General features: G+C 48.2%; 43 protein-coding genes and 1 tRNA gene. 18 read left to right on the top strand and 26 right to left on the bottom strand.

What is annotated here, in order from left to right; all coding sequences use genetic code 11:
* Positions 1-370: 370 nt before the first annotated feature.
* Positions 371-1540, bottom strand: coding sequence for a Gfo/Idh/MocA family protein (locus I6E49_RS07930; RefSeq protein WP_235401653.1), 1170 nt, complete (start codon positions 1538-1540; stop codon positions 371-373).
* Positions 1541-1666: 126 nt separating this feature from the next.
* On the opposite strand from I6E49_RS07930, the gene pheT reads away from it, so the two are divergent.
* The 5 genes from pheT (at position 1667) to nagA (I6E49_RS07905) (ending at position 7823) form a co-directional block, all read left to right on the top strand.
* Complete coding sequence (gene pheT, locus I6E49_RS07925) at positions 1667-4129, top strand: phenylalanine--tRNA ligase subunit beta (RefSeq protein WP_235401651.1); 2463 nt, start codon at positions 1667-1669, stop codon at positions 4127-4129.
* Between the two features lie 35 nt (positions 4130-4164).
* Positions 4165-4902, top strand: coding sequence for a YebC/PmpR family DNA-binding transcriptional regulator (locus I6E49_RS07920; RefSeq protein WP_235401649.1), 738 nt, complete (start codon positions 4165-4167; stop codon positions 4900-4902).
* A gap of 183 nt (positions 4903-5085) precedes the next feature.
* Positions 5086-5337, top strand: coding sequence for a TIGR03905 family TSCPD domain-containing protein (locus I6E49_RS07915; protein WP_235401647.1), 252 nt, complete (start codon positions 5086-5088; stop codon positions 5335-5337).
* Between the two features lie 157 nt (positions 5338-5494).
* Positions 5495-6652: an N-acetylglucosamine-6-phosphate deacetylase gene (gene nagA / locus I6E49_RS07910; protein ID WP_235401646.1), complete on the top strand. Its 1158-nt coding sequence runs from the start codon at positions 5495-5497 to the stop codon at positions 6650-6652.
* Between the two features lie 13 nt (positions 6653-6665).
* Entirely contained in the window at positions 6666-7823 is a 1158-nt protein-coding gene (nagA, locus tag I6E49_RS07905; RefSeq protein WP_235401644.1) for an N-acetylglucosamine-6-phosphate deacetylase, read from the top strand.
* Positions 7824-7945: 122 nt separating this feature from the next.
* Here nagA (I6E49_RS07905) and I6E49_RS07900 read toward each other — a convergent pair whose 3' ends face one another.
* Entirely contained in the window at positions 7946-8347 is a 402-nt protein-coding gene (locus I6E49_RS07900; protein ID WP_235401642.1) for a hypothetical protein, read from the bottom strand.
* Between the two features lie 152 nt (positions 8348-8499).
* Here I6E49_RS07900 and lepA point away from each other — a divergent pair, with 152 nt between their 5' ends.
* The 7 genes from lepA to I6E49_RS07865 all read left to right on the top strand — a co-directional run bounded on the left by lepA (position 8500) and on the right by I6E49_RS07865 (position 15856).
* Positions 8500-10281: a translation elongation factor 4 gene (gene lepA, locus I6E49_RS07895; RefSeq protein ID WP_235401640.1), complete on the top strand. Its 1782-nt coding sequence runs from the start codon at positions 8500-8502 to the stop codon at positions 10279-10281.
* Positions 10282-10371: 90 nt separating this feature from the next.
* The gene (locus I6E49_RS07890) at positions 10372-10971 is read left to right on the top strand and encodes a Crp/Fnr family transcriptional regulator (RefSeq protein WP_235401638.1); all 600 of its coding nucleotides are present in this window, start codon (positions 10372-10374) and stop codon (positions 10969-10971) included.
* Positions 10972-11016: 45 nt separating this feature from the next.
* Positions 11017-12198, top strand: a complete 1182-nt coding sequence (purT, locus tag I6E49_RS07885) for a formate-dependent phosphoribosylglycinamide formyltransferase (RefSeq protein ID WP_235393364.1) — start codon at positions 11017-11019, stop codon at positions 12196-12198.
* 66 nt (positions 12199-12264) lie between these two features.
* Positions 12265-13371, top strand: coding sequence for an acyltransferase family protein (locus I6E49_RS07880; protein ID WP_235401635.1), 1107 nt, complete (start codon positions 12265-12267; stop codon positions 13369-13371).
* Positions 13358-13777, top strand: a complete 420-nt coding sequence (locus I6E49_RS07875) for a sugar 3,4-ketoisomerase (RefSeq protein WP_235401633.1) — start codon at positions 13358-13360, stop codon at positions 13775-13777. The genes I6E49_RS07880 and I6E49_RS07875 overlap by 14 nt, the downstream gene beginning before the upstream one ends.
* On the top strand, positions 13765-14703 hold the full coding sequence (locus I6E49_RS07870) for a GNAT family N-acetyltransferase (protein ID WP_235401630.1): 939 nt from the start codon (positions 13765-13767) through the stop codon (positions 14701-14703). The genes I6E49_RS07875 and I6E49_RS07870 overlap by 13 nt, the downstream gene beginning before the upstream one ends.
* Before the next feature lie 52 nt (positions 14704-14755).
* A complete protein-coding gene (locus I6E49_RS07865; RefSeq protein WP_235401627.1) occupies positions 14756-15856 on the top strand; it encodes a DegT/DnrJ/EryC1/StrS family aminotransferase in 1101 nt (366 codons plus the stop codon).
* Between the two features lie 432 nt (positions 15857-16288).
* Here the strand turns inward: I6E49_RS07865 and I6E49_RS07860 are convergent, their stop codons facing one another.
* Complete coding sequence (locus I6E49_RS07860; protein ID WP_235401624.1) at positions 16289-17713, bottom strand: sodium:solute symporter; 1425 nt, start codon at positions 17711-17713, stop codon at positions 16289-16291.
* Positions 17714-17814: 101 nt separating this feature from the next.
* Between I6E49_RS07860 and I6E49_RS07855 the strand changes: the two genes are divergently transcribed.
* Together I6E49_RS07855 and I6E49_RS07850 are read left to right on the top strand one after the other, a co-directional pair.
* Complete coding sequence (locus I6E49_RS07855) at positions 17815-19323, top strand: calcineurin-like phosphoesterase C-terminal domain-containing protein (protein ID WP_235401621.1); 1509 nt, start codon at positions 17815-17817, stop codon at positions 19321-19323.
* Positions 19324-19573: 250 nt separating this feature from the next.
* The gene (locus tag I6E49_RS07850) at positions 19574-21706 is read left to right on the top strand and encodes a polysaccharide lyase 8 family protein (RefSeq protein ID WP_235401620.1); all 2133 of its coding nucleotides are present in this window, start codon (positions 19574-19576) and stop codon (positions 21704-21706) included.
* A 124-nt stretch (positions 21707-21830) separates the two neighbouring features.
* On the opposite strand, the gene I6E49_RS07845 is transcribed toward I6E49_RS07850, so the two are convergent.
* Positions 21831-22412 (bottom strand): uracil-DNA glycosylase family protein, encoded by a 582-nt coding sequence (locus I6E49_RS07845; RefSeq protein WP_235401618.1) that lies wholly within the window; start codon positions 22410-22412, stop codon positions 21831-21833.
* Positions 22413-22711: 299 nt separating this feature from the next.
* Between I6E49_RS07845 and I6E49_RS07840 the strand changes: the two genes are divergently transcribed.
* Positions 22712-22787: transfer RNA gene (locus I6E49_RS07840), tRNA-Lys, on the top strand.
* Positions 22788-22918: 131 nt separating this feature from the next.
* Here the strand turns inward: I6E49_RS07840 and I6E49_RS07835 are convergent.
* From I6E49_RS07835 to I6E49_RS07820, 4 genes are all read right to left on the bottom strand, one after another.
* Positions 22919-23926: a hypothetical protein gene (locus I6E49_RS07835; protein WP_235401616.1), complete on the bottom strand. Its 1008-nt coding sequence runs from the start codon at positions 23924-23926 to the stop codon at positions 22919-22921.
* A 290-nt stretch (positions 23927-24216) separates the two neighbouring features.
* Positions 24217-24801, bottom strand: coding sequence for a LutC/YkgG family protein (locus tag I6E49_RS07830; RefSeq protein ID WP_235401614.1), 585 nt, complete (start codon positions 24799-24801; stop codon positions 24217-24219).
* Between the two features lie 54 nt (positions 24802-24855).
* Positions 24856-26226, bottom strand: coding sequence for a lactate utilization protein B (locus I6E49_RS07825; protein ID WP_235401613.1), 1371 nt, complete (start codon positions 26224-26226; stop codon positions 24856-24858).
* Positions 26223-26960, bottom strand: a complete 738-nt coding sequence (locus tag I6E49_RS07820) for a (Fe-S)-binding protein (protein WP_235401611.1) — start codon at positions 26958-26960, stop codon at positions 26223-26225. Before I6E49_RS07820 ends, I6E49_RS07825 begins: the two co-directional genes overlap by 4 nt.
* A 220-nt stretch (positions 26961-27180) precedes the next feature.
* Here I6E49_RS07820 and I6E49_RS07815 point away from each other — a divergent pair, with 220 nt between their 5' ends.
* The 3 genes from I6E49_RS07815 to I6E49_RS07805 are packed head-to-tail and all read left to right on the top strand — an operon-like array spanning position 27181 to position 29584.
* Positions 27181-27756 (top strand): hypothetical protein, encoded by a 576-nt coding sequence (locus I6E49_RS07815; RefSeq protein WP_235401608.1) that lies wholly within the window; start codon positions 27181-27183, stop codon positions 27754-27756.
* A gap of 5 nt (positions 27757-27761) precedes the next feature.
* A complete protein-coding gene (locus I6E49_RS07810) occupies positions 27762-28304 on the top strand; it encodes an RNA polymerase sigma factor (RefSeq protein ID WP_235401605.1) in 543 nt (180 codons plus the stop codon).
* Complete coding sequence (locus I6E49_RS07805) at positions 28301-29584, top strand: outer membrane beta-barrel protein (protein WP_235401604.1); 1284 nt, start codon at positions 28301-28303, stop codon at positions 29582-29584. Before I6E49_RS07810 ends, I6E49_RS07805 begins: the two co-directional genes overlap by 4 nt.
* Before the next feature lie 447 nt (positions 29585-30031).
* Here the strand turns inward: I6E49_RS07805 and I6E49_RS07800 are convergent, their stop codons facing one another.
* From I6E49_RS07800 to I6E49_RS07715, 18 genes are all read right to left on the bottom strand, one after another.
* A complete protein-coding gene (locus tag I6E49_RS07800; protein ID WP_235401601.1) occupies positions 30032-30235 on the bottom strand; it encodes a hypothetical protein in 204 nt (67 codons plus the stop codon).
* 46 nt (positions 30236-30281) lie between these two features.
* Positions 30282-30770, bottom strand: a complete 489-nt coding sequence (locus I6E49_RS07795; RefSeq protein ID WP_235401599.1) for a metallophosphoesterase family protein — start codon at positions 30768-30770, stop codon at positions 30282-30284.
* A complete protein-coding gene (locus I6E49_RS07790; protein WP_235401597.1) occupies positions 30767-31408 on the bottom strand; it encodes an AAA family ATPase in 642 nt (213 codons plus the stop codon). The genes I6E49_RS07795 and I6E49_RS07790 overlap by 4 nt, the downstream gene beginning before the upstream one ends.
* A 28-nt stretch (positions 31409-31436) precedes the next feature.
* Positions 31437-32801: an MATE family efflux transporter gene (locus tag I6E49_RS07785; RefSeq protein WP_235401595.1), complete on the bottom strand. Its 1365-nt coding sequence runs from the start codon at positions 32799-32801 to the stop codon at positions 31437-31439.
* Between the two features lie 315 nt (positions 32802-33116).
* Positions 33117-34226, bottom strand: a complete 1110-nt coding sequence (locus I6E49_RS07780) for a TlpA disulfide reductase family protein (RefSeq protein WP_235401593.1) — start codon at positions 34224-34226, stop codon at positions 33117-33119.
* Positions 34227-34794: 568 nt separating this feature from the next.
* Entirely contained in the window at positions 34795-35967 is a 1173-nt protein-coding gene (locus tag I6E49_RS07775; protein WP_235401591.1) for a DUF1735 and LamG domain-containing protein, read from the bottom strand.
* Between the two features lie 42 nt (positions 35968-36009).
* The gene (locus tag I6E49_RS07770; protein ID WP_235401589.1) at positions 36010-37131 is read right to left on the bottom strand and encodes a glycoside hydrolase family 18; all 1122 of its coding nucleotides are present in this window, start codon (positions 37129-37131) and stop codon (positions 36010-36012) included.
* A 52-nt stretch (positions 37132-37183) separates the two neighbouring features.
* The gene (locus I6E49_RS07765; RefSeq protein ID WP_235401586.1) at positions 37184-38818 is read right to left on the bottom strand and encodes a SusD/RagB family nutrient-binding outer membrane lipoprotein; all 1635 of its coding nucleotides are present in this window, start codon (positions 38816-38818) and stop codon (positions 37184-37186) included.
* A gap of 17 nt (positions 38819-38835) precedes the next feature.
* Positions 38836-42138, bottom strand: coding sequence for a TonB-dependent receptor (locus I6E49_RS07760; RefSeq protein WP_235401583.1), 3303 nt, complete (start codon positions 42136-42138; stop codon positions 38836-38838).
* Positions 42139-42452: 314 nt separating this feature from the next.
* On the bottom strand, positions 42453-43553 hold the full coding sequence (locus tag I6E49_RS07755; protein WP_235401581.1) for a FecR family protein: 1101 nt from the start codon (positions 43551-43553) through the stop codon (positions 42453-42455).
* A 98-nt stretch (positions 43554-43651) separates the two neighbouring features.
* Positions 43652-44242, bottom strand: coding sequence for an RNA polymerase sigma-70 factor (locus I6E49_RS07750; protein WP_235401579.1), 591 nt, complete (start codon positions 44240-44242; stop codon positions 43652-43654).
* A 39-nt stretch (positions 44243-44281) separates the two neighbouring features.
* Positions 44282-45385, bottom strand: a complete 1104-nt coding sequence (locus I6E49_RS07745) for a P-loop NTPase (protein ID WP_235401657.1) — start codon at positions 45383-45385, stop codon at positions 44282-44284.
* Positions 45386-45476: 91 nt separating this feature from the next.
* Positions 45477-47816, bottom strand: coding sequence for a GH92 family glycosyl hydrolase (locus I6E49_RS07740; protein ID WP_235401577.1), 2340 nt, complete (start codon positions 47814-47816; stop codon positions 45477-45479).
* Between the two features lie 26 nt (positions 47817-47842).
* Positions 47843-48577, bottom strand: a complete 735-nt coding sequence (locus I6E49_RS07735) for a basic secretory family protein (protein ID WP_235401655.1) — start codon at positions 48575-48577, stop codon at positions 47843-47845.
* A 138-nt stretch (positions 48578-48715) separates the two neighbouring features.
* Positions 48716-51055, bottom strand: coding sequence for a GH92 family glycosyl hydrolase (locus I6E49_RS07730; protein ID WP_235401575.1), 2340 nt, complete (start codon positions 51053-51055; stop codon positions 48716-48718).
* Positions 51056-51152: 97 nt separating this feature from the next.
* Positions 51153-51923 (bottom strand): tRNA (guanosine(46)-N7)-methyltransferase TrmB, encoded by a 771-nt coding sequence (gene trmB / locus I6E49_RS07725; RefSeq protein WP_235401574.1) that lies wholly within the window; start codon positions 51921-51923, stop codon positions 51153-51155.
* A gap of 644 nt (positions 51924-52567) precedes the next feature.
* Complete coding sequence (locus I6E49_RS07720; protein ID WP_235401572.1) at positions 52568-53584, bottom strand: branched-chain amino acid aminotransferase; 1017 nt, start codon at positions 53582-53584, stop codon at positions 52568-52570.
* A gap of 81 nt (positions 53585-53665) precedes the next feature.
* Positions 53666-55294 carry a beta-N-acetylhexosaminidase gene (locus I6E49_RS07715; protein WP_235401570.1) on the bottom strand — a complete coding sequence of 543 codons (1629 nt, stop codon included), beginning with the start codon at positions 55292-55294 and terminating at the stop codon, positions 53666-53668.
* Between the last annotated feature and the right edge of the window lie 224 nt (positions 55295-55518).

Here is a 55518-nt window from a genome sequence, read left to right as displayed (position 1 = left end):
GAATGACAAGAGATTGGCTGCACTTAGAGAGTATGCTCAAACGGCTTGAATTCTAAATCCGAAACTTGAGTTACTTTTTTGTTCGGTGCAAAATTAAACTATGAGAGTTGCATGGCAAAACCAAAACTTACGCAGAATGGGGAAATATGAACCGCCACCGTTAAAAATGCTTATTAGGGCGTTTCTGAGAGGTAATGATTTGAAAGCGTTTCTACTTCTCTAATCTGCTTTTTTCTCATTTCCTTGTCACTGACAACTAAAGCCAACGACTGCCACAACCACCTGAAACTCAAAACAAATGCTCTATTTTACTATTTTTGCCTTTTTAGGCGTTCTTTTTCGTTAAAAGTAGCTTTTTCTTTATTTTCCATTACTTTCGAACTATTTCTGGACAAAACTCTGGAATTTCTATTGGAGTGCAACCATTCTGTGCTGAGAGCCGTGACAATTCCGTCAGACACGACCATTCGGCAGCGTCATACACGTCGATGTCGAGCGGCAATCCGTTGTTGAGACAATATATCAGACGTGCGTCCATAGCGTAGTTCATTGCATTGGGCACATTCATAGCCTCGCCCTTGCGCAACAACCGTGCAGCATCGGTTGCGTCAAACCGGCTCATATACCTCTCGGCAGCATCGCCAGTGAAGCATTCCTCGCCATCGTTGACCGTCGGCAGCGGATACTTCTGCACGAAAGCCTTAGTACCGCACACGGTCTGAAGACGATTGTAAGGCCGGTGAGTGGTCACATCGAGCTGAAGCATGATGCTCACGCCACGTTCAGTCTGTATGAGAGTGGTGTTGACCCGACCTAAGGGTAGTCCGGCTTCCTTGGCTCCAGCCGATGTCATGCTGACAAGGCGCAGCATACGGTCGGTACGGTGGAATCCCAGCAACTGTCCTATCGGTCCGATGCCATGCGTGGGATAAGGATTGCCGCCATGTGTAAGACATCCGCGCTCAATCCAACTTGTATTGCCCTCGCCACACTCGTTGTCGGTCGAGAGGTCGTGTATGTATGCTCCCTCGCAATGAGTAATCTCGCCGAAAAGTCCACGACGGTGCATCTCAAGGGTCTCAAGCGCAAAATAGTCATAGCAGCAGTTCTCCGTCATAAAACAGTGGCGCCGGGTCTGCTCGGCAGTATGCACCAGAAGCCAACACTCCTCCACCGTAGTGGCAGCCGGCACCTCTACAGCCACATGCTTGCCACAGCGCATAGCGTGTACAGCCATCAGTGTATGGGTGCGCCATTCCGTACATATATATATAAGGTCTATGTCGGGCAGCTGGCAAGCCTCCTTCCATGCATCAGGCCCGCACAACGTGAGCGCCTCTTTGCGATGGCTGTCGCGCAGCAATTTATTGGCACGTGCCAGTCGCTGACTGTCCACATCGACAATGCAACTTATCTCGGCATTGCCGATAAAAGCATAGCGCACCAGGGTCTTTGTGCCGCGATTGCCAAGTCCCACAAGCGCAATGCGCACCTTGGGAATAGCCGGACAACGTAATAGAAATGCTGATTTATAGTTCATGGCGCAAATTTACAAACTTTTTTCCGGTTTTCATAAACACGACATTATTTCATACGTTTTTTTGTCCACTACATGAAAAATTATTAATTTTGCACCAAGTTTTGAGTATACTTAAAAATCATTATAATGGAGATTTCATATAAATGGCTTAAGGAGTATGTCGATTTCGACCTCACTCCGCAGGAAACAGCCGATGCGCTGACCTCATGCGGACTCGAAGTTGACGCTCTTGAAGAGGTACAGACCATTAAGGGTGGACTGAAGGGACTGTACGTGGGCAAGGTATTGACTTGCGAATTGCACCCTAATTCAGACCACTTGCACATAACAACCGTTGATCTTGGAAAAGCAGAGCCGCAGCAGATAGTTTGCGGTGCGCCCAACGTGGCTGCCGGACAGAAGGTTATCGTTGCCGACCTGGGCTGCGTGCTCTACGACGGCGACAAGGAATTCGTAATCAAAAAGTCGAAGTTGCGCGGCGTAGAGAGCCTTGGCATGATTTGCGCCGAGGACGAAATAGGTGTTGGCACAAGCCACGACGGCATCATCGTATTGCCCGAGGACGCACCTGTAGGCCTGCCAGCAGCCGAATATTATCACTTGGAGAGCGACTGGATTATCGAGATTGACATCACAGCCAACCGCTCTGACGCACTCAGCCACTGGGGTGTGGCACGCGACCTGTACGCTTGGCTCAAGCGCAACGGCCACGCTACATCGCTCCACCGTCCTGACTGCTCTGAGTTTGCTGTAGACAACAACGACCTGCCTATCGATGTCGAGATTGAAAACACCGAGGCTTGCAAGCGCTACGCATGCGTGAGCATCAGCGGATGTGAGGTCAAGGAGAGTCCCGAATGGCTTCAGAACAAGCTGAAGGTTATCGGTCTGCGTCCTATCAACAACATCGTCGACATCACCAACTACGTGATGATGGCATACGGCCAGCCTATGCACTGCTTCGACGCCGACATGGTGAAGGGCTCAAAGATAGTAGTACGCACCCAGCCCAAAGGCACCAAGTTCGTCACTCTTGACGGCGAGGAGCACACACTCGGCGAGCACGACCTGAGCATTTGCAACGCAGAGGACCCAATGTGTATCGCAGGCATCTTCGGAGGCAAGGGTTCGGGCACATACGACACCACAAAGAACGTAGTGCTTGAGAGCGCATATTTCCACCCGACATGGATTCGCAAGAGCGCACGCCGCCACGGATTGAACACCGACGCAAGCTATCGCTTCGAGCGTGGCATCGACCCCAACGGCACCATCTACGCTCTGAAGCAGGCTGCCATACTGTGCAAGCAGCTGGCAGGCGGCAAGGTGAGCATGGAGATAAAGGATGTTTATCCCAACCCGATCAGCGATGCCCGCGTCCAGCTCGACTTCGAGTATGTAGACCGCCTCATCGGAAAGAAGATAGGCAACGACATGATTCGCTCTATCGTTGAGAGCCTCGACATGAAGATTGTATCTGAGACTGAGACCGGACTGGAGCTCGACGTTCCTGCATACCGTGTCGACGTGCAGCGTCCGTGCGACGTAGTTGAGGACATCCTGCGTATCTACGGATATAATAATGTGGAGATTCCGACACAGCTCAAGAGCTCGCTCACCATTCTCGGCGATGCCGACAAGGCATATCACCATCAGAATGTAATCAGCGAACAGCTCGTTGGATGCGGCTTCCACGAGATTCTCAACAACTCGCTCAGCAAGACCGCTTACTACACCGAGCTCAACAAATATACCGAGGAGACTACCGTGAAGGTGATGAACCCTCTGAGCAACGACCTCGGCGTAATGCGCCAGTCACTCCTCTTCGGCGGACTGGAGAGCATCTGCCGCAACATTAACCATAAGATGCCTAACCTCCGCTTCTTCGAATTTGGCAACTGCTATCACTATTCGCCCGAAAAGAAGAACGACGAGGACCCGATAAAGGCTTACACCGAGGAGATGCACCTTGGAATGTGGACCACCGGAAAACGCGTTGAAGGCTCATGGGCTCACGCCGACGAGAAGGCTTCGTTCTACGAACTTAAGGCTTACGTCATGAACATATTCACCCGTCTGGGTGTAAATCCCGGTATCGTAGTGACAGAAACATCCGACAACAACATCTTCGGCAAGGCTCTGGCACTCAAAGCACGCTCGGGCAAGGTGCTCTGCGAGATGGGTACTGTATGCCACAAGCTTCTGAAGAAGATGGACATCGACCAGGACGTGTTCTACGCCGACATCAACTGGGACAACGTGATGCGCGCCATCAAGAAGAACGAGGTGCTCTATCACGACATCAGCAAGTTCCCGTCGGTAAGCCGCGACCTCGCCTTGCTCATCGACAAGAGCGTTGAGTTCGAGCAGATTGAGCAGATTGCACGCCAGACAGAGAAGAAGCTCCTCAAGAGCGTCGAACTCTTCGACGTGTACGAAGGCAAGAACCTGCCCGAAGGCAAGAAGAGCTACGCCGTCAACTTCATCCTGCAGGACGAGACCAAGACTCTCAACGACAAGCAGATTGAGGCTATCATGACCAAGCTCATCAACAACCTCAAGCAGAAGCTGAATGCTGAACTGAGATAATAACAATAAAAAAACAATAAATACAAAACAATAAAATGGGAAGAGCATTTGAATACCGCAAGGCTACAAAGCTGAAGCGTTGGGGCCACATGGCCAAGACATTCACCCGTCTGGGCAAGCAGATTGCCATCGCCGTTAAGGCAGGCGGTCCGGAACCGGAAAACAACCCGTCACTTCGTTCAATCATCGCTACATGTAAGCGTGAGAACATGCCGAAGGACAACATCGAGCGTGCCATCAAGAACGCTATGGGCAAGGACCAGAGCGAATACAAGGAAGTAACATACGAGGGATACGGCCCTCACGGTATCGCTATCTTCGTTGACACACTGACCGACAACACCACACGTACCGTAGGCGACGTTCGCTCGGTGTTCAACAAGTTCAACGGTACTCTCGGCACAACAGGTTCACTGGCTTACCTCTTCGACCACAAGTGCGTGTTCACATTCAAGAAGAAGGACGGCGTAGACATGGAAGAGCTTATCCTTGAGCTCATCGACTTCAACGTTGAGGACGAGTTTGACGAGGACGAGGAAGAAGGCACAATCACCATCTACGGCGACGACGTTAAGGCTTATGCACAGATTCAGAAATTCCTTGAGGACCAGGGCTTCGAGGACATCGGCGGTGAGTTCACATACGTGCCAAACGACTTGAAGGACATCGACGCTGAGCAGCGTGCTACTATCAACAAGATGGTAGAGCGTCTTGAGGACTTTGACGACGTTCAGAACGTTTACACAAACATGAAGCCTGAGGAGGGCGAATAAACAATATTAAACTAAAAGCCCCACCCCCTTGCCCCTCCCCAGTAGGGAGGGGAGTGATATGTACAAATTGCATAAGGATGCTATCTCTTGTTTTTAGGGCCGGCATATCTGAGCAGCCAGACATACTACTCCCCTCCCTGCGGGGGAGGGGCGAGGGGGTGGGGCTTTTCAATCTACATCATTATGAATCACTTGGATTACACCACTTGCGGCACATGCAGCCGCCTCATCACCATCGACGTAGATGCCGACGGCATCATACGCAACCTCGCATTCGAGGGCGGATGCAACGGCAACCTCAAAGGCATATGCGCACTGTGCATCGGCAAGAAAGCTACCGACGTGAAGCAGATACTCAAGGGCATCACATGCGGCGGCAAAATGACAAGCTGTCCCGACCAGCTCGCTACAGCACTTGGCGAAATGGGATACTAAATAATTTTTCTTCTATTTTTCCGTTTTTTTGCACTAAGTTGTAAAAAATATATGTACCTTTGCTTACATAAATATACTAATGAATTCAAAAGTCTTGCATATACATATATTATATAATGTAATGTAGCTTTGCAAGTTCTTAAACTAACCAAACATTATGCTAAAACAAATTATCAATGGTCGCATTCTCACACCAGAAGGTTGGCTCGAAGGCGGCTCAGTTATCATCGACGGCAACAAGATTAAAGCCGTATCAAACAGCGATCTCCACATCGTAGATGCAGAAATCATTGACGCCAAAGGTTGCTATATAGTTCCTGGCGGCATTGAGATGCACGTGCATGGCGGTGGTGGCCGCGACTTCATGGAGGGCTCAGAAGAAGCTTTCCGTGTAGCCATCAAGGCACACATGAAGCATGGCACAACAGCAATCTTCCCCACACTGTCATCATCAACAGTGCCAATGATTGAGGCAGCATGCGAAACTTGCGAAAAGCTCATGGCAGAGGAGAACAGCCCCGTACTCGGACTCCACCTCGAAGGCCCATACTTCAACCCCAAGCAGGCTGGCGCACAGATTCCCGAATGGATCAAGCCTCCGGTAGCTGAGGAATACGAACCACTGCTCGACAAGTATCCTTGCATAAAGCGCTGGGACGAAGCTCCCGAACTTCCGGGCTCAGCAGAGTTCATCAAGTCGTGCCGCAAGCATGGTGTCATCGCAGCCATAGGCCACACACGCGCTACATACGAAGACGTAGTGGCAGGTCACGATGCCGGTATGTCGCACGCTACACACTTCTACAACGCTATGCCTGTAGTATATAAAGAGCACGAATTCAAGGTGCCCGGCACCGTTGAGAGTATCTATGCCCTCTCAGACATGTCGGTTGAGGTTATAGCCGACGGCATCCACGTTCCACCGGTAATGCTTCGCGTTGTATATCAGATAAAGGGCGTTGAGAAGACAGCACTCATCACCGACTCATTGGCATGCGCAGCAAGCGACGAGGGAGTAGCATTCGACCCACGCGTAATTCTTGAGGACGGTGTATGCAAGCTCGCCGACCACTCAGCACTTGCAGGCTCTATAGCCACTATGGACCGCCTCATCCGCACATGCGTGCAGCAGGCCAACATCCCAATGGAAGACGCATGCCGCATGGCAAGCGAAACTCCTGCCAAGATTATGGGTGTATTCGACCGCAAGGGTTCGCTTGAGGACGGCAAGGACGCCGATATCATGATGTTCGACAACGACCTTAAGCTCACATACGTCATGCAGATGGGCAACGAGGTGACCAACGAACTCTAAATACAGATAAGCTATGCTAAAACAATTTGTCAACGGTCGCATTCTCACACCGAAAGGCTGGCTTGATGGCGGCTCCATTGTAACAGACGGCAACAGAATCAGATGTGTCTCAAACATCGACTTGCACGTTGTAGGAGCAGAAATCATCGACGTCAACGGGGGCTATATAGTTCCCGGTGGCATTGATATGCACACGCACGGAGGTGGAGGACGCGACTTTATCGAAGGCTGCGAGGACGCTTTCCGTGAAGCTGTCAACGCACACTTGAAGCATGGCACTACCTCAATATACCCCACACTGTCGTCATCGACTATCCCTACTATTGAGGCAGCATGCAATGTATGCGAAAAACTCATGGCTGAGGAGAACAGCCCTGTGCTCGGATTGCACATCGAGGGTTCGTACATCAACCCCAAAGAGGCTGGTGCACAGAACCCAGTGCTAATCAAGGCACCGGTAATCTACGAATACGAAACATTGCTAAGCAAGTACAAGTGCATAAAGCGTTGGGATGAAGCTCCAGAGCTGCCTGGCTCGGTGCGCTTCATCAAGACATGTAATATGCACGGCGTACTTACCGCTCTCACCTGCACACGCGCCACTTATAAGGACGTGGTAGAGGCTCACAAAGCCGGTATGACGCATGCCGCACACTTCTACAACGCTATGCCTGTAGTATACAAGGAGCACGAATTCAAGGTGCCCGGCACCGTAGAGAGCGTATATGCAATGCAAGACATGACTGTAGAGGTCATCGCTGACGGCTTGCACGTACCGCCAGTAATGCTCAAGGTGCTGCATAAGATTAAGGGAGTGGAGCACACAGCACTCATCACCGACTCTCTGGCATATGCAGCAAGCGAAGGCGACGTTTCTGCCGAGCCACGCGTGATAATGGAAGACGGCGTATGCAAGTTGGCCGACCGCTCGGCTCTTGCTGGTTCTATTGCCACTATGGACACCTTGATACGCACCTGCATACAGAAAGCCAACATTCCTATGGAAGACACTTTCCGTATGGCAAGCGAGACACCAGCCAAAATCATGGGCGTGTTCGACCGCAAGGGTTCTATCGAAGAAGGCAAGGATGCCGACATCATCGTATTTGACAAGGACATCAACCTCACCTACGTAATGCAGATGGGCAACGAGGTGGTGAACTATCTCTAAATATAAAAACGACAAAAGACAACATACACAACGTCTTCTGTACCTAAGCAATGGGCATAAGGTGTTGTATATGTTGTCTTTTGTCGTTTATAGTTGTATGGAGTTATACAGTTTTCTTCCTGCTACTTGTTGTAATCCTTCGGCGTAAACCTACGGTCGAAGTAAACAGTCTTCTTGTCCTTGTCCGAACGCAGAGTCCACTGGAAAGCAAAACCCTCCTTCTTGTACGGACGGAACGAAGTATTCTCACGTACATTAACAAGCAGAGCCTCAGCTATTTTGTCGCGGTTAAGGTCGAACACTTTAGCGTCGTCCAGATCGTCGACAGCCGAACAGTAGTAATGATAAGTCTTCGTATCCATTTCGAACACCACACTATCAGTACGCGTAAAGTTCTGGACAGGCGTAGGACAATACTTCTCTGTATACTCGCGAGCCTCACGTTGGGCACGCTTCTCCATATTCTCATGACAACCGCTGAGCAAGACAGAGCACAAGGCGGCGCAAAAAACAAAATATCTCATTTCGTGTATGTTTTGTAATAATTCGTACTTTAGCTACCTATAAGAAATGTGAAAGTATAAAATCACAACCTTATCAGGCACAAATTCTTATGCAAAGTTACCTATTTGTCGGAAAAAACGAGTATCTTTGCACATAAAACTGATATATATCAATGGACAATATAAGGAATTTCTGTATTATTGCCCACATCGACCACGGCAAGTCGACACTTGCCGACCGACTGTTGGAGCGTACGCAAACAATCAAGATAACTGAAGGTCAGATGCTTGACAATATGGATCTGGAGCGCGAACGTGGCATCACCATCAAGAGCCACGCCATCCAGATGGAGTACAAGTATAACGACCAGACATATATTCTCAATCTTATTGACACCCCGGGACACGTCGACTTCTCATACGAAGTGTCGCGAAGCATTGCTGCCTGCGAGGGCGCTCTGCTCGTTGTAGATGCCACCCAAGGCGTTCAGGCACAGACCATCTCAAACCTCTATATGGCTATAGAGCACGACCTTGAGATTATACCGGTGCTGAACAAGATCGATATGCCAAGCGCTATGCCCGACGAGGTAGAAGACGAGATTATAGAACTTATCGGTTGCAAGCGCGAGGACATACTGCGTGCGTCGGGCAAGACAGGCGAAGGCGTTGACGATGTGCTGAAAGCCATTGTTGAACGAGTGCCCCACCCCGTAGGCGACACAAAAGGTCCGCTTCAAGCACTCATCTTCGACTCGGTATTCAACTCGTTCCGCGGCATCATTGCCTACTTCAAGATAGAGAACGGAGAGATACGCAAGGGCGACAAGGTGAAGTTCTTCAACACTGGAATGGAGTATGTGGCAGACGAGGTAGGCGTACTGAAGATGGACATGGTGCCACGTCAGGTGCTCGGCACGGGCGAGGTAGGCTACATCATATCGGGCATCAAGGATGCCACTGAGGTTAAGGTAGGCGATACTATCACCCATGTCAACCGTCCATGTGACAAGGCTATCTCCGGATTCCAGGAAGTCAAGCCTATGGTATTTGCCGGTGTGTATCCCATTGACCCAAGCGAATACGAGAATCTGCGTGCTTCGCTCGAGAAGCTACAGCTCAATGACGCTTCACTGACATTCTCGCCAGAGTCGTCGGTAGCCCTCGGCTTCGGTTTCCGTTGCGGATTCCTCGGACTTCTGCACATGGAGATTGTGCAGGAACGACTCGACCGCGAATTCAACATGGACGTCATCACCACCGTGCCCAACGTATCTTATATGGTATACGACAAACAGGGAGGTGTCAAGGAAGTTCACAATCCGTCAGGATTGCCCGAGCAGACACTTATCGACCATATCGAAGAACCATACATACGTGCATCGATCATCACCACGACAAACTTCATTGGTCCTATCATGACGCTCTGCCTCGACAAGCGCGGCGAGCTTATCAACCAGGAATACGTCAGCGGCAACCGCGTGGAGCTGCACTTCATGCTGCCTCTCGGTGAGATTGTTATCGACTTCTACGACAAGCTCAAGTCGATAAGCAAAGGCTACGCATCGTTCGACTACCATATTGACGGATTCCGTCCGTCACGTCTTGCCAAGCTCGACATTTTGCTCAACGGCGAGCCAGTAGATGCTCTTTCGGCACTGACACATCAAGACAATGCCGTAAGCATGGGACGCAAGATGTGCGAAAAGCTGAAGGATCTCATTCCACGCCAGCAGTTCGACATTGCCATACAGGCAGCCATAGGTGCCAAGATTGTTGCACGCGAAACAATCAAGTGCGTGCGCAAGGACGTGACAGCCAAGTGTTATGGTGGCGACGTAAGCCGTAAGCGCAAGTTGCTCGAAAAGCAGAAGAAGGGCAAGAAGCGTATGAAGCAGATTGGCAACGTCGAGGTTCCGCAGAAGGCATTCCTCGCCGTGCTGAAGCTCGACTAATATCCGACGTAAGAAGGTCGATAAAAACAAAATACATATTCAACCAAAAATAATAAGTCAACTAAACAAATATAGAAAGGAAGGTAACTTATGAAAGAGTTGGTCGGCACAAACACGCGCGACATAGCACGTGAGTTGGCAAGACGTTACAGTACAATGACGCACGATGAGCTCGACGTGCTTGAGAGCATACTTGTACCCATCAAGTACGCCAAAGGCGAAATTGCACTCAGCGAAGGTGAAATATGCAAGAACTTCTTGTATATCGACAAGGGACTCATGCGCCAATTCTACTTTAAGCACGGCAAGGAAGTGACCGAACATCTGGCACAAGACCATACCATCGTAATGTGCATCGAAAGCCTCTTCAAGGAGGAACCAACCAAGCTGCAGATTGAGGCCATCGAGCCTACTGTAGTATACGCTCTGCCTAAGGCCGAGCTTGAAAGAGTGGCTATGCACAACGTCAACATACAGATACTCTACCGCAAGATATTGGAGGAAAGCCTCATCATGTCGCAGATACATGCCGACCTTGTGCGCTTTGAGACAGCACAAGACCGCTACAAGAGACTGTGCAAACTGATGCCGCAGGTGGTGTTGCGTGCACCGTTGGTGTACATAGCAAGCTATCTGCAGATGACCCCCGAGACATTGTCGCGTGTACGTGCATCTACTCTTCTCGACTAAGAGAGAACGTCACGCTATACAAATGACTTTTAACATTATCACAAAATGAAAAAAATATTGTTGTTAGGTTCGGGCGAATTGGGCAAAGAGTTTGTCATCGCCGCAAAGCGTGCAGGACAATATGTCATTGCATGCGACAGATACGAAGGCGCACCGGCAATGCAGGTTGCCGACGAGCACGAAGTGTTCAACATGCTTGATGGCGATGCCTTGACTGCTGTTGTTGAGCGTCATCACCCCGACATCATCGTGCCCGAAATAGAGGCTATACGCACTGAGCGCCTTTTCGACTTCGAGAAGGAAGGCATTCAGGTGGTGCCGAGCGCCCGCGCCGTAAACTATACAATGAACCGCAAGGCCATACGCGACCTCGCTGCTAAGGAATTAGGACTGCGTACAGCCAAATACTTCTACGCCACCACTCTCGAACAGCTCCGCGAGCACTCTAAGGAGATTGGTTTTCCATGCGTAATCAAACCCCTTATGTCGTCATCGGGTCACGGACAGAGCATTGTTCGCGGACCGGAACAGCTTGAGAAGGCATTCAACGATGCTATGGAAGGAAGCCGTGGCGACGTGAAGGAGATAATTATCGAGGAATTCATCCACTTCGACTCTGAGTTCACTCTGCTCACAGTAACACAGAAGAACGGCCCCACACTGTTCTGTCCGCCTATCGGACACGTACAGAAAGGTGGCGACTATCGCGAGAGCTGGCAGCCGTTCCAGTTGCCTGAGGACGAATTGCGCAAGGCAGAAGACATGGCAGAGAAGGTGACAAAGGCACTTACCGGTGCCGGTATCTGGGGCGTTGAATTCTTCCTTACAAAGGAGGGTGAAGTGATATTCAGCGAACTTTCACCGCGTCCGCACGACACTGGAATGGTTACACTGGGCCATACAACAAACCTCTCAGAGTTTGAACTCCACTTCCGCGCAGTAATGGGACTGCCCATAGCAGGCATTCATCTTGAGCATGCAGGAGCAAGTGCCGTAGTTCTTTCACCCACAGAGACAAATGACCCATTGCCCTACAACTTCATGGATGCACTCAAAGAAGATTACACACGAGTACGTATCTTCGGTAAGGGGGAGGCACACGTAGGTCGTCGCATGGGCGTAGTGCTCTGCTATGGCGAACCGACAGCCGACACCACACAGCTTCGTGAAAAGGCAAAGCGACTCGCAGCAACAGTGCTTGGTACCGACCCATATATGGATAAGTAACAAGACAAAGCTATATACATAAGTTTCGCAAGTCGTCGACTTGCGAAACTTTTTTTATTAATCATTATGAACAAGATCATTTCATCCAAATCATCAAGCCACCATATTGCAACATTGCAATCTATGCGTTTCGTATTCTGCATGCAGATTTTCATCTGCCACTATTTTAGCAATCTTGGTTTTCACGGTTTTGATTATGGAGGCGATGCAGGTGTATCATTCTTCTTCATACTAAGTGGATTTGTATTGAGCATTGGATGCGGTACAAGAGTAGAAGAAGGAACATTCCGGTACGTTCAATTCCTACGCAAACGCCTTGCAAAAATATATCCACTTCATTTGGTTACATTCATCATAGCTTTATGTATGAGCTTTGTAGCTGGAGTGAAATTCGATGTCATAAAGACATTTCTGCATATTTTTATGCTTCAAGAGTTTACTCTATCCGAAGACATGCTGAGATATGGCACAGGACTTTCATGGTTTCTTGGAGCATTGTTCTTTTGCTATTTGTTGTTTCCTTTTCTCTACAGACAATTGATAGTATCACGCAACAAAGTGTTCGGCGCACTATTAACGATATATATACTATTAGCACTTGCCATAGAGTCATGTTGCAACAACTCTGCAATAGACGACTTCGTATATGCTTTTCCACCATTACGTATCATTGATTTTATATTAGGAATAGTATTGTATCGCCTGTATATCACAAACTTCTCCATACGCATCAAGCAATGGATTTGCCGACAGCCAGCCTTTATGCTGTCAATACTTGACATAATAGTTGTGTCAATTTCTGCATTGACATTTATCCCATACTCTTCATTGCCATCATGGATACGTTTCGCTCCATTGTTTTGGCTACCATTCAGTTTGTCAATCTACTGGTTTGCCATATCAAGCAACACACATGGTATTCTTTCAAGACTATTAAAACATCGAGCACTTGTATTCTTGGGCAACATCAGCTTTGAAATATACATGCTTCATGGCATAGTAATAACACTATGTATATACATTTGGGGACATATTATAGGATATGACAAGGTATGCAATCCCATGCTTTTTGTAATAAGCCTTGCAATGTCAATAGTTGCTGCCTACGTATTCGCAATAATTATGAGAATCGGGCGTTATAAGTATAAAAAGAATATCAATGAACTGGAATAATTATTCAATCATAGATTTTCCAAAGATAATCGACCCTCGTGGCAATCTTACCGTTGCAGAGAATATGCAACACGTGCCTTTCGACGTGCGTCGGGTATATTGGACGTACGATGTTCCGGCAGGCGAGAGTCGTGGCGGACATGCCCACAAGCAATGTCGTGAGGTGATTATTGCCGTAAGTGGGTCGTTCACTGTGACACTCGACAATGGCAGCGAAAAGCAATCGTTTCATCTCAATCACCCTTGGCAAGGACTGCTTGTAGAAACAGGCATATGGCGTACACTCGACGACTTCTCGTCGGGTGCGGTATGTCTTGTTTTGGCTTCCGAACCATTTGATGAGGAAGACTATATAAGAGAATACAATAGCTACATTAACTATATACAAAAGAAATGTTCGAAGTAAAAAGATACACTCCTGAAGACAAATCCATATGGGATAAATATGTCGACAAAGCACGCAACGCCACATTCCTTTTCCATCGCGACTATATGGATTATCACGCCGACCGTTTTCGGGATCATTCACTTCTGTTTTATAAAAACAGTAAACTGTATGCCTTATTGCCAGCCCACCAGATTGACAATACACTGTACTCACACTTTGGTCTGACATATGGTGGACTGATAATGGACATCAATGTGACTATAGTAGACACATGCGATTTGTTTGATGCACTCAACGATTATCTTCGTAGCATTGGTATTGTGAAAGTTATGTATCGTCCTGTACCTTGGATTTACCACTTACATCCGTCAGAAGAAGACCTTTATGCTATATTCTGGAGATGCAAAGCCCAATTGTCTGTGCGCAATATTGGCACTACCATATTTGTAAACCAACATTTGCGTTGGCGAAAGGACCATCTGCGCAGACTCCAAAAGGCACACGAAGCAGGAGTAACAGTCGAACGCAATGCAAGTATTGACGAATTCTGGCGCATTCTTGAAGACAATTTACGCAAACGCTTCAACTCTAAACCTGTTCACTCTTTGGCAGAAATAAAAATGCTAAAGGAACGCTTTCCCGATAACATCATACAATACAATGCCTACAAGGACAGACAGATAATAGGAGGACTGACTGTTTATCTCAGCCAGCAAGTTGTACACGGACAGTATAGTGCTACCAATGATGCCGGCAAAGAGTATGGTGCAATGGAGGCAATATACGAACAGCTTATGTATAAAGACTATCCTAATGTGCCGTATCTCGACTTTGGAAGCAGTACTGAAAATAATTGTAGTGTAATAAATGCAGGACTTATTGCCCATAAAGAAGGCTATGGTGGTCGCGGCGTGTGCTACGACACCTACGAATGGGAGGTTTAGAATTTGGAATGTTGAATGTGGAGTGTTGAATGTTAAGTGTTGAGTTATGGATATGATAAAGTTTCTTGACCTAAAGGCTGTGACGGCGATGCATGCCGACGAAATAAGTGCTGCCGTACAGCGTGTTGTGGATAGCGGATGGTATCTGCAAGGCAACGAGAACAAGGCGTTCGCCGAGGAGTATGCCCGTTATATCGGCACACGCTATTGTGTAGGTTGCGGCAACGGACTTGATGCGCTTACACTAATCTTGAGGGCTTATAAGGAGATGGGCCGACTGCACGACGGCGACGAAGTGATAGTACCAGCCAACACCTATATAGCCACAATTCTTGCCATAACCGAAAACAATCTGACGCCTGTGCTCGTCGAACCGCGCATTGATACATTCCAGATTGACGACAGTCTGATTGAACGCGCCATAACCAACCGCACACATGCCGTAATGATTGTCCATCTCTACGGACAATGTGCATACACCGAACGTATTCACGCAATATGCCATAACCACAACCTGCTGCTTATCGAGGACAATGCCCAGGCTCACGGATGCCGATACAACGACCGTCTTACCGGCTCATTGGGCAATGCCGCTGCCCATAGCTTCTATCCCGGCAAAAACCTTGGGGCATTGGGCGATGGCGGTGCCGTCACTACCGACGATGAAGAGCTGGCAACGATGATTGGCACATTAGGCAATTACGGGTCCGAGCGCAAGTATGTGTTCGACTATAAGGGTCGCAACAGTCGCCTTGACGAGATTCAAGCTGCCGTACTGCGTGTGAAGCTGAAGTATCTTGATGCCGACAATGCACGCCGTCGCTCTATAGCCATGCAATACATCGAGAATATAGACAATCCCTTGCTTACTCTTCCTTCTGCCCACTATTGCCAGCACAGCGTACATCACATCTTCCCCGTGCTGTGCAGCGAGCGCGAACGTTTGCAGCAACATCTGCTCAAGCAAGGCATACAGACAATGATACACTACCCCATTCCGCCCCATCGCCAGCAATGCTATGCCAGTATGTCAACACTATCGTTGCCCGTCACCGAGCGCATACACCGCGAAGAGCTAAGCCTTCCGCTTAACCCCACGCTCGAACAAGAGGAAATAGAACGAATCATAGAAGCTGCCAACAGTTTCAAGTAATACAACTGAATTATTGCAGTCCATCTAACAATTATTCTCCCTTATATTGCTTTGTTGTTCTGTGTTTTACAGGAACACATCAATTGGGATGCCTGATTTATGCATATCAGTTCTTTGTCAGTACCACATAAGTAACACTTCAGTACCACATAACTGAAACTCCAGTACCACCTATATGAAACTCCAGTACCAGTTAGGCGGTACTGGAAACGGTACTGGAAGCGTGCATCAAGCTTATTGTACTTGCGATATACTATGCGGGCTGAACCATATTGATTCCTATTGCTTTTCAAAAGGACTCCTTTTGCCTTTCAAAAGGACTACATTTGCCTGCCAAAAGGACTCCTTTTGGAGTGCAAAAGGACTACATTTGGAATGCAAAAGGACTACATTTCCGGCTCCTCCTAATTATGTGTAGTATACAGTATCGCTTTAGCGACGCAACAAGCCACTCATCCACAATCCTGCAAATGTCAGCAATCCATTAAGCATAAGGAGTTCGTAACCGAACTTGTATCCCCACAGACTTTGGGCTGCTGTGTCTATGGCAAAGCACAATAGAGGCGAGGCTACGGCTATGTATGGCACGAGACGGTCGGCAACAGCACGGCGCGTTACAAGGCCGAAGGCAAAAAGACCGAGCAGCGGACCGTAGGTGTAAGAGCACATTACGTATATGGCATCGATTACACTGGTGGAGTTGAGCATACGAAACAGCAGTATGAACGCCACGAACACTACGGCTACACCTATGTGCGCACGTCGGCGCAGACGCTCGTCTGTGGGACGCTCGCGTATGTCTACACAATAGCTTGTGGTGAGTGCAGTCAGAGCAGAGTCGGCACTTGAGAACGAAGCCGCAACAACACCTATGGTGAAGAGCACCGTAACCATGCTGCCCAACCTGCCCGTAGCTGCAAACATAGGCAACAGTTCGTCGCCACTTGTCGGCAGAGCTATGCCGTCGCGTTGTGCCAGCATCATCAGCAGCACGCCGAGCGACATGAACAGCAGGTTGGCAGGCACAAAGGCAAATCCGTATGTACACACATCCTTCTGTGCTTCGCGCAGCGTGCGGCACGTCAGGTTCTTCTGCATCATGTCCTGATCGAGTCCGGTCATGACAATTGCTATGAAGGCACCGCTGAACAACTGCTTCCAGAAGTTCTGCGTCGAGAAGAAATCGTCCATCACAAACATACGGCTATGCGTGTCGGCTGCTATGGCACGCACCGCCTCGGGCATGCTCATGCCCAACTGTGCCACCACATTATATATAATAAGTATAAGGGCGGCAAACATGCACGTGGTCTGGAACGAGTCGGTCCACACCAGTGTCTTTATGCCGCCTCGGCGTGTATACAGCCATATCAGCAATGTCATGCCCACTACCGTGACAACGAAGGGCACGCCGACGGCATCGAGCACAAATCGCTGCAAGATGATGCACACCACATAGAAGCGCACGGCAGCACCCGTCATCTTCGAAATCAGGAAGAACCACGCTCCCGTCTTGTACGAGCACTTGCCGAGCCGCCCCTGCAGATAAGTGTAGATGGTGGTGAGATTGAGTCGGTAATAAACCGGCAACAGCACAAAGGCTATGACAAAATAGCCCAGAATAAATCCTATACACGTCTGGACGTAGGTCATGTCGGTGCGCATGGTCATGCCAGGCACACTGACAAACGTTATACCCGAAATTGATGCACCCACCATACCAAACGCCACCATGTACCACGGCGAACGTCGGTTGGCCCTAAAGAACGTTTCGTTGTCGGCATCGCGGCGGGCCGTGAGCCTGCTGAACCCCATAAGAGCAGCAAAATACAGAATAATGGTTAAGAGTATAAGCATTATTTAAACTTTTTAATCGCGTGCAAAATTAGTGTTTTATATTTATTTGAGCTAACTTTGCAGTATAATAGTGACATATTTTTAAGACTCATGCAACGCATATGAAACAATTAACGAATAAATTTGTGAAGACCAAACGGATAGCTATTATGAGCCTGAGAGTCTTCATCGGACTGTTTTTGTTTACCGCACTTGTCAGCGGACGCCCCAATGACAAGGCTGTGATGCTGCGCGGCACCGTCGTCAATCAAGACGGAGTCGGTATTGAGGGCGTAGTGGTCAACAACGGACGCGAGTTCTGCCGCACAGACAAACGCGGCACATGGAAATTGCCTACCGACACAACGGTGAGCAAGTTTATCGCCATATCCACTCCACGCGAATATGTACTGCCACAGCAGAACGGACTGGCTGCGGGCTACTACATTCCCATAAGCAAGGCTATTGCCCACCGCACTACCAACCAATTCACACTGCAGCGACGCGACTCCATATCCAACCGCTTCCACTACATCGTAGTGAGCGACCCGCAAATACTCAATGCTCACGACATGAAACGATGGCGCAACGAGACGGTTGACGACATAATGCATACGGCAAGCCGGCTGCGCAAGACGGGCGACGTGATAGGAATGTCGCTTGGCGACGTGGTGTTTGACAACATGTCGCTTTATCCGCAGTATGTCAACTCCATCAAAAGCCGCCGTATGACTTTCTTCCAGTGTATCGGCAACCACGACTTCGACAAGCGCCACGCCGACCTGCACAACTCCGAACCGGGCGTGGAGGAATATGCCGAAAAAATGTTCGGCAAGTACTTCGGACCCGTAAACTACTCGTTCAATATCGGACGTTGCCACATCGTCACAATGAAGAACATCGACTATCGTGGCGGATGCAAGTATGAGGAGCAGTTTACCGATGCCGAACTGCAATGGCTCGAACGCGACCTCAGCTATGTGCCGAAGGACATGGTGGTGATACTGAACATGCACGCACCCGCATGGAACAAGATGGAGACCATCGACAACATTCTCAATGCCGACCGTCTGGCTAAGATACTCGCCCCATACGAGACACACGTCTTTGCCGGACACACCCACTTCTTCGAGAATGCGGAGGTGACACCACGACTCTATCAGCACAACATTGCAGCAGCTTGCGGAGCTTGGTGGACAAGTACGCTCAACCGCGACGGCGCTCCTAATGGATATATGGTGGTGAATGTAGACAGCACCGACCTTAAATGGTCGTATCGTGCCGTGGGACATAAGCAGAACATACAGATGCGTGTGTACAAGCCGGGCGAATTCGCCTCACAGCGCGACTACGTTGTGGCTAACGTATGGGACTGGGATCCGCACTGCCGCGTGGTGTGGTATGAAGACGGCAAGTATAAGGGACAGATGCAACGCTTCACTTCATACGACGATGCCTTCCTCAAGACAAAGCCCCGCAAACATCAGCTGGCACTGACGCAACACCTCTTCCGAGCCCGCCCCACGTCAAAGAAGTACCGCCGCATAAAGGTGATATTCATCAACCGATTCGGTGCAACATTCAGCTACTCCATCGAGAATCTCAACAACAGGCCGTTCCTGCTAGAATAGTTGAGAGTTGAGGGTTTAGAATTGAGAGTTATGATTACCTTTTATATATAATATGTAAATTACGTATATAACACTACATAATTATACAACTACATAATTATGAATAATAATCCAAGCATATCATGACTCTCAATTCTCAACCCTCTACTCTAAACTAAAAAAATACTTGTGACATAAAAATATTATTTGTAACTTTGCAATCTCCTTAATCTACAAAGCATAAGATTATTTACTAAAAACTATAATATTTATGAGAATCAAAACGACCAACCCGTTGCGTCTCGCCGTTGTTTTTCTGTTTATCGCGATGACAGCAATGGCACAAGCGGCAACCGACGATTTCGACGTGCTTATGCAACGCATACGCAAAGACTTCAGCCGAAATCCCAACATCGAAGCTACATTCAAGCAGTATGACGCCAGCAAGGGTGCCTTCACCGACATCGACTATTCACGCGACGACCTCACCAACTGGCCACCGCTCAAGCACCTTGAGCGTCTGCAGCAGTGGGCTGCAGCCTACACCAACAGCAAGAACAAGCACTACGGCGAGGAAGCTCTCTACGAAAACATAGTAAAGGCTCTGCAGCATTGGCAGAATGTCAATCCCAACTGCCGCAACTGGTGGTACAACCAGATAGCCGAACCGCAGTCGCTCGGCATCACTCTTATCCTGCTTCGCTCTGGAAAGAAGCAGGTGCCGCACGAACTTGAGACAGCCATACTCAACCGTATGCGCGAGGAAGGCGGCGATCCAGCCAAGTGGACTGGTGCCAACCGTACCGACATCTGCCTCCATTGGATTTACCGTTCTTGCCTTGAGCGCAACGAGAAAGACCTCAGCACAGCCATGCAGCTCGTGTTCGACCCCGTGCGCTACACTACAGAGGAAGGCTTCCAGCACGACAACTCTTACTTCCAGCATAGCGTTCAGCTGTACATCGGTGGCTATGGCGACGAGGTATTGAAGGGTGTTACGCAGGTCGCAATGTACGCATTGGGCACCAAGTATGCTCTCTCTGCCGAGAAGGTGCAGATTCTTAGCAAGTTCATGCGCGAGACCTACTATCAGACTATACGCGGACAATACATGCTGTGGGACGTTATGGGACGCAGTGTGAGCCGTCGCAATATGCTCAACAAGAAGGATAAGGCAAAGTTTGCACAGCGCATGATTGAACTCGACCCGAAACACGCCGACGAGTTCCGTCAGATTATCGACCGCATGAACGGCAAGCAGCAGCCTTCGTATGCCATACAGCCTCGCCATACACACTACTTCCGTGCCGACTACTCTCTGCACGTTCGTCCGGGATATATCTTCGACGTTCGTCTGGTGTCCAACCGTACGGCACGCCTGGAGTATGGCAACCGCGAAAACCTCAAGACTTACTTCGCAAGCGATGGATGCAACTCTATCGTGAAGCACGGTGACGAATACTTCAACATATTCCCCACATGGGACTGGGCACGCATTCCCGGCACTACAGCTCCACATCTCGACGAGATTCCTCTAGCCAAGAAAGACTGGATGCAGCCTGGCACATCGAAGTTTGCAGGTGGCGTCAGCGACTCTATCTATGGCGCTACTACTTACGCCTACAACGACCGTTGGGACGGCATCAACACCGAAGCTAAGAAGTCGTGGTTCTTCTTCGATAACGAGATTGTTTGTCTCGGCGCTGGCATCACCTCAGACAACGAGGCTCCGATAATGACATCTCTCAACCAGTGCCTTGCCAACAGAGGCGACAAGCTGACTTATGCCAACGTTAAGGGTGCTGCCACAGAAGGCACATCGGCTGAAGGCAACAACGTGGCATGGGTAATGTACGACGGCGTTGGCTATGCTATGCCTAACGGCGGAAACGTAAAGGCTGAGATAAAGAAACAGTCGGGCACATGGCATGCCATCAACCAGACTCAGATCAAGACCGAACAGACCAACGACGTATTCTCTGTAACGCTCGACCACGGTGCAAAGCCCAACAATGCCACATACGCATACATCGTAGTGCCTGAGGCTAACACAGCCGACCGTATGGCTGAATATGCCAAGCACAAGCACATCGCCATTCTGAGCAACACACCGCAGATTCAGGCTGTACAGCAGACCGATCTCGGCGTATGGCAGGCTGTATTCTTCGAGGCTAGTCAATATAAGGACAAGAACATCACACTGACTGCCGACCGTCCGTGCGCTGTAATGATACGCCGCATGCCTAATGGCTCAACAGTAATGCACGTGGCTGACCCTGCACAGAAGCAGCAGCCCATCAACATCAGCGTGAAACTGAAGGACATGAAAAAAGCCGCAACCGTAAACTGCGACTTCACTGGTACCGGTATCTATGCCGGTGCGACAAAGAAGTATACACTTTAAAAATTGATAATTGAGAGTTGAGAGTTGAGAGTTATGATATGCTTTGTTGTGTCCATAATTATACAGTAGCAATTATACTAATACAATAAGGTAATCATAACTTTCAACTTTCAATTTTCAACTCTCAACTAAAGAGAAGCCCCTCAAACAACCTCCCATAATACTCCGCCTTCTTCTCTACCTTTAGCGGATACGCCCTTGAGCTGCTTGGCATTCGCCAGAGCCTCAACATTCTTCCTTCAAATTCAAACTCTACATATTCGCCTACACGTGGTTCGCCACTTATGTCGAAACACTCGCGCAGCACGTCAGTGGCCTTCTGTCCCGTTGTTACAATGGCTTCAAGACGAGGCAATGAGCGCACCATAGCCTTCAAGTCAGTAGGCTCAACCACCTCCAAGTCTTTGTCGGCAGCAGTGTTCTTCAGTCGGCGCACAGCCGTAGCCGTGTCGTACATGCCAATACCCTTGGCAGTAAGGAAATCGATTATCGCATCCAAACAGAATGTCTTACGCTCTACATCAACAAAGTGGAGCTTATCACCAAAGAAACACAAGCCAAAGATACGCCACATATCGTTGGTGAAATTGGGATAATAGAAATGCATTGACCAACGCTTCTCGGCGGGTGGAAAACTGCCAAGCATCAGCAGACGACAGCCTTCAGGAAGAAAAGGCTCAAATGGATGACGTTCAACTGGAAACATTTTGGGTTTTGAATTTTGAATTTTGAGTTTTGAATTGTTCTCGGCTACGCCTGCGATTTTGAATTATTCAATTATGAATTGGCGCTTTGCGAGTTTTGAATTTTGAGTTTTGAATTATGAGTTTTGAATTATGAGTTGCTATACATTATTATATATAGCATTCACTGATTCTGAACACAAAATTAATGAAATTAATCGGGTGAAGAGCAAAAAACGAAATATTCTTGTAAATAAATTTGCAAAATACAAAAAAAGTACGTATCTTTGCACTCGCTTTTGAAACATAAGGCAAACACGGAGATCCGCTAGCTCAGCTGGTAGAGCACAACACTTTTAATGTTGGGGTCATGGGTTCGAGCCCCATGCGGATCACCAATAACAAAACAAAAAAGAGGACTTTACCGAAGTAAAGTCCTCTTTTTTTGTTTATCAGCAATAGTTTTGTTTATGGTTTATAACCAGTGGTTTTGTTTATGGTTTGTCACCACTGGTGAATTATGCTATCATCAATATCTTGCGCTGAATGTGCTTACGCTATATACCTTGTAATTGAAGCCATCTTCTTCATCCATATATTCGTTGTACATACGCATCTGCTTGCCGTCGAAGCGCACTGTCATGTCCATATAGTCGTCATCATCGTCAAAGTCGTCATCGCCAAATTCGAACGGTTCGTAGCAGCGCAGTATGCCATTTTGCTTGTCCTTCCATTCCCAGCGTCCAATCTCCACTTCGCCGTCCATATAGAAACACATGAATGTTCCGCATGGCGAGAAGATAACGCGGCGACAGTAATCATCATCGTCGAGGATGTCGTCCTCATCAAATCCCCACTGCTTGCCTTCCGGTGTGATGATGATGTCTTGCTTCACTTTGAAGAAGTTGTCAAGCCATTGCTTGCCGTATCCGATATACGCCTTGTCAGTGTAAAGCCATGCCTCCTGACTGTCCATTCTCCATGAACGACACAACTGGCGAACAGCCTCATCGGTCTTATAATTGAAATCGACGTTTACCATAATCGTTATGTCAACGCCATTGAAGTTGGTATATGTCACCGTTACAACTCCTACTACGTCACCATTCTTATTAATCTTGATTTTGGTGCCGTTGCTCAATTTATATACACCATCCTTCTCATGTGTGAATTTGCCATAAATATACAGACCGTTGTCAAAATCTACCGATCCGTTGATGTCGGTAGCACGTGTTGCCACGCGCGAGAACTTAGGTTTGTTGCCGGCATTGTTTTTAGTGATGAGGAAATGGCCGTCAGCAAAGAGTTCGATTGATTTGAATTCGGGGGCAACAGCTCCATCGCCCCATTTCGTCACATCCATTTTAACGGCATCATTGGCATACTGCTCATTCTCGAAATTACCAAATGTAAACTTGGCTGATGGTTTGGCACTGTCGGGAATACGCATCTGATTGCCGTCATCGTCATTACTACAAGCCATAAAGACAAACGAAGCAATAGCAATAATAAAAGAATAAATAAGGTTCTTTTTCATAATGTTTCGTTTTTAGTTGTTAATGTTTACGTTTAGTTATCTTACTGTTGCAAAGATATACAATATACTTCAGCCAAACAAGTGTTCCGAAATAGATTAATCTATAGGAATATCTAACGAACTCTAAAGATTGTAAAAACAGCCAATAACAATCATCTGACTACATAAATAAACTAAAAGGAACGGCGGGCTCCCATCCGACGCACAGCAGAAAATCTATAGCTTAAAATGCCAACTGTGCGTCGGACAGGAGTCCGCCGTTCCTATATCAAACTGTATATACTGTTGCCCTATTCTGTTATCACAACCGTAACGCCACGTGCAGCCTGCGCTCCCATGACAAGAGCCTGCTCGATGTCGGCTGTCTTCGACGGACCAGAAATGAACGTTCCGAGTCCGGTAGCAGGCATTTTGATGCGTGCGTAAGCCTCGTGCATATTATTGACGATGCCGCTTTTGGGCAGCACAATTACGAGATACTCGCATATGAAGCACACCGCCTTCTGCTTCATCGACTGCGGAATCCACACACATCCGTTCTCTGCCACACCTATCTGACCTCTCACCACACCAACATCGGTGCCGTTAAGAGCCTGCGCATCTGCCACGGTGTCGGGATTGAGCGTAGCTATACGCACCTCAGGCAGACTGGAAGCCACAACCTTGGCATCGGGATAAGCCTTACGTATGATGTCGTCAAGACTGTCGCCCGTTGCTGCCTCCACCACATTGGCACCCACAGCCTGACTCATCTCGATGAATTGGGCTACGGTGTCATCGTAAGTGATGCCTTGAATATCGTCGGCAGGCATATCGTATTGCTCGCGCGTATTGCTGCGGAGTTTCTGCAAAAGTTCTTCTTTATAATTACCCATCAGAATTCAACATTAATCATTAAACACTCAACATTTAACACTTAACATTCAACACTAAACCTTCCCATTCTTCCAGAGTTCCTGAAACGACTCCTTGGCAAACTCAGGCTTAGTATGTCCAACGCTCCAAGGATTCACTCCACGTACACGTGTGATTTTGTCGGGCACGATATTGGCCAACGGAGCCAGACGCAAGGCGGCAGCATACAGATGCGGATGTTCAAACAAAGCCTCCATACCCATCGACATGAACTTCTTCATAGGGTCGGCACGATGTAGCGAGTCGAGTTTCTGACGCCACAGATATATCTGCGAGCCAGGACCAACCTTCGACGGACACACATTGTCGCACGACAAGCACAGCGTACAAGCCGACACATTGTCGCTATAACAACTGGCATTGCGCAGCATACCAAGGTTCACGCCAATAGGTCCGGGAATGAAGTAAGTATACGAATAGCCACCCGAACGGCGATAGACCGGACAGGTGTTCATGCACGATCCGCAACGAATGCACTTCAAAGTCTCCCAATGGTCGCTGTCAGCGAGAATGTCGCTTCGACCGTTGTCTACAAGTATGACATGCATCTCAGCCCCCGGACGCGCCTGACGGAAGTGCGACGTGTATGCAGTAGTAGGCTGTCCTGTAGCCGAACGGCACAGCAGACGCTGGAAAACGGCAAGCGAACTGTAGTCGGGCACAATCTTCTCTATGCCCATAGCCACAAGATGAAGCTTAGGCATCGACGTAGACATATCGGCATTGCCTTCATTGGTGCACACCACTATGTCGCCCGACTCAGCCACACCGAAGTTGCAGCCCGTCATTCCAGCCCCAGCCTCCATGAATTGGTTGCGCAGGTGCATACGTGCGCAGCGTGTCAGATATGTAGGGTCGTAATTGCCAATATGCTTGCTGATGCCTTTCTCTTCAAACATACGGCCCACTTCCTCACGTTTCAGGTGAATAGCCGGCATCACTATATGACTCGGCTTCTGATGAAGCAGTTGCAGAATACGCTCGCCGAGGTCGGTCTCCACCACGTCTATGCCGTTCTGTTCGAGATAAGGATTCATGCCACACTCCTCAGTAAGCATCGACTTCGACTTCACCATCTTCTTCACGCCGTGCTTCTGAAGAATTTCGAGCACCGTCCTGTTGAAATCGTCTGCCGTGCGTGCCCAGTGCACAATCACGCCACGGTTCTCCAGCTGACCGGCAAACTGCTCCAGATAGTCAGCCAGATGTGTTATGGTGTGACGTTTGATTTGGCTGGCATGTTCGCGTAGCTGTTCCCACTCGTCCAGTCCCTTAGCCATCTGGTCGCGCTTCTGTCGGAGCGCCCAGAACGTAGCGTCGTGCCACGTTGTCTTCTCTCTGTTTTCGTTGAAGCGGCGAGCCGCTTTGCTGTGTAGTGTACTCATAGTCCTGCTGCCAATATCTGTACTACATGAATGAATTTAATAGGCTTGTTCTCCTTGCGTGCTATGCCCTGCATGTGCATCAGGCACGACGAGTCTGGCCCCGTGATGTATTCGGCTCCAGTAGCCATATGTCGTGCTATCTTGTCCTCGCCCATTCGTGTCGACACGTCAGGTTCCTCCACCGAGAACATACCGCCAAATCCGCAGCACTCGTCCTTGCGTTCGGGTTCGCGTATGGTGATGCCGTCGACAAGACGCAGCAAGTCGACAATCTTGTTAAACTGTGGCACGTTGCGTTCGGAGGGCGATGACAATCCAAGCTCGCGCACTCCGTGACACGAGTTGTGTACACTCACCACGTGGGGGAAGCTTGCCTTAAGGCTGGTGGGCTTCACTACGTCGTGAATGAACTCCACTACGTCCATTATCTTTTTCGATGTGAGGCACTCATGATGTCCCTTAGCCAATCGTGGATGATACAACTTGACGAAAGCAGCACACGATGCCGATGGTGCCACGACATAATCGAATCCGGCAAACTTCTCATCGAAACTGTCGGCTATCTTGCCTGCCATCTTTTCAAATCCTGCATTGGCCATAGGCTGTCCACAACAAGTCTGGTCAAGGGGGTAGGCTACGTCAAGTCCAAGACTCTTGAGGAGCTTGTATGTGGCTACTCCTACCTCGGGATAGAGTGCGTCGACGTAGCAGGGAATAAACAATCCTATTCTCATAATGTTAAAAAAGTCATCCGCTTATTAAGAAAACTATCAATTAATGCGATGCAAAAGTAATAAAAATCAAATAAAATCGAAATGTTGAAATTAAGCAATTTTATAGATTTAAATTATTTAACGTTGCGTTTTTATGCGTTTTTTTACTATCATTGCATGCAATATTATCAGCGTCATCGCATTATAAGTATAGACAACATACAACAAACGTATTACACCAATGCATCACAGACTATATATATTAATAATGTGTACGCTGCTGCTCACAGCCATGTCGCTGGCTTCGTGCAGTGTCGACGACGCACCCGACAAGCAGTTCAACATGAGCTACAACTCACAGTCGGGCACGCCATACAGCGGAAAATGGGATGTCAGCGGCAAGAGCATCGACAAGATACTGATGAGCGAAGTCGGCACAACCTTCATGTTCGGCGCCATACCTACCATGCAGATTGTACAAACCATATTCGCCGGGCACGCCATCGAGGGCGTTTCCACCGGAGCGCAGAGCGTGGCTTACGAGTCGGTGCAGCAATCCGACGGCACAATAGTATACGCCATAAAGCCTTCGGTGTGGCAGATTGAAGTGCAGACTGACGGCAAGCGCCACAACTTACAGCTCATGCTGGGGCCCACCAATGCCTCTACCGACCAGCAGTCGTGGGGCAAATACACTACTAAGACTCGTGTGCTGACCGTGTTTCTGCACATCACCGCCTACACCATCGACAATGGCGACACACACCCCCTACAACTGAAACTCACTTACACCGGCACCCCCATAACCGACTGTTGAAACTTTTGAAACCTGAAGAGCGCCTCGTGCGCGACATACAGAACGGCGACCGCGCTGCCATGCGACGGCTCTACGACCAGTATTCGGGATATGTCATGGCTATTGTCATGCGATATGTTCCGGACAGGGACGACGTGGCCGATGTAGTGCAGGACACTTTCGTCAGGATATTCACGTCGATGCGCCAATATGAGTATCGTGGCGAGGGCACGCTCAAGCTCTGGCTGTCGAGGGTTACTGCCAATGAGGCGCTCGGTTTTCTGCGCCGCAAGGGCAGCATAACGTTCACTGACAACATACCCGACTCTCCTACCGACGACGAACCAGACATAAGCCAGATCTCAGACGAGGCGCTTTCCGAAATGATTGCATCGCTGCCCGAGGGCTACAGAGTGGTGCTCAACCTATACGTTTTCGGCCAAATGAGCCACAAGGAGATAGCCGACGAACTGGGTATAACGCCCAGCACATCGGCTTCGCAATATTATCACGCAAAGAAGATGTTGGCTAACAAGATTAAGGAATACAACAAAAGACTCGAAATATGAAACAAAACGATTGGACCAGCAAGCTGCACGAACGTCTCGACGGCCATAAGGCTACTGTGCCCGACGGATTGTGGGACAAGATAGCTACACGACTCGACGACGACAACACTGCCACACCTGCACCTCACGTCAACACTCCCTCCCGACCAAAGACTGCACGTATAGTTGCTATGGCTTTGTCGGCTGCCGCATCGGTGGCTGTTGTGGTGACGGTGGCGCTACGAATGAACGACGACACTATTAATAATGTGGCGCACAAGTTCGACCGCCCGGCTGCATCTTTGCACAATCCGGCTCCGTCGTCGGTTGTCAATGCACCGCAAAGACTTATGGCTCGCATCACATCAACTACTCCTGCATCCGAGCCGATGGCACAAACACCGGAGGCGGCAGTGCTGCTGGCTGAAGCCGCACCGCTATCTGTGGATACTACATATCGCTCCGTATGCGAGACTCCAGCCAACGACCTGCAAACCATAACGGCTCCTGACGAGAGCAATGCAACACCTGACGAGCGCAACTCTACGTCAAGGATGCACAAAGGCGGCAACACCAACAGAACCTACAACAAGCCTTCGGCTACGTCGTATGCCCTGACGCGACAGACAAAGCACGCCCAGCAGTCTAATAGATGGAACATAGGAGTGCATGCAGAAGGCATAACCACCGACAGCCGCAACACCCAGCGCCCCATGCTCATGGCCACTCGCGAGTCGGACATGCTTGCTTCGGGCAATCCCAACAAGGTGCAGTCGGTGCTGTCGAACGCCCCATTGCAGCTTGCCGACTATTCGCAGACCAAGCACCACTACCACCCTATGTCGTTCGGACTGTCGGTTGGCTACAACATCACGCCTCGCCTCACACTCACTACGGGCATGGTATACACCTACGCCTCGTCCGACTTCACCAGTTCGGCAGCCGGCGATGACATCATAGAGACCCAACGTCTGCACTACATCGGTGTTCCGCTCAACTTGAAGTATAAGGTTTGGGGCAACAACGCCATCCATACTTACGCCATAGCAGGCTGCCAAGCCGATTTCAACGTATCTGCCAAGATGCAGACAGGCGGCATTACCACCGATGCAGACAAGGACCACACGCAATGGTCGGTAGGTGGAGCAGTGGGCGTTCAGTACAACATCATACCTCGCATGGGCATCTACGCCGAGCCTGGCGTGCGCTACTACATCGACAACAAGAGCAGCGTGGAAACTATATTCAAGGAGAAAAAGCTCAACTTCAACCTGCAGTTGGGCGTTAGAGTGGAGCTTTGACAATGTTGAATGTGGAATGTTGAATGTGGAATGTTAAGTGTTAAGTTTGTGAGAAGCAAAGCTAACTGTAGGAGGTTATGGCGTCCCCGCCATAACCTAAGCAAGCAGACAACACAAACTATAACAAATAGGAATGAGCCGACAGACTGCTCAGGCTAAGGCGAGGACGCCATAGCCTCCTAATAATTTGCAGTCGAAGGCGTAGCCGAGAACAACTCAAAATTCAAAACTCAAAATTCCTAATTCCCACAGGCAACAATTCAAAACTCAATAATTCAAAATCGCAGGCGTAGCCGAGAACAACTCCTAATTCCTAACTCCTAATTCCTAATTCGAAAAGGGCTCCTTTTGGCTTACAAAACGAGTCCTTTTAGCATGCAAAAGGAGTCCTTTTACACCTCAAAACGAATACATTTGAAGTGCAAAAGGACTCTTTTTTTTTTAACATCATTTTCCTTTGCGCATATACCGCATATTCAATACTCCCATAAGCATGCCGAACAGCACGCTCTCAAGGGCGAGACTGCCGAGAGCCTGGTCGCGTCCCCATCCGAAGAGCAGACTTGCCACTATGCATATCACGAAGTAGATCACAGTGAAGCCGACCGACAGCGCCAGCCATTCCATTATCTTGTCTTTTGTTATCTTCATACACTTAACATTCAACACTCAACATTCCACGTTCAACACTCAACACTTATCCCAGCGTCACCACCTCGCAATCCTTCATCTGCGCACCGTCGATGGTGAGCCTTACGATAGTGCGCTCCTTCTGCCAGCCCTGCATTCCTACAGCACCGGGATTGATGTGAAGCAGGCGCAGGGTGCGGTCGTACTTTATGCGCAGAATGTGCGAATGACCGCTGATGAAGAGCTGTGGCGGACGCTCCGTCAGTTCGCGGCGTATGCTGGGATCGTAACGGCCCGGATAACCGCCTATGTGCTTCATCAGCACCTCTACCTCCTCACACTTGAAGCGCAACACTTCGGGAAACATACGTCGCAGTTCGGCACCGTCGCCATTGCCATATACGGCACGCAAGGGGCGTATGGCAGCCAGACGGTCTGCCATTTCGGTAGAACAGAAGTCGCCACAATGCCATATCTCGTCGCATGGTTCGAGATACTTACGATAGCGTTCGTCCCAATAGGAGTGGGTGTCGCTGATTATACCAATACGTTTCATCGGCTCTTAAGGGCTGAAGCCTGCACACGTCTGACAAAATCGGCTATGAAATTCTTGGTACCCTCAAGTCCGAGGAGCGACGCATTGACGCACAAGTCGTACGACGAGCTGTCGCCCCAACGCTTGCCTGTATAGTAGTTGTAGTAAGACGAGCGTGTGTCCTCACGGCTCTCTATCAGCTTGCGAGCCTCGTCGGGCGAACATCCAAGCCGGTGGCACACGTTCTTGATGCGCTCGTCGATGTCGGCTGTGACGAATACCGTAACCATGTTCCGATGCTCGCGCAGCACATAGTCGGCACAGCGGCCCACGAATACACACGGCGACTCGGCAGCAGCCTTGCGTATGGCGTCGCTCTGCAGGCGGAACAGATTCTCCTGCGAGAGTCCGTTGTCATAGAACGACGAGTCGCTGATGAAGGGCACGTGCATGTGGAATATCTGATCGAGAAATCCCTTGCGCTCGTCGTTCTTCTCGAAAAACTCCTCGCTGAATCCACTCTCCTTAGCCGCAAGGTTGAGCACCTCACGGTCGTAGAACTTGCAGCCGAACTCGTCGGCAAGCATCTTGGCTATAGTACGGCCGCCGCTACCCAGCTGTCGGCCCACGCTTATTATAAGATTGTCGTTATTATTCATAGATGTATATCGTTTTTTGTTATTACGTTCAGACTGTTGCCGGTGCCGACTTCTTCAGGCGTTTGATGTAAGCAGTCAGCATCGTTACTGCTACAACGGCAGATATGAGGTCGCTTATGGGCTGAGCATACCATACGCCGTCGGTCTGATAGAAGTTGGGCAGCACTATAAGCAACGGCAGCAAGAAGAGTAGCTGACGCGACAGCGACAGAAACATGCTCACCTTGGCCTTGCCTATGCTCTGGAAGAATCCCGTGCACACCATCTGCACGCCCACAACGGGGAACACAAGCATCAGGATGCGTAAGGCATGTTCGGAGATACGTATCAGTGTCTCGTCGGTGGTGAAGAGTCGGGCGCACTCATAGGGTATGCTCTGGGCTATGATGAAGCCCGTGGTGGCTATGCACACGGCTACACACATGGTGTACTTCAGCGCCAGAAGCAATCGGTCATAGTGACGCGCACCGTAGTTGTAGCCTGCAATGGGGAACATTCCCTGGTTCATACCCATATTGATCATCACGAAGATGAAGGCTATCTTGTTGCAGATGCCGAAGGCTCCTACTGCCAAGTCGCCTCCGTAACGCATGAGGGCGTTGTTGATGAATATGATGACGACGCACGAACATACGTTCATGGCAAAGGGCGACATGCCTATTGCAAGTATGTTCTTGATGATGTGCGACACGGGGCGGTAGATGCCACGACGAAAGTGGACTATGCACTGGGGATTGCTGAATATGCGCAGCTGCCATGCCAGCACTGTGGCTTGGGCAATGATAGTAGCAAGCGCTGCTCCGCCTATGCCCATGTGGAGCGGCCAGATGAATATAGGCGACAGTATGGCGTTGAGAATAACGGTCATGATGGATGCCATCATAGCCGAACGGGGCTTGGAAGCGGCTCGGAGTATGGCGTTCATACCGAAGAACATGTGCGATATGGCGTTGCCGGCAAGCGTTATGACCATATACTCACGGGCATAAGGCAGCGTGGCTTCGCTGGCTCCGAAGAATAATAGTATGGGGTTGAGAAACAAAAGCGTAATGACGCTGAACGCTATGCCGATGATGATGTTCAAGGTCACGGCATTGCCAAATACTCGCTCGGCTGTGTTGTAGTCTTTCTGTCCGAGCTTGACTGATATGCATGTCGATGCTCCTACGCCAACTCCGGCTCCGAATGCCGCACCGAGATTCTGCAGGGGGAATGTTATAGCCAGTCCGCTGATGGCCAATGGTCCGCAACCCTGTCCGATAAAGATGCTGTCGGTCATATTGTAGAGCGATGCCGCTGTCATTGCTGCTATTGCCGGCAGGGCATACTGCATGAGCAGATGGCCTACGGGCTTGGTGCCGAGTTCAAGGGTTGCTTGCTTGCTGTTATCCATAAATTTTAATGTTTTAATTAGTCACGAATTACCATGAATTATCCATGAATTTAGGGTCATGAATTGTCATGAATTGATTCGCGAGATTCGCGTGATTCGTGGTAAAAGATTCAACACAAATTGCACTAATCACACGAATATTGGAGCGTGGGGTTCGATTCGTGAGATTCGGGGAATTTGTGGCAAAAAGATTCAACACGAATTGCACGAATCACACGAATATTGGGGGCTTGATTAGTGTTAAGTGTTAAATGTTAAGTGTTATCAAGCCTCCTAACCCTTAACCCTTAACATTTAACACTTAACATTTAACCCTTACTCTCCGTAGATTTCCTTCAGCTTGGCACCGAGCTTCTCGCCACGCAAGTCGGCTGCAACGATAGTGCCGTTGGGGTCGACGAGGAAGCTTGCAGGAATTGAGCGTACACCGTATACCTGACCGGCTACAGTCTGCCATCCCTTGAGGTCAGACAGATGAATCCATGGCATCTGCATGTCCTCGATTGCCTTCTTCCAGCTGTCGAGCTTGTTGTCGAACGATAGAGCCACGATGTTGAAGCCCTTACCCTTATACTTCTCGTAGGCAGCCTTCACGTTAGGCATCTCAGCACGGCACGGACCACACCACGAAGCCCAGAAGTCGAGCAATACATAGTTGCCCTTGCCAAGATATTCAGAGAGCTTGTGGGGCTGACCGTTAACGTCGTTCTCCTCAAGGTCGGTAAACTTCTGTCCGATGAACGCTGCCTTCTTGGCAAGCATCTTCACAATCTGATTGGCACGTGCCAATGCCGGATGATTTACATAAGCATACTTAGCATCGAAGAGGTCCTTGATCTGGGGATACTCAAGCTCATAAACCAGATTGCCAAGGAAGGCAGCAGGAATCAGATTGTTCTGATTGGCCTTTACAATCTCCAATGTGCGGTTTGCAATGCGCTCCTGCACTGGAGCCATCTTAGCCTCAATCTCCTTTGTCAACTTCTGCAACTGCTCCTGCGTAGCACCCGACTGGCGAGCTTTGTTATACTCGTCGAAAAAAGGACGAAGCTCATTGTTCATTGCGTCAAGCTCATTGTCATAAGCCACGAGCTTGTTGTTCTGCTCAGAAGCGCTGATTGTCTTCTTTACCATGTCGGCCTGAATAGGAGTGCCGTCATTGAAGAAAGGCATAGCATAAGGAGTCTGCTTGGTAAAGATGCGCAGCAGAGCGTCTTTCTGTGCAGTACCCTTCAAGGCAAACTTACCAGCTGTCACTGTAGCGCTATCGCATAAAGCCTGGTTGCCACGCGCCAACGGATTGACGATATATACCTTTTTTACATCTGCGGCACATGTCCCCTTGATGTTGTACTCAGCTGTCTGCTGGGCAAATGCAGCCACTGCCACAAAGGCGAGGGCTACGGTTGAGAATAAACTCTTCATAATTCTTACGTTTTGTTGAATATGATTTTTAGTTCGATTATTGTCATCTTGACGCTGCAAAAGTACAGATTATAATCAAAACAGCCAAAACAACGCTTCTCTTATTATGTTTTTTCAACACTACATAACACAAAAATGCGGCACAACTCTCTTCGAGCAGTGCCGCATTTTTATGTTTAACCTAAAAATGTTTTCGTAATAATGAAAATCCTCACGGACTCTCACCGTCACCTGTTAAACAATCGATAAAAAATTTACCTTAAACCTAATAACTAAAAACCTAAATCTATTACTACTAACCTAAACAATCTATTAACCTTTTTGACGATGCAAAGGTACAAAACATTGTTTGTGTACGCAAACAATCTACCCTTCTTTTAGCGTATTTTAGCGTATTTGTTGATATAAAACAAGATATTGTGTACGAACACAACAGTTTTTTACATTCATTAAAAAAGCGTATCCCGACAATCACTGCCCGGATACGCCCCAAAAAAAATTTACAATCTTATCTAACTATAAACCTGTGTCATAGTCTTTATATATAAATTTACCATCTACTACTCTATCAGTTGATTGCAATAGGAGTGCCAAGCGACGAGAAGCCCAACTTGTATGTGTTGCCATACTTGTCGCCGTTAGCAAGACCATTCATACCATGCCCCGATGCATCACGGATATACCACTTGTTGTCATCACCCTGATATTGGTCAGTTCCATTGAGCTTGTAATAGAAGAACAAGCCATCTGATGCAGGATCTACATTGAGCATGCCCTGCTTAATCTGATTGGCAGTACGTGCTACTGTCCACATACGTACCTCACTCATCTTGCCGTAGAACGGACGCTCACCCCACATAAAGCCGGCAACCTTGCCGATGAAGAAGCCACCGCCGTCTCGTGAGAGGTCAAACTGAGGTGTGTCCCATACAGATTCAGCAGCTTTCTCGCCGTTGATGTAGATTACGGCACGACCTGTAGGCTGGTCGTATGTGAAGGCTACGTGATACCACTTGCCGGTAGTAAGACGCTGCTGTGTATAGAACTGCTTAGAACCTGCAATCTGGAGCAAATCCTGGTCAATACCGCCACCGGTATCACCGATACGCAGGATGAGGGTACCCTCACTACCCATAACAGTCATATTACCACCACCCCATCTGTCAAGATATATGAGAGCCTCGTAAGTAAGCGACTTGAACGGCTGCGAAGTGACAGGCACCTTGATGTGTGTATAGCTGATATTAGCAGCGGTCAAGATACGTACCGGCTTATTCAGCACGATATATACAATGTCTGTACCTTCGATAACGGGCTGTGAAGACTGCACCCGTATAGGCAACAGGAATGTCTTGCCTTCCTCAATAGTACGAAGATTTGTCAGATGCAACTTAATCTTGCCTGCATAGACCTTACCCTTTTCGATAGTGGCGCTTGTAGTGCTAAGCGATGCATTGTTAGCATCGAAAGCCTCATAGTTTGTACCGTTCTTCTTGTTGTACTCATCTACATACTTTGAGTCAAGAATTGAGTATGAAACATTGACATCGGCATCGTTCTTGTTTGACAGACGTGCGCTGAGGTCATAGTCCATCGACTCCTGGTCTTCAACAACAATCTTGCTCTCCTTGCTGTCGAAATATACCTTAGGCTCAAGCAGGTCGCTCTCGCTGTCGTTGCACGCAGTGAAAGACAAAGCGGCGAGACAAACTGCTACATATTTCAATATATGTTTGTTCATAATAGTTGTCAATTAATTAAATGAAAAACTGAAGTTTTAAGGTTATTTGCCATCAGTAGAGCCGTTCTGCGACGCCTTCCACTCGTTGAACACCTGCTGATTGATCTGTATAGCCTGACGCATCCAACGGTAGTCGGGAGTATTGTCGTAGTCGTTATCGAAACGATAAGCACCTACACCACCCTTGCAGCCATTCTCTGGCATCCAACGGGCTTGATTAAGCAACTGTCCACCATAAGCGAAGCCACTCTCGAAGTTCTCAGTGATGATGAGCTTCTTGGTATCGCCAGGACCATAATAGTGAGGACGCGAACTACCATACGACTGAGTGATCCAGTAGTCTACATAATCGTCACACTCACGATCGAAGTAACCAATCAGACCGTCAATTACAAGCAACTTATGACCCTTGCCCTCAGGATCGCTCATCGGACCAATGTACTTGCCCATCTCCTTGACGAGGAATTTGATAGTACTGCCGTTGAGTGTACCGTCCGAATCGTTGAATCCGCTGCCCGGCTCCCAGTCGATATCGAAACCATCCCATTCACTTACGAAAAGTGAGTCGCACAAAGCCTTTGCGAAGTTGGACAAAGCTTGATTCAGGTTCTCTGTATTGTTGAGGTCGTGTGAGGTAAAGCCCCAGAAATCCCAACGGGCAAGCTTCTTTTCTTGAGCAATCTTGTTCTGACTCCATCCTTCGGCAGCTGCCTTCTTGTTTATCTCCTCGTAAATGTATTCAGGAGTACGTCCTTTGCCAAGGTATGAAAGCAGACTTACCTCAAGAAGCTTGATGCCCTTCACCTTCTGAGCAAACTCCTTGTCCTTCTTCTGAGCCTCGGTTATCTCGTAGCGTCCCGGAGCACCGCTCCACATAGAGATGATGTCCATACTGTCGGGCACTGACGAAAGATAGCCCTTACGCATAACACCTGAAGGAGCCCAATTAGAGAACCAGCCGAAGGCTACCGGACGACCATAGTTGTTGGCTTGAGCCTTATACTCACGCAGATTGACATAATAAGGGTCGTTGATAGGATCAGAAAGTGTCTGATGTCCTCCTACGTGATCAATCTCTATATTCTCAACATCGGTACAAGCGGTCATTGTGAATGCAAGCGCTGCAGCCGGTATGATATATAATAATTTCTTAAAAACGTTCATTGTATATTATCTTTAAAGAGTATAATAATGTATTTGTTCTTGTAGACAAGGCTTACTTGCAATCCCACCACAGACGGGTATCAGATCTGTCTTGACCACCATTACCGTTATTGAACAGCTTGAGGGCGTTGTCGTAGATTTCCTTACCGTCCTGAGTCTGATAGAAGCTGACAGGGTAAATCATACGACGTATTCCACCCTCTACAGTAGCTCCCTGGCTTGAACCACGGTTGGTAGCAACCTTATGAAGAACCGGATAGCCCGTGCGGCGCCACTCTGTCCATGCCTCCTGTCCGTTAGGATAGAGGGCAATCCACTTCTGAATCATAATCTTCTCAAGCTTGTCTTCCTGTGAGCCTTCAAACTCTACAGTTGTTTCGCAAGGAGCCGGATTGTTAAAACCATATCTCCAATGGCTTACAACATCGGCTATAGGAGTCTTGCCTGAGTACATGTATGAGTCAACCGACGACTTGATACCATTCTCGTCGAACGACATCTGGATGCCCTGTTCATAAAGCGATTCTGCATCGCCAAACTCACCACCCCATACAAGGGCAGCCTCAGCACGGAGGAAGTAAACCTCAGATGCACGCAACCAATAAGTAGGAGTAGAAGCCGGGATATTAGGCTTAGAGAAATTCTCGTATGTAGAGTTCTGTCCCTTCGTATGACCAAGAGGTACACCTTGATACTTCTCACCGTCGAATGCTTCAATGCCATAATTGCATGACTCATCTACCGGCTGGAAATAAGCTCTCAAACGAGGGTCTTCATAACCTACAAGATAAGAAACCATTGATGTACCCATACGAGTCTCGTTGTACTGATCGGCAAGCCACTGGATATTGTTACGGAACACCAGACCTGCACCAGTGCTCATCTTAGCCTCATCCTTCTGGTCGGTCATTATGCCGTAGGTCTGATTGAGAGCCTGAGTGGCATACTTATTAGCCATCTCGTTGTCGGCAAAGCGTACACGCATTGCAAGACGCAGCATGAGTGAGTTGGCATAACGCACCCACTTGGCAGCATCGCCAGCATATACAGCATCATAATTCTTCATTATGCTTACACCGTTCTCAGCCTTTTCGGTCAATACCTCAATAGCTTCGGTAAGATCCTTGAACATAGCTGTGTATACATCCTTCTCGCTATCGAACGGTATGTTCATTGAAGCGTCGGCTGCATGTGTGTAAGGAATCGGACCGAACGACTCAAGAGCTTTGTGCCATGCCGAAATCTTCAACACCTGTGCCAGAGCGAACACCTCAGGAGTATTGTTGTCCTCTGATGCCTTCTTCAGTTTCTTCCATGCGTTGAGCGCATTAGTGTATGTACACTTGTATGTTTCAGCAACCCAACCGTCTACGAGGAAGTATGATGTATTGTTGTTACCACCACTCCAACTGTTGTTCTGTCCGAAATAGCCACTCCAAGAGTCGGCTGAAAGGTTAAAGGCAATCTGATACTGGTTTATTACGCCAGTATCGTCGGCCTGTGTACCTACGGGGAAGACTGTCTTTTCGAGAGCTGTGATGAGTCCGCCCACAGCGAAGTCGTCGCGTGTACCTTCCTCCTCAGTCATCTCGAACTGGTTGGTGTTGACTTCCTCAAAGTCGCATGAAGAAGTCGTGAGTGCCATGGCACAGATGGCCATGAGCGTATATCGATTTACTGTTTTCATATAGAAGAGGTTCAATATTAGAATTTAAATTTAACACCGAAGCCGAAGCTACGAACGCTTGGCTGCATGAAGTAGTCGTTGCCCTGTCCGTAAGTGCTTGTTGACGGAGTGAGTTCGGGGTCGAACGGAGCCTTGCAGTATATCATCCAAGGGTTGTTGGCGATGAACGAAACTGTTACGTCCTTCAACACGCCACCAAACCAACGGTTAGGCATAGTGTATGAGCAGGTGAGTTCCTGGAGGCGGATGTTAGTAGCCTTGTAAACATAGTAGCCCGATGTCTCATAGTTGCCAGTACCAATCATCTGGAAGTAAGTCTTGGCATCTACCGGACCCTGTCCAGGAATCATATATCCACCAGCGTCGCGAGCCTCAGCCGAGCGTTTTGATACACCGAAGCGGTCGAGCAATGCCTCTGTTGATGATGTTACGACACCACCGAAGCGGCCATTGATGAGGAAGCTGAGTCCGAATCCCTTATATGAGAATGAGTTGTTCCATCCGAGATTGAAATCAGGAGCAGTCTTGCCAAGATAAACAGGTTCGCCGCGTTCTACACCGAACGAACCGTCGGTCTTCACCTCAACGAATCCAAGGTGGTCCTTCTTGAGGAATGTGTTGGCATAGATGTCGTGAATGCTGCCACCCTTCTTCAGGATTGTACGTCCCTTGTCCTTGAGCACTTCTGGAATATTGATTGCCTCATCCATAAGCGGAGTGTGGTAGTCGTTGACCATCTCCTTAATCTCATTGACGTTGCGCGAGAACGATACTGTAGAAGAAATCTGCAATCCGCACTTCAGACGGTCGCTATAGTTGAGCGAAGCCTCCCAACCGCGGTTCTCTACATCACCTGCCTGCAGATAAATCTGCTTGTAACCGGTAAACTCAGGCAACTCACCGAGGAATGTCTGGTTCTTGGTGTTAGAGTGATAGTATGTAACCTCAGCCGACAGCTTGTTCCACAGACGGAAGCTCAAACCAAACTCGTATGAACGTGTACGCTCTGCCTTGAAGTCGGTGAACGGATAGATTGAACGAGGATTGAGTGTACCACCAACAATAGGCTCTGTAACTGTGCCAGGAGTCAAACCAGAGCGCGAGATAGGCGCACCAACCTCAGTGTACGAACCGCGTACCTTAAGATAAGAGATAAACTCAGGCAACTTCACCATCTCAGAGATGATGCCCGAAAGACCTACTGAAGGATAGAAGAACGACTCCTCGTCTGTGTTTACAAGACGTGAGTTCCAGTCGTTACGGCCGGTCATTGTGAGGTAAACCATTGAGCGCCATCCCAACTCTACGTTGGCAAAAGCAGCATGGTTGCGTACATGGCTGTCACCACCCGATTCAGACACACGTCCGTTTGACGGGTCGATATTTGATGCACTGAACTTGTTGGTCACACCGAGCAATGTTCCCTTATATCCACGATCCTCATTCCAATAGTTAGAGTAGCTCCAACCGATGTTGGCAGAGAGGCTGAAATCAGCAAAGTTCTTGTTGATATTTGCCATCACGTCAGCATAGTCCTGATGGTCATTGTAGTTAGAGTAGCCATAATGTCCCTTCGGGCCTTCAGCAAACTTCTGGTCAGAAGTAGCGTAAATCTTGCGCTGGAATTTAACGAAGCTATCGTCGAGACGATAACGTGCAGCAACGTTAATCCAAGGAGCAATCTTGTATGTCAAACCGAAATTGAACATATAGCGACGCTTGTCGTTGGTAGCAACGTTGCGGTATGCTGTCCAATACGGGTTCTGCGATGCATATGTTGGCTCGCTTACCGGCCAGTACTGTACAGGAATACGACGTGACTCGTCCCAACGCTCAAACACCTTCATCTCGTTGAAGTTCTCGCCACGCGGGAAGAGGTAAGCAGCCATTACAGGGTTCCAGTACTGTCCCTGCGAAACCATGTTCTTGTCGTCCTGTTTAACAAACGAAGCACCGAGGTCGAGCTGCAACTTGTCGTTGAGGAATGATGAAGAGTTGCGGATTGTTACGTTCAGACGGTTGTACTCATTGTTAGGAACGATGCCAGCAGAATTTGTCGATGAAATAGAGGCAAATGTCTGGTTGGTCTTGTTGCCTGTAGTAAGAGTAACCGAGTTGATGAAGTTTGTACCCGTATTGAAGAAGTCCTTCTTCGGGTCGTAGTTTGACGGAACATCGAGCTTGTCGCCCCAGCTCTCATATACGTCACGCTTGTTGCCGTATGTGTTCTGGAACTCAGGTGTCATGTATGCTTTGCTGAACTCTGAAGAAGAAGAGAAAGTAACCTGGAGCTTGCCTTCCTTACCCTTCTTTGTGTTGATAAGAATCACACCGTTGGCAGCGCTACTACCATACAATGCAGCTGCCGACGGACCGCTGAGCACTGAGATTGACTCGATATCCTCAGGATTGAAGTCGGCGATACCTTCTGTACCTGCCTTGCCTTCGCCCATGATACCACTGTCTGAGCCCATGCTGTTGTTAAACAAAGGAATACCGTCTACTACATACAATGCGTTGTTGTTGCCCTCAAGCGACTTGGCACCACGCATCACAACGCGTGTAGAACCGCCCACGCCACTACCACTCTTATTGATAGTAACACCGGCAATCTTACCATTAAGCGAGTTTACGAAGTTGGCATCCTTAACACGTGTCAACTCATCGCTCTTCACCTGCTGTACGTTGTACGACAGAGCCTTCTCTGCACGCTTGATACCAAGGGCGGTAACTACCACCTCGTTGAGCTCGCGCGAAGCCGGCTTCATAGCCAACTTATAGTTGTCGCTTTCGCCTACACGTACGTTCTTAGGCTCGTAGCCGATGTAAGTAATCTCAAGGTCGGCACCCTCAGTGGCGTCAAGAGTGAAGTTGCCGTCGATGTCTGTAACAGTAGCGTTCTGTGTGCCACGCTGGCGCACAGCTGCACCAATAACGGGCATGCCAGCCTCATCTACGATTGTTCCGTTGACACGCTTCTTTGGCTTGGTGTTCTGCTGTCCATTGCTCTTGTGTTGAGGTTTTACCCCCCCCTTAGCCACTACGATGTTCTTACCCTTGATTTGATATGAGACATTCTGTCCATCAAGGATTTGTCCAATAGCCTGCTTCAGGTCTTTAGCATTGACGTTAATCACCTTCTGGGTGTTGACATCGGCTGCTGCAAACACGAAAGAGTATCCACTCTTTTCTCTCAATTCCGTCATGGCACGATCCACGCTCACGCCCTTAAGATTAAGCTTGACGCTCTGGGCGAATGTAGATAGATTCATGCACAACAGAAGCGCGCCCACTGTGAGGCCTTTTCTTTTGATGTTCATTGCACTATAGGTTAAATGTAAATATAAATTGTTGTTATTATATAGCTTTAGGTACTGTTTTTTTAGGCAGACAATGCCCTGTGCACGGTTTTAGCCGCACATTATTACAGTTAGAGGTGTATTGTTCCGCCAAGCGGAAAAGGGTTGTTGGTCTGTGGTTAACAGTTATATATTTGGATTGTTGTTGTCAATTTTATTTATACGTTTCCGTAGCGTTTGTTTTAATTTGTTTATAGTTTTAGGCTTCTATACTTTTTGTTTAATGATAAAAGGTATTGATGAGGGGTGTCAGGTAGGGGTGTGTTTAGGGGCGATTACTTATATATCCGCACTACGTTGCCGTTTATGTCATAACGCATGTGTCCGGTAGCAGCCAGTGTGGCGAGCACTTGGTCGAGACTCTGGTCCTTGCGATGGAACACTCCGTAGAATCGGGTCTGCGCCAGCTCCGTGCTTTCTATGCATATCCTTGTGCCGTAGCTGCGCTCAAGATCTATGGCTATATCGGCAAGTCGCTGTCCATTGATCATTATGGTGCCATCAGTCCACAGGCGGTCGGTAGTGGAGCGGTTCTCTATGCGCATATTGCCACTCCGCTTCTCGAGTACGGCACGCTGGTCGGGCGCAAGGCGATACTGATAGTCGCCGTCGTGTGCTGAGCGCAATCCTACTGCTACGCTGCCTTCATCAAGGCTCACCATTGCCGAATGGTCGGAGGGATAGTCGCGGAAGTCGAACTTGGTACCGAGCACCTGTACGTTAAGGCTTGGCGACTTGACGATGAACGGCATCGACTCGTTGCGATGCACCTCAAAGTAGCCTTCGCCCGTGAGCTGCACATGGCGGTCATTTACGCCAAAGCCCTGCGAATACTCTATACGGCTGCCTGCATTGAGCCATACCTTTGTACCGTCAGGCAGTGTCATCTTGGTTGTAGAGCCTTGCGGTGCCTCTACCTTAATCATGGCAAATGCCTGCGACATGTTGCGCTGGCCTATATTATAGAATAGGTATGAGCAGGCGCACACCAGCACCGTCACCACAGCTGCATAGCGCATAAACCTCAGCACATAGCGTCGCATGCCTATGGCCTCAGGCTGCACATCGTCAGCATCGTCGGCTGCAACTACGTCAGCTACCTTGGCTGCTGGCACTACACCGGATGCTTGAATGCGCTCCAGGAACATTGCAAAAGCCTTATGGCGGTCGTACTGCGAGAGTTGGCTGACATCAGGTGTCGAGTTCCATACTTCTACAAGACGGCTGTACTCCTTGCGGTTGGCTTCGCTGGCTACGATCCATTCGTTCAGACGACGGCTCTCGTCGGCTGTGAGGGCATCGCTGAGCTGTGTAGCCACCAGTTCGTATATCTCGTCTTGCTGCATTGGATGTTCGTTGGTTTTATTGGTTTTCATATAGGTGACGAAAATTCAAGAAAAAGGGTTAGTCAAAAATCAAAGTTTTTTTCAAAAAAGGTGAAAAAAATAGTTTTGTGCCGTTGATAATGCCCTTGTCACACGGTCATTCCGCTTACGAAGAACACGAAGACGATGTAGCTTCCAAGTTCTCGGGCAAGCAGCTGCAATGCGTTACGCAAATGATATTTTACAGTACTTACACTTATGTTGAGTTCGGACGCTATCTCAGCGTGACGCTTGCCCATGAAGCGGCTCAGCTCAAACACACGTCGGCATTCTGCAGGAAGATGTTCGATAGCCGTGTCTACACGGTCGGCAAGCTCGTTGCCCACAAGGCGGTCTATCGGCTGCTCGCCATCGGCAAGATTTGCCATGCAGTCGGCTTCGGCAAGATGCGAAGCTGCCACCTCATAGCGTTGGTGCTTGGAGCGCAGATAGTCAATACATCCGTTGCGCACTGCCTGAATGAGGTAGCTGCGCAACGAAGTGTTGACATTGAGCGTAGCTCGGTTTTCCCACATACGATATATCATATCGCCCACGATGGTCTCTGCCACAAAGCTATCGCGCACATAGCGGTTGGCTGTATAGCAGAGCACCTGGTAGTGAGTGTCGAATATATACTGGTAGGCTTCGGTGTCGCCTGCCTTCAATCCATTGACAACGAGTTTCTCAGAATAGTCCATTAAGCGTATTGCTTTTTTCAGTCCATCACATTATATATATTAATGTATGGTAGTTTTCACGATTCGTGTAGGAGCCTGCTCCTTGTTGCGACGGTTTACCACCGTCACTACAGCCTGTGCAAGATTGAGGAATGCCAGTCCGGTTATAGACGAACTGTCGAGTGCGGCAGGTGTTCCGTTGTCACCGTTCTCGCAGATGCTCTGTACGAGCGGTATCTGTGCGAGCAATGGCACGTTCATCTCCTTGGCGAGATTCTTGCAGCCTTCCTTGCCGAAGATATAGTATTTGTTTTCGGGCAGCTCGGCAGGTGTAAACCATGCCATATTCTCAACGAGTCCGAGAATGGGCACATTCACCTTGTCGTTGCTGTACATGTCGATGCCCTTGCGTGCATCGGCAAGCGCCACGTTCTGCGGTGTCGACACTATGACGGCACCAGTGATGGCAAGTGTCTGAAGCAATGTGAGGTGTATGTCGCTTGTTCCGGGAGGTGTGTCGAGTATGAAGTAATCGAGCTCACCCCAATCTGCATCGGCTATGAGTTGCTTCAATGCGTTGGATGCCATTCCGCCTCGCCAAAGTGTGGCAGTGTCGGGATTGACGAAGAATCCGATAGAGAGCACCTTGATGCCATATTTCTCAACCGGCTCTATGAGGTCGCGTCCGTCTTTCTTCACAGCATATGGGCGTGCGTCCTCTACCTGGAACATCTTAGGAACTGAAGGACCAAAGATGTCGCAGTCGAGCAGTCCTACCTTGTAGCCCAGTCGTGCCAGTGCTATGGCGAGGTTGGCGGCTACGGTACTCTTGCCTACTCCACCCTTGCCCGAGCTTACTGCTATGACGTTCTTCACATTGGGCAGCATCTTGCCCACTTCGGGACGTGGCTTTGAGAGGTATTCGGTAGATATTGTCACCTCTACTTCTTTAGATACATGATAGTGGATGGCAGCCTCGGCTGCCTTCACTGTCGACTTGAGGAAGGGGTCGGTATCTCGTGGAAAGATAAGCGTAAACTGCACCTTCATGCCATCGATACGAATGTCATCGGCCAGCATGTTGCTCTCAATAATGTTCTTCTTGGTTCCGGCATAAGTTACCGTAGCCAATGCATCTGTAATAAGCTTTGGATAAAGTGTAATGTTCATAATGTCAAATATATACTAATTTCATTATATTATATAATGTGTAGACGAACAATTCATGATATCGTCTCGCCCACACATCATGTAGTTATTGCAGTTTCACATACTGTAGCGTTTGTCCTGGTAACGATAGCGATGGTGCAATATCGTGGCTTGACACAGCCCATTTTTTGTTGGGCTTGGTGCTCATCACAAACTGCAAGTTAATGCCATCTTTTACATCTTCCCAGGTGATGTACGACTTTGTATAGGGTTTACCATTTATAAACACCTTGTCAACATACACAGCCTTCTTGCTCCAGTTTTTCGTCGTCACACGTATCTGCTTTCCGTTACTCATCGTAACAGTGATGGCAGGTAGCGCTGGCGACCCAATGTTGTAATATCCACTGGAAGGACATATGGGATAGAAGCCCATGCAGTTGAAAATATACCATGCCGACATCTGGCCACAGTCGTCATTGCCACATAATGAGCCTGGCTGGTCGCCATAAAACTCATCGATAACGCGACGCACCCACTTTTGGCACTTCCAGCCCTCACCAAGATAGTTATACAGATAAGCTACATGATGACAAGGTTCGTTGCCGTGCCAGTAAGCGCCAATGCGCCCTTGTATGTCGTGTGCACCAGGTATATCTTCGGGCAATTCGTATTGGAAAAGCGAGTCGAGACGTTGACGGAAGATGTCACGCCCCATGAGGTTCATTAACCCTTGCACATCTTGTGGTACGTACCAATGATATTGCACGGTAAAACCTTCGGTAATATCGCCCCACCCGTTTACAGAGCCTGGACCTTGATAAGCCACTGGTGCGAAGGGTGTGCGCCAATGTCCAGCGGCATCTTTTCCACGCATATACTTAGTTTCGTTGTCGAACAAGTTTTGATAGCTCATGGCACGGTTTAAGAAATAGGCATATTCTTTTTCTTTGCCAAGCTTCTTCGCGGCCTGTGCTATAGCATAATCGTCATAGGCATACTCAAGTGTCTTCGATACTGATTCAGCCTCTTTATCATACGGCACATACCCCAACGCTCGATAGTCGGGCAAGCAATCGTAATGCTCATTCATAGCAGTGGTAACCATAGCTTCAAAAGCACGCTCGTAGTCGAAGCCTTTCACGTCTTTGCATATCATGTCTGACAACACAGAAGCTGCATGATACCCTATCATGCACCATGTTTCATTGCTTGCGAAAGACCAATAAGGCAACATTTTCTCTACGCTTTTGTCGTAATGAGCCAACAACGAATTAGCCACATCAGCCTGCACATCTTGATGCACCAAATTTAAGAGCGGATGAAAGGCGCGATAGGTATCCCATAATGAAAATTCAGAGCGGTTTATAAACCCATTTTCTTGTTCTATATTCTTATCTAACGCAAGATATTTACCATCGGCATCATCGTATACATATGGGCACAAGGCGGCATGATAGGCTGATGTATAGAAGGTGGCTTTTTGCACCTCATCACCCTCAACTACATAGCGTGACAACTCATCGTTCCATCGTTGCACAGCATCACGATGAACATCTTCGAAAGAACGATTGTTCAACTCACGCATATTAACGATACAACCATTTGTGCTGGTTGCCGAGATTGCTGTGCGCACTGTAATTTGTTCACCTTCAGAGGTATTAAAACGTGCTGTAAACAACAGGTTCGGTCCCCAAGCCTCACGATTACTACGAAAACGCGAAGTGTTATATATCACAGGCTTTTTATCTTGATAAATGGTAAACTGGCGGAACGGTTTTGAGAATACCGCTCTGAAATAGATGTGGCGTTCTGGCCCCCACCCTTTCACCAGTTTATAACCTACGATGGTAGAGTCGTTCTCTACACGGATATTCGACCATACACACTTCTGCCATAACGTATGATTCATATCTACTAACACAAAGGCATCACTGCTCTTAGGATATGTAAAGCGCAACATACCACTGCGCACAGCCGATGTCATCTCTGCCTTCACACCGTAGTCGCTTAACATTACACTATAATAACCTGGCGTGGCCACCTCAGCGTTATGCGAGAAACGCGAGCGATAGCCGGTATCAGGGGCATCATCGGTGCCTGGCTGAAGTTTTATTTCCCCCACACCTGGCATGAATAAGAAGTCGCCTAAATCAGGAATACCTGTACCACTGAGATGCGTAAGTGAAAAGCCTTGTATCGAGTTACGCTTCCACTTGTATCCCGACGCGCAGTCGTAAAAGTGCTCATCGGTGTCAGGGCTGATTTGTATGCCACCAAAAGGCACCTGGGCGCCAGGGTATACGTTACCAAAACCATCTGTTCCTACAAATGGATTAACATAGTCGACAGCCGTTTTTCGGCCATCAACATTGTTCTTTTTAGCAGCTGAAGCTGTTAACGTAAGCCCCGACAAGGCCATAAGTATTACAAAAAGTTTTTTCATATCATCAAAAAAAACATATTTGTTTATTACTGTTTGATGTCGCCCATCGCAATTTGGTATTCATGCCACAACGCATCGATGGTGTATTGTTTTCCTAAACATTTTTGTATGGCTGCATCCCACGACCATGTTTCCAACTCGATTGCAGTGCGGTTAAACTTGCGCAAGAAGTTGGGGTCTTTGGTTTGCTGTATCCAAGCCAAGAAATAGCCTGTATAGCGATATCCATTTTTATAGCTACCGCCCTTAGGTCGATCTTGCTCGCCATGAAATCCATCATTGGCTACACGCACAGCATCGGCCATTCCTTCAATAAAGCACCAATTGGTTTTATTCGTGCCATATGAGCCAATGCCGTGAGGCTCGAGCTGAAAGGCATGTGTTAGTTCGTGTAACAACACGCCACGTGTTTCAAAGTCGACCCGCGCTGTATCATTATTCGCAAACGACTTTTGTATGTGACGGGTGCTATAGAAAATACTCACATTACCGTTTCCACCACCTTTTGCCGAGACGCCATCAACATCTTCTAACGTGTAATGCAACACATTAAAGGCGGGTATGCTGTCTTTCTCTGAATAATAGAGGGTGTTTAACACCTCACGTGCCACCTTATTTATATACGCAGTAGGATTAGGTATGAGCGCATGATAAATCTTCGACCCTTGGCTCTGCGGAGCCTTATCCTCAAACAGAATTTTAGGTATCGAGAAATTTTTCCAACGCTTTGCAGCTACCTGCTGTTTCTTTGTTTCTTTCAGTCAGCCAGCAATGCTTCCATTGTCGGCAGTAAGTTTTGTTGTTCCGCATGAAGCAATAATTGTTGCGACAGATAGTGTCGCCAACACATTTGTTAGTTTCATTAGTGAATTGTTTTTTAATGTTATTAATAAAATGATTTATTTGGTCATTGAGTAAGGTTTGTCAACGGCCGCCAAGCCACGCTTTTTATTGGGCTTACTGCCCATTGTAAACTCGATGGTACATCCATCAGTGAGCATTTTGTGTGTGAGATACAGTTTTGGATAAGGTTTACCGTTTACTTTCACGCTTTGCACATAACGGTTTTTATCACTCACCTTAGGAGCTTTTACCACAATGTGCTTACCATTTTCAAGTGTCACGTTCATGTAAGGAAGATAGGGAGCGCCCAATACATACTGGTCGGTACCTGGGCATACAGGATAGAAGCCTAATGCCGAGAAGATATACCATGCCGACATTTGTCCACAGTCGTCATTGCCACCCAATCCGCGTATATGGTTTCGATACATTTTATTCATAATGGTGCGCATCCATTGTTGCGTCTTCCAGGGAGCCGATGTCCATGCATAGAGATAAGGTATATGATGACTGGGCTCATTGCCATGCACATATCCACCCACAAGACAATCGGCCGTAATATCCTCATTGTCTTTATAGTATTTCTCGGGTAAATCCATGTCAAACAGGTTGTCAAGTTTTTGCACAAACTGTTTGTCACCACCAAAGAGACGAATAAGCCCTTTTACATCTTGAGGAGCAGAGAACGAAAAGTTCCATGAATTGCCTTCAATAAATCCCTCGCCATAGGTCTGATAAGGATCAAGATCGGCTTTAAATGTGCCATCAATACGTCGGGGCGAAGCAAAGCCTACCGTCGTATCAAAAGTGTTACGATAGTATAAGGCACGTTTGGCAAAGATATCTGCTATATCGTTGCGCCCTAAAGCCTTTGCTGCAGCATAAATAGTGAAGTCGTCGTATGAATACTCAAGGGTATTTGATGCAGCTGTTGCATATTTATCGAATGGCGCATAACCATATTTCATATAGTCGCCTACACTCTCATAGTAAGGACAAGTGGCCGTTTCAACCATCGCTTTGAGCGCTGCATCTCTATTAATATCGGCCCCTTTTACAATAGCATCTGACAATACTGATACAGCATGATACCCAGTCATACACCAGCCCTCATTGGCCATAAGGCTCCACACAGGCAATAGGTGATGCACGCTTTGCTGCTGATGGGCTATCATTGATTTAACCATATCGGTATTGCGGCTGGTTTTTAGTAGTCCCAACAACGGATGCTGCGCGCGATAGGTATCCCATAGAGAGAAGATGGTATAATTAGTAAAGTCTTTTGCCTGATGTATATTGCCATCAAGACCACGATACTGTCGATCAACATCCATATATACAGATGGGTTAATCATGGTGTGGTAGAGCGAGGTGTAAAGCATGGCCATCTGGTCTGACGTACCTGTACACTCTATTACATCCAGTTCTTTATTCCATTGCGCATCGATTTCAGCATACACTTGTTCAAACGATTTTCCGCCCACCTCGCTTCTGAGGTTCTTTAATGCGCCCTCAGTGCTCACGGCCGATAGCGCCACTTTCACCACCAGTTCTTGCGATGTAACGTTGTCGAAATTAAAATAGGCCACAATGTCTCGACCTGCAATCTCGGGAAAATTCTCATGCAAACGCAACTTACCCATAAAGCCACGATACTTAGGCTTTTTCATATCGCGGTAGCCATAGCTTTTAATGGGCTTGCTCAGTGTAATGGCAAAATAAGTATAATTGCAATTGGCCCAACCATTGGTGATACGATAGCCGGTGAGCAAGGTGTCGTTTTCTACGCGTATGCTGCTCCACAACACTTTGCCATCATAATTATATATGCCATGCAACATATCAAGAATAACACGCGAGTTGGCACCTTTAGGAAAGGTATATTTATGTACACCTACACGCTGGGTAGCTGTAAGTTGAGCACGAACGCCTTCATCAGCAAGCATTACTTCATAATAGCCAGGGGCAGCCTTCTCGGTGTCATGATTAAATCGTGAGCGATAGCCAGCATCGGGATGAGTAGCCGTTCCTGGGTTTAGACGCAAACTTCCAGTTTGCGGCATTAGCATCACATCGCCTAAATCAGAATGACCTGTACCACTAAGGTGTGTATGACTGAAACCTACGATAGTAGGATCAGTATGTTGATAGCCCGCACAATATTCATATACCTTTCCTTGATAACGTCCATCTATGTTATGAGGGATTGTATCGGTTTCAGGGCTAAGTTGCACGATACCAAATGGAGCACAAGCGCCAGGAAACGTATGTCCCATTCCGCTTGTGCCAATCATCGGATTTACGTAAGCCGTCAGCTTCTTGCCGCCAACAGCCGACACCGTTGCCGTACCAAGCGCGAAGAGGGCTATTAAGATTACAACAAATTGTTTCTTCATAGGTTCTAAATGCTATTTATATTTGTGATTTGTGATATGTTTGTATTATATTTTCTGTCAATATGAAGATGTGGTTTGCAAAAGATACGGATTAATATTATTTACTCGTTTCCAGTCCGCTACGCTTAGGACGCTTGTAGCTACGGTAATCATCGAGCGGTATCTCGATATCAGGCTCAGCTAACTCGCCTTCTTGTGGTAAACGAAATTTCATATATCGTATATTTAGGCCACGCTCTATCCACTGACTCTCATAGTAGGTTTGTATGCCCAATATGGTTTGGGTTTGAGCATCTATGCCCTCGGTGTGATATAAATCTTCGGTACGGAACAACACTGGCAACGCGTTGCGCTCTACCATATATGTGGTGTATGTAAAAAGAAAGTTTGAGTCGGTTTTCAGATGCACCACGCCACCATCTTTCAAGAAATGGCGATAACGGTTCATAAAGAAAGTGCTGGTAAGACGTTTGCGAGGATTTTTCATCTGTGGGTCGCTAAACGTAAGCCATATCTCGCTCACCTCGCCAGGCGCAAAGAAGCGATCAATAATCTCAATATTGGTACGCAAGAAGGCAACATTTTTTAATCCCTCTTCTAACGCCTGAGTAGCACCCGTCCACATACGAGCGCCCTTAATATCTACGCCAATAAAGTTGATATTTGGAAACAGTTTTGCCAATCCTACTGTATATTCGCCCTTGCCGCATCCCAGCTCGAGCACAATGGGGTTGTCGTTCTTGAAGTACATCTCGCGCCATCGGCCTTTCATCTCAAACGGCACGTTGTCGGCTACCGAGAACGGATACTGAAACACGTTCTCGTATCTTTCCATGTCGGCGAACTTCGCCAGTTTTCCTTTGCCCATATATTGGTTTTAATAAATTAATCTTTAGTATATTATCAGTATATTCGAAATACTCAACTTGCAAAGTTAACCATTTATATCCATACTTCAATGACAAGAAACGAAAATTTTGGCTCTTCGTATATTTGGTTATTCACCGATAGAAATGCCGCTATTTTCAAAAGGAGTTCTTTTGCATTGCAAAACGAGTCCTTTTGAAGGGCAAAAGGAGTCCTTTTGGATAGCAAAACGAGTCCTTTTGAAGGGCAAAAGGAGTCCTTTTGGATAGCAAAAGGAGTCATTTTGGAATTAGGAATTTTGAGTTTTGAGTTTTGAATTGTTCTCGGCTACGCCTGCGATTTTGAATTATTGAGTTTTGAATTGGTGACGATGGCAATTTGGAATTTTGAATTTTGAGTTTTGAGTTTTTGTTTTAGTACAAAGATTTCAACGATTTACGCCTGCGATTTCATCTGTTTACGATAACGTTATCATCGGCTTGTGATAACGTATTCGTTGAAATTATATTACCACTTGAATATTGAGCCGAGTTTTTGTGTCGTAAAATCGGGTGTAGGATATTGATTGTATATTACAAAAAGACCTGCATCAGAGCAATGTTGATTGCTCCGATGCAGGTCTTTGCCTTATTTAGTTATTTCTTTTTATTCAATCACTACTGTTGTCCAGCCGTGCTTGTCCTCAACGGTGCCATACTGTATACCACGCAGAATTTCGTAAAGCTTGGTTGACCATGGGCCCGGCTTCTCACCGAAGTTGTATACCTTGCCTGTGTCCATATCGTCGAGGTGTGAGATTGGCGATATAACGGCTGCTGTACCGCATGCACCTGCCTCCTCGAATGTCTCAAGTTCTTCTTCGGGCACCGGACGACGCTCCACCTTCATACCCAGATCCTCAGCAATCTGCATAAGGCTGCGGTTGGTGATAGAAGGAAGGATTGATGTCGACTTAGGAGTGATGTAGGTGTTGTTCTTGATGCCGAAGAAGTTGGCAGCGCCACACTCGTCGACATACTTCTTCTCCTTAGAGTCGAGATAGAACTCGCTGGCATAGCCCTTGGCGTGTGCTATAGAGTTGGCCTTAAGACTTGCAGCGTAGTTGCCACCCACCTTATATATACCTGTACCGAGCGGAGCAGCACGGTCGTAGTCACGAATGATTACGTACGGATTGCTTGAGAAGCCTCCCTTGAAGTACGGACCTACCGGAGTTACGAAGATGAGGAACATATACTCCGAAGCCGGATGTACACCTACCTGAGCCGATGTACCGATGAGCAACGGACGGATGTAGAGCGTAGCTCCACTCTCGTATGTAGGGATGTATTCCTGATTGAGGCGCACTACCTTCTTCACCATCTCAACGAACAGCTCAGTAGGCAACTCTGGCATCATGATGCCACGGCATGTAGACTGCAAACGTGCAGCGTTGTCCTCTACACGGAACACACGCACCTTGCCGTCAGGACAGCGATAAGCCTTCAATCCCTCGAAAGCCTCCTGACCATAATGCAGACATGTGGCTGCCATGTGCAGTTTCAAATACTCGTCGGAGCATACTTCTATTTCGCCCCACTTACCGTCGCGATAGCAGCAACGTACATTGTAATCGGTCGGCATATAACCGAACGAAAGTTCTGACCATGCTATATCCTTCATAATATTATTATGGTTTTGTTATCTTTCAAGACAAAAGTACGAATAAAAAGGGTTACGTGCAACTATTTCAGACGAAATTTTCTATTTTGCTGCGTTTCCATCGGTCAGGATTGCCTTCTCGATGTCTTCCTTGTAGTTCAGATTCATCTTGCGATAGATGTCGTGCATGTGTAGCAGACGTTCGGCGAAGCTGCCGAATTCGCGCTGCTCCTGATTAGTCCACTGCACTTCGGCGAGGGCTGCAAGACGTGGCAGCAGTTCCCATTCGAGCTTCTTGGTGTCGGGCACCCACTCTGTCCATATACATCCCTCGGCTCCGATGACGTTGGCTTTCTCGCTGTCGGTGAGTTCGGCAAAAGCAGGATTTACGTCATAAACGCGCTTTATGCTCGGTATGCCGGTTATCTGATTGATGCGTGGATTGGAGAAGTAGAAGTTGGTGATAGGGGCCACTACGGTCTTGTGTCCCTCCTTGGCTGAGCGTATAGAAGCCTTCTGGCTGGTCCAAGCTATCACGGTGATGTCCTTCGACGGTGTTCCGTCGAGTATCTCGTCCCATCCAAGCATCTTGCGGCCACGGGCTTTAATCTCCTTGGCTACTTCGCCCATAAACCACGACTGCAACTGCTCCTCCTTAGAGTGGCCCTCGATGTCCTTCAGTCCGAGAGCGGCAATCTTGGCCTGGCAACGCTCGCATTCCTTCCAGCGCTCCTTAGGACACTCGTCGCCACCTATATGTATATAAGGTGATGGGAAGATGTCCATAATCTCGTTGATGACGTCCTTGGCAAGTTGCAGGGCGAAGGGCTGACCGGCACACATCACTTCGCGAATCACGCCGAAGTGGCAGCACACGTCGTACGGACCTCCGGTGCATCCCAACTGCGGATAAGCCGCCAGTGCCGACTGGATGTGTCCGGGCATGTCTACCTCAGGGATTACAGTGATGTGGCGTTCGGCTGCATAGCGCACGATGTCACGTGCCTCGTCCTGTGTGTAATATCCTGACACGGGCTTGCCGTCGTATTCCTTACCGCCAGGCAACACCGTCTGCTTGCGCTTCGAACCAATCTCGGTGAGCAGCGGATACTTCTTAATCTCGATGCGCCAGCCCTGGTCTTCAGTCAGGTGCCAGTGGAAATAGTTGATGTTGTGCATTGCGAGCACGTCGATAAACTTCTTGATGTAGTCTACCGAGAAATAATGACGACCGCAGTCGAGCATGAATCCACGATAGGCAAAGCGTGGCGCGTCGTGAATCTTGGCAGCCGGCAATGCCACCTCTTTAGCTTCGCTCACCATAGGCAGCGCCTTGGCAAAGGTCTGCAGTCCACGGAACACGGCAGCGTGTGTAGAACCGTTGAGAGTGATGAGCTTCTTCGTGACGTTGATGTCGTAAGCCTCGTCGCCACCGGCTACGCTTGCCACGCCCAGACGTATCTGGTTGGAAGCCGAGCGGTCGGTTGCGGTGATGCCGATACCGGTCATAGCCTTGACATACGAAACAAGGAATTCGGCGTTGCGCTTCTGCACAGCGTCGCCTGTAGGATAATAAACTGTGGTGTGGGCATTAATGACGAATGCCGGCTTGGCAACGACTTCTACCGACTGTGGCAATGGTATGACATTCCAGTTACCAGTCTTCACATCCTTTGCCGATACAGCGATGCTGCACAACAGGAGCAACAACGCAAAGAGTTTTTTGGACATAATAGATAGTTTTAAGTATACACAATAAAAATAATGAATACAAAAGTACACAAAAAACTAATATAATGAAAGGAATAATATAGAAAAAACCTCTCCCCTGCCCCCTCCCCCGTAGGGAGGGGAGCGGTATATACAGAAAGCTTGAGTTTTTTAAGCTGTAACAAGCAAACAACTTGAGCATCATCAGCATATTACTCCCCTCCCTACGGGGGAGGGGCCGGGGG

This window comes from Leyella stercorea, assembly GCF_021531655.1.
The sequence above is the reverse complement of the archived record's forward strand: the minus strand, read 5'-3'. Positions and strand labels throughout refer to the sequence as shown.

Excerpts from the sequence above, each read along its gene's own strand:
- I6E49_RS07930 (WP_235401653.1), bottom strand. The coding sequence starts at position 1,540 with ATGAACTATAAATCAGCATTTCTATTACGTTGTCCGGCTATTCCCAAG.
- pheT (WP_235401651.1), top strand. The coding sequence starts at position 1,667 with ATGGAGATTTCATATAAATGGCTTAAGGAGTATGTCGATTTCGACCTC.
- I6E49_RS07920 (WP_235401649.1), top strand. The coding sequence starts at position 4,165 with ATGGGAAGAGCATTTGAATACCGCAAGGCTACAAAGCTGAAGCGTTGG.
- I6E49_RS07915 (WP_235401647.1), top strand. The coding sequence starts at position 5,086 with ATGAATCACTTGGATTACACCACTTGCGGCACATGCAGCCGCCTCATC.
- nagA (WP_235401646.1), top strand. The coding sequence starts at position 5,495 with ATGCTAAAACAAATTATCAATGGTCGCATTCTCACACCAGAAGGTTGG.
- nagA (WP_235401644.1), top strand. The coding sequence starts at position 6,666 with ATGCTAAAACAATTTGTCAACGGTCGCATTCTCACACCGAAAGGCTGG.
- I6E49_RS07900 (WP_235401642.1), bottom strand. The coding sequence starts at position 8,347 with ATGAGATATTTTGTTTTTTGCGCCGCCTTGTGCTCTGTCTTGCTCAGC.
- lepA (WP_235401640.1), top strand. The coding sequence starts at position 8,500 with ATGGACAATATAAGGAATTTCTGTATTATTGCCCACATCGACCACGGC.
- I6E49_RS07890 (WP_235401638.1), top strand. The coding sequence starts at position 10,372 with ATGAAAGAGTTGGTCGGCACAAACACGCGCGACATAGCACGTGAGTTG.
- purT (WP_235393364.1), top strand. The coding sequence starts at position 11,017 with ATGAAAAAAATATTGTTGTTAGGTTCGGGCGAATTGGGCAAAGAGTTT.
- I6E49_RS07880 (WP_235401635.1), top strand. The coding sequence starts at position 12,265 with ATGAACAAGATCATTTCATCCAAATCATCAAGCCACCATATTGCAACA.
- I6E49_RS07875 (WP_235401633.1), top strand. The coding sequence starts at position 13,358 with ATGAACTGGAATAATTATTCAATCATAGATTTTCCAAAGATAATCGAC.
- I6E49_RS07870 (WP_235401630.1), top strand. The coding sequence starts at position 13,765 with ATGTTCGAAGTAAAAAGATACACTCCTGAAGACAAATCCATATGGGAT.
- I6E49_RS07865 (WP_235401627.1), top strand. The coding sequence starts at position 14,756 with ATGATAAAGTTTCTTGACCTAAAGGCTGTGACGGCGATGCATGCCGAC.
- I6E49_RS07860 (WP_235401624.1), bottom strand. The coding sequence starts at position 17,713 with ATGCTTATACTCTTAACCATTATTCTGTATTTTGCTGCTCTTATGGGG.
- I6E49_RS07855 (WP_235401621.1), top strand. The coding sequence starts at position 17,815 with ATGAAACAATTAACGAATAAATTTGTGAAGACCAAACGGATAGCTATT.
- I6E49_RS07850 (WP_235401620.1), top strand. The coding sequence starts at position 19,574 with ATGAGAATCAAAACGACCAACCCGTTGCGTCTCGCCGTTGTTTTTCTG.
- I6E49_RS07845 (WP_235401618.1), bottom strand. The coding sequence starts at position 22,412 with ATGTTTCCAGTTGAACGTCATCCATTTGAGCCTTTTCTTCCTGAAGGC.
- I6E49_RS07835 (WP_235401616.1), bottom strand. The coding sequence starts at position 23,926 with ATGAAAAAGAACCTTATTTATTCTTTTATTATTGCTATTGCTTCGTTT.
- I6E49_RS07830 (WP_235401614.1), bottom strand. The coding sequence starts at position 24,801 with ATGGGTAATTATAAAGAAGAACTTTTGCAGAAACTCCGCAGCAATACG.
- I6E49_RS07825 (WP_235401613.1), bottom strand. The coding sequence starts at position 26,226 with ATGAGTACACTACACAGCAAAGCGGCTCGCCGCTTCAACGAAAACAGA.
- I6E49_RS07820 (WP_235401611.1), bottom strand. The coding sequence starts at position 26,960 with ATGAGAATAGGATTGTTTATTCCCTGCTACGTCGACGCACTCTATCCC.
- I6E49_RS07815 (WP_235401608.1), top strand. The coding sequence starts at position 27,181 with ATGCATCACAGACTATATATATTAATAATGTGTACGCTGCTGCTCACA.
- I6E49_RS07805 (WP_235401604.1), top strand. The coding sequence starts at position 28,301 with ATGAAACAAAACGATTGGACCAGCAAGCTGCACGAACGTCTCGACGGC.
- I6E49_RS07800 (WP_235401601.1), bottom strand. The coding sequence starts at position 30,235 with ATGAAGATAACAAAAGACAAGATAATGGAATGGCTGGCGCTGTCGGTC.
- I6E49_RS07795 (WP_235401599.1), bottom strand. The coding sequence starts at position 30,770 with ATGAAACGTATTGGTATAATCAGCGACACCCACTCCTATTGGGACGAA.
- I6E49_RS07790 (WP_235401597.1), bottom strand. The coding sequence starts at position 31,408 with ATGAATAATAACGACAATCTTATAATAAGCGTGGGCCGACAGCTGGGT.
- I6E49_RS07785 (WP_235401595.1), bottom strand. The coding sequence starts at position 32,801 with ATGGATAACAGCAAGCAAGCAACCCTTGAACTCGGCACCAAGCCCGTA.
- I6E49_RS07780 (WP_235401593.1), bottom strand. The coding sequence starts at position 34,226 with ATGAAGAGTTTATTCTCAACCGTAGCCCTCGCCTTTGTGGCAGTGGCT.
- I6E49_RS07775 (WP_235401591.1), bottom strand. The coding sequence starts at position 35,967 with ATGAACAAACATATATTGAAATATGTAGCAGTTTGTCTCGCCGCTTTG.
- I6E49_RS07770 (WP_235401589.1), bottom strand. The coding sequence starts at position 37,131 with ATGAACGTTTTTAAGAAATTATTATATATCATACCGGCTGCAGCGCTT.
- I6E49_RS07765 (WP_235401586.1), bottom strand. The coding sequence starts at position 38,818 with ATGAAAACAGTAAATCGATATACGCTCATGGCCATCTGTGCCATGGCA.
- I6E49_RS07760 (WP_235401583.1), bottom strand. The coding sequence starts at position 42,138 with ATGAACATCAAAAGAAAAGGCCTCACAGTGGGCGCGCTTCTGTTGTGC.
- I6E49_RS07755 (WP_235401581.1), bottom strand. The coding sequence starts at position 43,553 with ATGAAAACCAATAAAACCAACGAACATCCAATGCAGCAAGACGAGATA.
- I6E49_RS07750 (WP_235401579.1), bottom strand. The coding sequence starts at position 44,242 with ATGGACTATTCTGAGAAACTCGTTGTCAATGGATTGAAGGCAGGCGAC.
- I6E49_RS07740 (WP_235401577.1), bottom strand. The coding sequence starts at position 47,816 with ATGAAAAAACTTTTTGTAATACTTATGGCCTTGTCGGGGCTTACGTTA.
- I6E49_RS07730 (WP_235401575.1), bottom strand. The coding sequence starts at position 51,055 with ATGAAGAAACAATTTGTTGTAATCTTAATAGCCCTCTTCGCGCTTGGT.
- trmB (WP_235401574.1), bottom strand. The coding sequence starts at position 51,923 with ATGGGCAAAGGAAAACTGGCGAAGTTCGCCGACATGGAAAGATACGAG.
- I6E49_RS07720 (WP_235401572.1), bottom strand. The coding sequence starts at position 53,584 with ATGAAGGATATAGCATGGTCAGAACTTTCGTTCGGTTATATGCCGACC.
- I6E49_RS07715 (WP_235401570.1), bottom strand. The coding sequence starts at position 55,294 with ATGTCCAAAAAACTCTTTGCGTTGTTGCTCCTGTTGTGCAGCATCGCT.